General features: G+C 74.4%; 59 protein-coding genes and 1 pseudogene (1 of these 60 only partly in view). 35 read left to right on the top strand and 25 right to left on the bottom strand.

The window, feature by feature from the left end:
• Window positions 1-801 carry the 3' portion of an endonuclease/exonuclease/phosphatase family protein gene (locus AC1UE5_RS24190; RefSeq protein ID WP_482928494.1) on the top strand. 177 nt of this gene lie to the left of the window's left edge, so only the last 801 of its 978 coding nucleotides appear in the window; its start codon lies off the left edge, out of view; its stop codon occupies window positions 799-801.
• Window positions 802-1092: 291 nt separating this feature from the next.
• Here AC1UE5_RS24190 and AC1UE5_RS24185 read toward each other — a convergent pair whose 3' ends face one another.
• The 8 genes from AC1UE5_RS24185 to AC1UE5_RS24150 form a co-directional block, all read right to left on the bottom strand.
• Window positions 1093-1512 (bottom strand): nuclear transport factor 2 family protein, encoded by a 420-nt coding sequence (locus AC1UE5_RS24185; protein ID WP_482928493.1) that lies wholly within the window; start codon window positions 1510-1512, stop codon window positions 1093-1095.
• A gap of 40 nt (window positions 1513-1552) precedes the next feature.
• Window positions 1553-2374: an alpha/beta fold hydrolase gene (locus tag AC1UE5_RS24180; protein WP_482928492.1), complete on the bottom strand. Its 822-nt coding sequence runs from the start codon at window positions 2372-2374 to the stop codon at window positions 1553-1555.
• A gap of 61 nt (window positions 2375-2435) precedes the next feature.
• The gene (locus AC1UE5_RS24175; RefSeq protein WP_482928491.1) at window positions 2436-3053 is read right to left on the bottom strand and encodes a hypothetical protein; all 618 of its coding nucleotides are present in this window, start codon (window positions 3051-3053) and stop codon (window positions 2436-2438) included.
• Between the two features lie 20 nt (window positions 3054-3073).
• The gene (locus AC1UE5_RS24170; RefSeq protein ID WP_482928490.1) at window positions 3074-4303 is read right to left on the bottom strand and encodes an ABC transporter permease; all 1230 of its coding nucleotides are present in this window, start codon (window positions 4301-4303) and stop codon (window positions 3074-3076) included.
• Window positions 4300-5034, bottom strand: coding sequence for an ABC transporter ATP-binding protein (locus AC1UE5_RS24165; RefSeq protein ID WP_482928675.1), 735 nt, complete (start codon window positions 5032-5034; stop codon window positions 4300-4302). The genes AC1UE5_RS24170 and AC1UE5_RS24165 overlap by 4 nt, the downstream gene beginning before the upstream one ends.
• Before the next feature lie 98 nt (window positions 5035-5132).
• Entirely contained in the window at window positions 5133-6671 is a 1539-nt protein-coding gene (locus AC1UE5_RS24160; RefSeq protein ID WP_482928488.1) for an efflux RND transporter periplasmic adaptor subunit, read from the bottom strand.
• On the bottom strand, window positions 6668-7144 hold the full coding sequence (locus tag AC1UE5_RS24155) for a hypothetical protein (protein ID WP_482928486.1): 477 nt from the start codon (window positions 7142-7144) through the stop codon (window positions 6668-6670). The genes AC1UE5_RS24160 and AC1UE5_RS24155 overlap by 4 nt, the downstream gene beginning before the upstream one ends.
• Before the next feature lie 123 nt (window positions 7145-7267).
• Window positions 7268-8002, bottom strand: a complete 735-nt coding sequence (locus tag AC1UE5_RS24150) for a glycoside hydrolase family 16 protein (RefSeq protein WP_482928484.1) — start codon at window positions 8000-8002, stop codon at window positions 7268-7270.
• 28 nt (window positions 8003-8030) lie between these two features.
• Between AC1UE5_RS24150 and AC1UE5_RS24145 the strand changes: the two genes are divergently transcribed.
• Both AC1UE5_RS24145 and folE read left to right on the top strand, forming a co-directional pair.
• On the top strand, window positions 8031-9605 hold the full coding sequence (locus tag AC1UE5_RS24145) for an LVIVD repeat-containing protein (RefSeq protein ID WP_482928482.1): 1575 nt from the start codon (window positions 8031-8033) through the stop codon (window positions 9603-9605).
• A 42-nt stretch (window positions 9606-9647) separates the two neighbouring features.
• A complete protein-coding gene (folE, locus tag AC1UE5_RS24140; RefSeq protein WP_482928480.1) occupies window positions 9648-10265 on the top strand; it encodes a GTP cyclohydrolase I FolE in 618 nt (205 codons plus the stop codon).
• Here folE and AC1UE5_RS24135 read toward each other — a convergent pair.
• Entirely contained in the window at window positions 10262-10723 is a 462-nt protein-coding gene (locus AC1UE5_RS24135; RefSeq protein WP_482928478.1) for a winged helix-turn-helix transcriptional regulator, read from the bottom strand. The genes folE and AC1UE5_RS24135 overlap by 4 nt on opposite strands.
• Before the next feature lie 77 nt (window positions 10724-10800).
• Here AC1UE5_RS24135 and AC1UE5_RS24130 point away from each other — a divergent pair, with 77 nt between their 5' ends.
• The 5 genes from AC1UE5_RS24130 to AC1UE5_RS24110 all read left to right on the top strand — a co-directional run bounded on the left by AC1UE5_RS24130 (window position 10801) and on the right by AC1UE5_RS24110 (window position 15015).
• The gene (locus tag AC1UE5_RS24130) at window positions 10801-11514 is read left to right on the top strand and encodes an SDR family oxidoreductase (RefSeq protein ID WP_482928476.1); all 714 of its coding nucleotides are present in this window, start codon (window positions 10801-10803) and stop codon (window positions 11512-11514) included.
• A gap of 39 nt (window positions 11515-11553) precedes the next feature.
• Complete coding sequence (locus tag AC1UE5_RS24125; RefSeq protein ID WP_482928474.1) at window positions 11554-11997, top strand: hypothetical protein; 444 nt, start codon at window positions 11554-11556, stop codon at window positions 11995-11997.
• Between the two features lie 67 nt (window positions 11998-12064).
• On the top strand, window positions 12065-13081 hold the full coding sequence (locus tag AC1UE5_RS24120) for an SPFH domain-containing protein (protein WP_482928473.1): 1017 nt from the start codon (window positions 12065-12067) through the stop codon (window positions 13079-13081).
• Complete coding sequence (locus tag AC1UE5_RS24115) at window positions 13078-13371, top strand: hypothetical protein (RefSeq protein ID WP_482928471.1); 294 nt, start codon at window positions 13078-13080, stop codon at window positions 13369-13371. The genes AC1UE5_RS24120 and AC1UE5_RS24115 overlap by 4 nt, the downstream gene beginning before the upstream one ends.
• Before the next feature lie 36 nt (window positions 13372-13407).
• The gene (locus AC1UE5_RS24110) at window positions 13408-15015 is read left to right on the top strand and encodes a hypothetical protein (RefSeq protein WP_482928469.1); all 1608 of its coding nucleotides are present in this window, start codon (window positions 13408-13410) and stop codon (window positions 15013-15015) included.
• A 15-nt stretch (window positions 15016-15030) separates the two neighbouring features.
• Here the strand turns inward: AC1UE5_RS24110 and AC1UE5_RS24105 are convergent, their stop codons facing one another.
• Window positions 15031-15372, bottom strand: a complete 342-nt coding sequence (locus AC1UE5_RS24105) for a DUF6166 domain-containing protein (protein ID WP_482928467.1) — start codon at window positions 15370-15372, stop codon at window positions 15031-15033.
• Between the two features lie 72 nt (window positions 15373-15444).
• Between AC1UE5_RS24105 and AC1UE5_RS24100 the strand changes: the two genes are divergently transcribed.
• Genes AC1UE5_RS24100 through AC1UE5_RS24090 form a run of 3 tightly spaced genes read left to right on the top strand, consistent with a single transcriptional unit; the run spans window position 15445 to window position 18385 of the window.
• Window positions 15445-17124, top strand: a complete 1680-nt coding sequence (locus AC1UE5_RS24100) for a thiamine pyrophosphate-binding protein (protein ID WP_482928465.1) — start codon at window positions 15445-15447, stop codon at window positions 17122-17124.
• A 31-nt stretch (window positions 17125-17155) separates the two neighbouring features.
• Window positions 17156-17929: a cyclase family protein gene (locus tag AC1UE5_RS24095; protein WP_482928463.1), complete on the top strand. Its 774-nt coding sequence runs from the start codon at window positions 17156-17158 to the stop codon at window positions 17927-17929.
• Between the two features lie 3 nt (window positions 17930-17932).
• Window positions 17933-18385: a GNAT family N-acetyltransferase gene (locus AC1UE5_RS24090; RefSeq protein ID WP_482928461.1), complete on the top strand. Its 453-nt coding sequence runs from the start codon at window positions 17933-17935 to the stop codon at window positions 18383-18385.
• Here the strand turns inward: AC1UE5_RS24090 and AC1UE5_RS24085 are convergent.
• Entirely contained in the window at window positions 18382-19986 is a 1605-nt protein-coding gene (locus AC1UE5_RS24085; RefSeq protein WP_482928459.1) for a hypothetical protein, read from the bottom strand. The two genes, AC1UE5_RS24090 and AC1UE5_RS24085, sit on opposite strands and share 4 nt — an antisense overlap.
• A gap of 28 nt (window positions 19987-20014) precedes the next feature.
• Complete coding sequence (locus AC1UE5_RS24080; RefSeq protein WP_482928457.1) at window positions 20015-20491, bottom strand: cupin domain-containing protein; 477 nt, start codon at window positions 20489-20491, stop codon at window positions 20015-20017.
• A 110-nt stretch (window positions 20492-20601) separates the two neighbouring features.
• On the opposite strand from AC1UE5_RS24080, the gene AC1UE5_RS24075 reads away from it, so the two are divergent.
• On the top strand, window positions 20602-21951 hold the full coding sequence (locus AC1UE5_RS24075; protein ID WP_482928455.1) for a hemolysin family protein: 1350 nt from the start codon (window positions 20602-20604) through the stop codon (window positions 21949-21951).
• Window positions 21951-22994: a hemolysin family protein gene (locus tag AC1UE5_RS24070; protein ID WP_482928453.1), complete on the top strand. Its 1044-nt coding sequence runs from the start codon at window positions 21951-21953 to the stop codon at window positions 22992-22994. Before AC1UE5_RS24075 ends, AC1UE5_RS24070 begins: the two co-directional genes overlap by 1 nt.
• Here the strand turns inward: AC1UE5_RS24070 and AC1UE5_RS24065 are convergent.
• The gene (locus AC1UE5_RS24065; RefSeq protein ID WP_482928451.1) at window positions 22991-23737 is read right to left on the bottom strand and encodes a TetR/AcrR family transcriptional regulator; all 747 of its coding nucleotides are present in this window, start codon (window positions 23735-23737) and stop codon (window positions 22991-22993) included. The genes AC1UE5_RS24070 and AC1UE5_RS24065 overlap by 4 nt on opposite strands.
• Before the next feature lie 41 nt (window positions 23738-23778).
• Between AC1UE5_RS24065 and AC1UE5_RS24060 the strand changes: the two are divergent.
• Window positions 23779-24453: pseudogene (locus tag AC1UE5_RS24060) on the top strand (ABC transporter ATP-binding protein); the annotation flags it as partial.
• 71 nt (window positions 24454-24524) lie between these two features.
• Window positions 24525-25292, top strand: a complete 768-nt coding sequence (locus AC1UE5_RS24055; protein WP_482928449.1) for an ABC transporter permease — start codon at window positions 24525-24527, stop codon at window positions 25290-25292.
• On the opposite strand, the gene AC1UE5_RS24050 is transcribed toward AC1UE5_RS24055, so the two are convergent.
• Window positions 25289-25855: a TetR/AcrR family transcriptional regulator gene (locus tag AC1UE5_RS24050; RefSeq protein WP_482928447.1), complete on the bottom strand. Its 567-nt coding sequence runs from the start codon at window positions 25853-25855 to the stop codon at window positions 25289-25291. The two genes, AC1UE5_RS24055 and AC1UE5_RS24050, sit on opposite strands and share 4 nt — an antisense overlap.
• Before the next feature lie 39 nt (window positions 25856-25894).
• Between AC1UE5_RS24050 and AC1UE5_RS24045 the strand changes: the two genes are divergently transcribed.
• On the top strand, window positions 25895-26449 hold the full coding sequence (locus tag AC1UE5_RS24045) for a hypothetical protein (protein WP_482928445.1): 555 nt from the start codon (window positions 25895-25897) through the stop codon (window positions 26447-26449).
• On the opposite strand, the gene AC1UE5_RS24040 is transcribed toward AC1UE5_RS24045, so the two are convergent.
• Genes AC1UE5_RS24040 through AC1UE5_RS24025 form a run of 4 tightly spaced genes read right to left on the bottom strand, consistent with a single transcriptional unit; the run spans window position 26446 to window position 30573 of the window.
• Window positions 26446-27564 carry a diaminopropionate ammonia-lyase gene (locus AC1UE5_RS24040; RefSeq protein WP_482928442.1) on the bottom strand — a complete coding sequence of 373 codons (1119 nt, stop codon included), beginning with the start codon at window positions 27562-27564 and terminating at the stop codon, window positions 26446-26448. The two genes, AC1UE5_RS24045 and AC1UE5_RS24040, sit on opposite strands and share 4 nt — an antisense overlap.
• Entirely contained in the window at window positions 27561-27893 is a 333-nt protein-coding gene (locus AC1UE5_RS24035; protein WP_482928440.1) for a TfoX/Sxy family protein, read from the bottom strand. Before AC1UE5_RS24035 ends, AC1UE5_RS24040 begins: the two co-directional genes overlap by 4 nt.
• A gap of 38 nt (window positions 27894-27931) precedes the next feature.
• Window positions 27932-29650 (bottom strand): DUF6909 family protein, encoded by a 1719-nt coding sequence (locus tag AC1UE5_RS24030; RefSeq protein WP_482928438.1) that lies wholly within the window; start codon window positions 29648-29650, stop codon window positions 27932-27934.
• 5 nt (window positions 29651-29655) lie between these two features.
• Window positions 29656-30573 (bottom strand): LysR family transcriptional regulator, encoded by a 918-nt coding sequence (locus AC1UE5_RS24025; protein WP_482928436.1) that lies wholly within the window; start codon window positions 30571-30573, stop codon window positions 29656-29658.
• A 58-nt stretch (window positions 30574-30631) separates the two neighbouring features.
• Here AC1UE5_RS24025 and AC1UE5_RS24020 point away from each other — a divergent pair, with 58 nt between their 5' ends.
• Window positions 30632-31528, top strand: coding sequence for an NADP-dependent oxidoreductase (locus tag AC1UE5_RS24020; protein WP_482928434.1), 897 nt, complete (start codon window positions 30632-30634; stop codon window positions 31526-31528).
• A gap of 11 nt (window positions 31529-31539) precedes the next feature.
• Entirely contained in the window at window positions 31540-32451 is a 912-nt protein-coding gene (locus AC1UE5_RS24015; RefSeq protein WP_482928431.1) for a pseudouridine-5'-phosphate glycosidase, read from the top strand.
• Here AC1UE5_RS24015 and AC1UE5_RS24010 read toward each other — a convergent pair.
• Window positions 32448-33080, bottom strand: coding sequence for a hypothetical protein (locus AC1UE5_RS24010; RefSeq protein WP_482928427.1), 633 nt, complete (start codon window positions 33078-33080; stop codon window positions 32448-32450). The genes AC1UE5_RS24015 and AC1UE5_RS24010 overlap by 4 nt on opposite strands.
• Window positions 33081-33166: 86 nt before the next feature.
• Here AC1UE5_RS24010 and AC1UE5_RS24005 point away from each other — a divergent pair, with 86 nt between their 5' ends.
• From AC1UE5_RS24005 to AC1UE5_RS23965, 9 genes are all read left to right on the top strand, one after another.
• Window positions 33167-34069 (top strand): carbohydrate kinase family protein, encoded by a 903-nt coding sequence (locus tag AC1UE5_RS24005; RefSeq protein WP_482928425.1) that lies wholly within the window; start codon window positions 33167-33169, stop codon window positions 34067-34069.
• Window positions 34070-34249: 180 nt separating this feature from the next.
• Window positions 34250-35743 carry a CoA-acylating methylmalonate-semialdehyde dehydrogenase gene (locus tag AC1UE5_RS24000; protein WP_482928422.1) on the top strand — a complete coding sequence of 498 codons (1494 nt, stop codon included), beginning with the start codon at window positions 34250-34252 and terminating at the stop codon, window positions 35741-35743.
• Complete coding sequence (locus AC1UE5_RS23995) at window positions 35740-37149, top strand: aspartate aminotransferase family protein (RefSeq protein WP_482928420.1); 1410 nt, start codon at window positions 35740-35742, stop codon at window positions 37147-37149. Before AC1UE5_RS24000 ends, AC1UE5_RS23995 begins: the two co-directional genes overlap by 4 nt.
• Entirely contained in the window at window positions 37150-38256 is a 1107-nt protein-coding gene (ald, locus tag AC1UE5_RS23990) for an alanine dehydrogenase (protein WP_482928418.1), read from the top strand.
• Window positions 38253-39704 (top strand): aminobutyraldehyde dehydrogenase, encoded by a 1452-nt coding sequence (locus tag AC1UE5_RS23985; protein ID WP_482928416.1) that lies wholly within the window; start codon window positions 38253-38255, stop codon window positions 39702-39704. The genes ald and AC1UE5_RS23985 overlap by 4 nt, the downstream gene beginning before the upstream one ends.
• A gap of 10 nt (window positions 39705-39714) precedes the next feature.
• Complete coding sequence (locus AC1UE5_RS23980; RefSeq protein WP_482928414.1) at window positions 39715-41100, top strand: aspartate aminotransferase family protein; 1386 nt, start codon at window positions 39715-39717, stop codon at window positions 41098-41100.
• An 85-nt stretch (window positions 41101-41185) separates the two neighbouring features.
• Entirely contained in the window at window positions 41186-41737 is a 552-nt protein-coding gene (locus AC1UE5_RS23975) for a hypothetical protein (protein WP_482928412.1), read from the top strand.
• Between the two features lies 1 nt (window position 41738).
• Window positions 41739-42671: an L-lactate dehydrogenase gene (locus AC1UE5_RS23970; RefSeq protein WP_482928410.1), complete on the top strand. Its 933-nt coding sequence runs from the start codon at window positions 41739-41741 to the stop codon at window positions 42669-42671.
• Window positions 42672-42738: 67 nt separating this feature from the next.
• Entirely contained in the window at window positions 42739-43128 is a 390-nt protein-coding gene (locus tag AC1UE5_RS23965) for a hypothetical protein (protein WP_482928408.1), read from the top strand.
• Here AC1UE5_RS23965 and AC1UE5_RS23960 read toward each other — a convergent pair.
• Window positions 43091-44197 (bottom strand): NAD(P)/FAD-dependent oxidoreductase, encoded by a 1107-nt coding sequence (locus AC1UE5_RS23960; RefSeq protein WP_482928406.1) that lies wholly within the window; start codon window positions 44195-44197, stop codon window positions 43091-43093. The genes AC1UE5_RS23965 and AC1UE5_RS23960 overlap by 38 nt on opposite strands.
• A gap of 75 nt (window positions 44198-44272) precedes the next feature.
• Here AC1UE5_RS23960 and AC1UE5_RS23955 point away from each other — a divergent pair, with 75 nt between their 5' ends.
• From AC1UE5_RS23955 to AC1UE5_RS23945, 3 genes are read left to right on the top strand one after another with little or no spacing between them, the layout of a single operon-like run.
• The gene (locus tag AC1UE5_RS23955) at window positions 44273-45202 is read left to right on the top strand and encodes a nucleoside hydrolase (protein ID WP_482928404.1); all 930 of its coding nucleotides are present in this window, start codon (window positions 44273-44275) and stop codon (window positions 45200-45202) included.
• 42 nt (window positions 45203-45244) lie between these two features.
• Entirely contained in the window at window positions 45245-46219 is a 975-nt protein-coding gene (locus tag AC1UE5_RS23950; protein ID WP_482928402.1) for an RNA polymerase subunit sigma-70, read from the top strand.
• Between the two features lie 6 nt (window positions 46220-46225).
• The gene (locus AC1UE5_RS23945) at window positions 46226-47668 is read left to right on the top strand and encodes an MFS transporter (protein ID WP_482928400.1); all 1443 of its coding nucleotides are present in this window, start codon (window positions 46226-46228) and stop codon (window positions 47666-47668) included.
• Here AC1UE5_RS23945 and AC1UE5_RS23940 read toward each other — a convergent pair.
• Window positions 47580-48095: a hypothetical protein gene (locus tag AC1UE5_RS23940; protein ID WP_482928398.1), complete on the bottom strand. Its 516-nt coding sequence runs from the start codon at window positions 48093-48095 to the stop codon at window positions 47580-47582. The genes AC1UE5_RS23945 and AC1UE5_RS23940 overlap by 89 nt on opposite strands.
• A 124-nt stretch (window positions 48096-48219) precedes the next feature.
• Between AC1UE5_RS23940 and AC1UE5_RS23935 the strand changes: the two genes are divergently transcribed.
• The 4 genes from AC1UE5_RS23935 to AC1UE5_RS23920 all read left to right on the top strand — a co-directional run bounded on the left by AC1UE5_RS23935 (window position 48220) and on the right by AC1UE5_RS23920 (window position 51737).
• Entirely contained in the window at window positions 48220-49785 is a 1566-nt protein-coding gene (locus AC1UE5_RS23935; RefSeq protein WP_482928396.1) for an anti-phage dCTP deaminase, read from the top strand.
• Window positions 49782-49982 (top strand): hypothetical protein, encoded by a 201-nt coding sequence (locus tag AC1UE5_RS23930; protein WP_482928394.1) that lies wholly within the window; start codon window positions 49782-49784, stop codon window positions 49980-49982. The genes AC1UE5_RS23935 and AC1UE5_RS23930 overlap by 4 nt, the downstream gene beginning before the upstream one ends.
• Window positions 49983-50085: 103 nt before the next feature.
• Window positions 50086-50913, top strand: a complete 828-nt coding sequence (locus tag AC1UE5_RS23925; RefSeq protein ID WP_482928392.1) for an alpha/beta hydrolase — start codon at window positions 50086-50088, stop codon at window positions 50911-50913.
• On the top strand, window positions 50913-51737 hold the full coding sequence (locus AC1UE5_RS23920) for an MBL fold metallo-hydrolase (RefSeq protein ID WP_482928390.1): 825 nt from the start codon (window positions 50913-50915) through the stop codon (window positions 51735-51737). The genes AC1UE5_RS23925 and AC1UE5_RS23920 overlap by 1 nt, the downstream gene beginning before the upstream one ends.
• On the opposite strand, the gene AC1UE5_RS23915 is transcribed toward AC1UE5_RS23920, so the two are convergent.
• Genes AC1UE5_RS23915 through AC1UE5_RS23905 form a run of 3 tightly spaced genes read right to left on the bottom strand, consistent with a single transcriptional unit; the run spans window position 51734 to window position 53213 of the window.
• Window positions 51734-52390, bottom strand: coding sequence for a glutathione S-transferase family protein (locus AC1UE5_RS23915; protein ID WP_482928388.1), 657 nt, complete (start codon window positions 52388-52390; stop codon window positions 51734-51736). The two genes, AC1UE5_RS23920 and AC1UE5_RS23915, sit on opposite strands and share 4 nt — an antisense overlap.
• A complete protein-coding gene (locus AC1UE5_RS23910) occupies window positions 52387-52848 on the bottom strand; it encodes an SRPBCC family protein (RefSeq protein WP_482928386.1) in 462 nt (153 codons plus the stop codon). The genes AC1UE5_RS23915 and AC1UE5_RS23910 overlap by 4 nt, the downstream gene beginning before the upstream one ends.
• A complete protein-coding gene (locus tag AC1UE5_RS23905; protein WP_482928384.1) occupies window positions 52845-53213 on the bottom strand; it encodes an ArsR/SmtB family transcription factor in 369 nt (122 codons plus the stop codon). The genes AC1UE5_RS23910 and AC1UE5_RS23905 overlap by 4 nt, the downstream gene beginning before the upstream one ends.
• Window positions 53214-53304: 91 nt before the next feature.
• Here AC1UE5_RS23905 and AC1UE5_RS23900 point away from each other — a divergent pair, with 91 nt between their 5' ends.
• Window positions 53305-53835, top strand: coding sequence for a carboxymuconolactone decarboxylase family protein (locus AC1UE5_RS23900; RefSeq protein WP_482928382.1), 531 nt, complete (start codon window positions 53305-53307; stop codon window positions 53833-53835).
• A gap of 46 nt (window positions 53836-53881) precedes the next feature.
• Here AC1UE5_RS23900 and AC1UE5_RS23895 read toward each other — a convergent pair whose 3' ends face one another.
• Complete coding sequence (locus tag AC1UE5_RS23895) at window positions 53882-54430, bottom strand: hypothetical protein (RefSeq protein WP_482928380.1); 549 nt, start codon at window positions 54428-54430, stop codon at window positions 53882-53884.
• Window positions 54431-54540: the final 110 nt, after the last annotated feature.

The following is a 54540-nucleotide window of genomic DNA, read 5'->3' as shown; positions in this document are numbered from 1 at the left end:
GCGCTCGCGGTCGTCCTGCGGCGGTGGGCGGCGGCGTTCGTCGCGGTGGTCGCGATGGGGGCGCTGGCCGCGGCGGTGCTCCCGCGTGCCGTCGCGGGCCAGCCGGCCGACACCGACATGACGGGCGCGACGCTCACCGTGATGTCGTCGAACCTGCTCGGCGGGCGCGGCTCGGCGGAGGACGTCCTGCGGGTCGTCCGCGAGCACGACGTCGACGTGCTGTCGCTGCAGGAGCTCACGCCGGAGGCGATGGCGCGGCTCGACGCGGCGGGCGCGGCGGACCTGCTCCCCGGCCGGGTCGTGGAGGCACGGCCGGGCGGCGCGGGCGCCGCAGTGCTCGCGCGGGGCGGGCTCGTGGCCTCGACCACGGCCGACGACACGAGCACGCCGCAGCCGACCGCGCTCATCCAGATGCCGCTCGCGCGGGCGGTCGCGGTCAAGGCCGTCCACCCGTTCCCGCCGCTCACGCGCACCCGCGCGCGGTCGTGGGAGCTCAGGCTCGAGCGGATGCCGAGCGCCGGCCGCCGCGACGGGCCGCTGCGCGTGCTGGCCGGCGACTTCAACGCGACGCTCGACCACCACGCGCTGCGTGGGCTGATCGCCCGCGGCTACGTCGACGCGGCGGACGCGACCGGCGAGGGCCTGAAGCCGACCTGGCCGGTGGGCAAGCGGCCGCCGGGCATCACGATCGACCACATCCTCGCCGACCGCCGCATCGCGGTCCGCGACTACTCGGTGCACGAGATCCGCGGGAGCGACCACCGCGCGATCGTCGCGACGCTCCGCGTGCCGCCGGCCTGATCAGGCCGCCGTCGTCTCGACCGCCCGGGGCCGCAGCCCGACCGGGATCAGCCGGTGCCGCGCCCAGTACCGCGGCTCGCGCACCACCCCGCGGCGGACGAACAGCACACCCCGACGGCGCGGAGGTCGTCGGTCCACGACGCCCCGAGCGGCTGCACCCGCCGGGTCACGCTGGTGCGCTGCACCAGCGACCGCTACATGTCCTGCATCGTCCTCCGGTTCCCTTCCATGGCCGTTCCCTGCACCGCGTGACCGGGAACTGGGGCACGCGAGCCGCGGGATGCGATCCGATTACCCGGAACCGCCCTCCAGCCCACTCACGCGCATGTACGTCGCCAGGCCGCCACGGACCTGCCAGATCCACACCACGGGCCGGTTGAACGGGGTGCCCTCGACGCTGCCGGTCACCTTCCCGAACACGATGATCTCGTCGCCGACGGGGCGGATGTCCTCGGCGTGGATCGAGATGTCGTCCCACACGCGCGCGGCGTCCGCGAAGTACTGCCGGACGCCGGAGTGGCCGTGATACGGGTGCTCGCGACCGACCATGTGGGCGGTGCCGTGGGGCATGAAGCGGATGGTCGGTGAGACGTGGCGCAGCGCCTCCTCCACGTCCATGCGGGAGAACGCGTCGTAGATCGCCCGCACCACCGCGATGTCGTCCGTGCGCGCGTCCGTCGTCCGCGCGTCCTCTGCCCGCCGGTCACCCATCCCTGCGCCCGGCACAGTAGCGCCCCGCTCGGGCGAGGGATCAGGCGGTTGCCGCGAGCGCCTCCGCCCCCGCGGGCGCATGCTCCTCCGGCGCGGTCGTGACCTCGAGGACGATCCGGGCCACCATCCGCGGCTCGTCGTGGTGGGGGAGGTGGCCGCAGCCGGGGAGGTCGAGCCACTCGGCGCCCGGGACGAGCGTGTGGAACGCGGGCGAGTAGGCCTCCTTGGGGAGGATCCGGTCCTCGGTGCCCCACCCGATGCGGACGGGGACGTCGATCTTCGCCAGCTCGGTCGGGTAGCCGCTGCCGTGCTGGACGACCTCGGCCCACGGCTCGAACATCGCGCACTCCAGGCCGCCCTGCATGAGGGCGAGCGCGGTGGACGGCGGGATGCGGTCGCCGTGCGCGACGACGTCGCGGAGCGCGAGCTTGCGCAGCTTCGGCCGCTTGGCGATGAACGGGAAGCACGGGGCGCCGAGCTCGGTCGCGCGCCGCGTGCGCTTGAAGAGCGCGATGACGCGCTTCTTGGCCTTGTCGTCGATCCACCCGCCGCCGGGCGAGAGCGCGACCACGCTGCGGGCGCGGCCGCGCGCCGCCAGCTCGAGCGCCAGGCAGCCGCCGTGCGAGTTGCCCACGAGGTGCGCGGTCTCCAGGCCGGCGGCGTCCATGTCGCGCTCGGCCTGGTCGATCATCGCCTTCAGCGGGTCCGGCATGTGCTGCGGCAGCTCGCCGCCCGCGTGCCCGAGCGTCGCGGGCGCGTGCACGTCGTGGTGCTCGGAGAGGAGCGGGATCAGCGGATCCCACGTCCGCGGCGTGTCGGTGTACCCGTGCAGGAGGACGAGCGGCGTGCGACCCGGAGACATGTGCAGAGCCTCGCACGTCGCGCGCGCACGCGCGCTGCGGCCGGTGACGCGCCCTGCCGCCTCATCGCCCGGCCGAGGCGCTCGCGGCGGTCGCGCGGATCGACGTCGCGGCGACGGTGCCCTTGGCGTTCGCCTCGCCGGAGACGACGACCGTGTCGCCGGGGTAGATGTCCTTGGCGCTCGTCGCGGCGGTGCGGACGACGCTGGAGCCGGCGTTGGTCGTGACCTTCACGGTGGTGCCGTCGGAGGTCTGGACGTAGAGCGTCCTGCCCTTCTTGGCGGTGACCTCGCCGATCGTCGCCTGGCCGCCGCCGGCCGCGCCGTCGAACCCGGGGAAGCCGCCGCCGGGGGCCTGACCGCCGCCGGGGGTTTGCGCGCCGCTCGGGGCTTGCGCGCCGCCGGCGGGAGCCTGACCGCCGCCGGGGAAGCCGCCGCCTGCGCCGCGTTGCGCCATCGCCGCGCCGCCCGGGAACCCGCCGCCGCCCGCCGCGCCGCCGTCCTCCTGGCCCTTCTGCACCTCGACGCCGCCGTAGAACCCGGCCGCGCCGATCACCACGCCGCACAGCACGAGCGCGGCCGGCGTGACGAGCTTGCGTCGCGGGCGCGGCGGCAGCTCCTCCTCGGGCTCGTCCTCGTAGCGGTCCGCGTACGGGTCGGTGGGCATCTCGGTCGTGGGCATGGCTCCCTCGGGGTGGTTGGTCATTCGAAGCGCAGCGCCTCGATCGGGCGCAGCCGCGCGGCGCGGCTGGCCGGGTACGTGCCGAAGAACAGGCCGCACAGCAGGGACGCGCCGAACGCCAGCGCGACGGAGTACGGCGCGACCGAGGGGACGACGCCCGCGATCTCGAGCCGCGCGACGAGGAGCCCGACGACGACGCCGAGCGCGCCGCCGGACGTCGAGACGAGCACCGCCTCGGTGAGGAACTGCTGGAGCACGTCGCTGCGGCGCGCGCCGATCGCCTTGCGGATGCCGATCTCGCGCGTCCGCTCGGTGACGGAGACGAGCATGATGTTCATCACGCCGATCCCGCCGACGAGCAGCGAGATCGCCGCGACCGCGCCGAGCAGCGTCGTGAAGACGTCGGTGGAGGCGCTCGACGCCTCGAGCACCGAGCCCTGGTTGAGGACGGTGAAGCCGGGGTTCGTCGGGTCGGTGACGTGGTGGGCCTCGGTCAGGATCGCCTCGACCTCGGCCTGCGCGGCGTTCAGCGCGTCGGCGCTCTCGGCCTGGACGGTGATCGAGGAGAGCGCGCCGTGGCCGGTGAGCGCGTCCTGGACCGCGGTCAGCGGCGCCATCACGAGGTCGTCCTGGTCCTGCTGGCCGTTCGAGCCCTTGGCCGCGGTGACGCCGACGATCGTGAAGGCCGCGCCGTTCACGCGCATGGTCTGGCCGACCGGCGACGCCCCCGCGAACAGGTTCTCCACGACGGTCGGGCCGACGACCGCGACGCGCTCGTGGTCGGTGACGTCCTTCGTGGTGAACATCGCGCCGTCGGCGACGTCGTAGTCGCGCGCCTCGGCGTAGGACGGTGTGGTGCCGACGAAGGTCGACGGCGTGTAGGACGTGGAGCCGGCGACGAGCGTGGGCGAGGAGGCGGTGACGACCGGCGACGCGCTCTTGACGTCGGGCGCGTCGAAGTCGTTCTCGAGGCGCTCGACGTCGTCGGTGGTGAGCGTGAAGCCGCTCCCGCCGCCGCCGAAGCGGAAGCCGCCCGGGCCGCCGGGGCCGGACTGCACCTGGACGAGCAGGACGTTGGAGCCGAGCGCGTTGATCTGCGCCTGCACCTCGTCCTTGGAGCCCTCGCCGACCGCGACGAGCACGATCACGCTGGCCACGCCGATCGTCATGCCGAGGATCGTCAGGGCGGAGCGGAGCTTGTTCGCGGCGATGCCCGCGAGGGCGATCCGGAGGGTCTCCGCGCCGGTCACGCGACGTGCTCCCGCGCGTCTGCGCCGCCGCCCGCCGACGCGCCTTCGCCGCCGCCACCCACCGGCGCGTCGCTGACGATGCGGCCGTCCGCCAGCCGCACGAGCCGCCGGGCCTGCGCCGCCACCTCGTCCTCGTGCGTGATGAGGACGACGGTGCGGCCCTGGTCGTTCAGATCTTCGAAGATCTGAAGAACGTCGCCGGTGGACTTCGAGTCGAGGTTGCCGGTCGGCTCGTCGGCGAGGATCAGCGAGGGGTTCGTGACGATCGCGCGCGCCACCGCGACGCGCTGCTGCTGGCCGCCGGAGAGCTCGGACGGGAGGTGGTCGAGCCGCTTGCCCATGCCGACCGCCTCCAGCGCGGCGGTCGCCCGGCGCCGGCGGTCCCGGCGGGTCGCGCCCGCGTAGGCGAGCGGCAGCTCGACGTTGGCGAGCGCGCTGGTGCGCGGGACGAGGTTGAACGCCTGGAAGACGAACCCGATCTTGCGGTTCCGCAGGTCGGACTGGGCGTCCTCGTCGAGGTCGCGCACGTCGACGCCGTCGAGCAGGTAGCGCCCGCGCGTGGCGACGTCGAGGCAGCCGATGATGTTCATCAGCGTCGACTTGCCGGAGCCGGACGACCCCATGATCGCGACGTGCTCGCCGCGCTCGATGCGCAGCGTGACGCCGTCGAGCGCGCGCACCTGGACCTCGTCGGTCACCTGGTAGACGCGCTCGACGTCGCGGACGTCGATGACCGCGCGCTCGCGCCGCCGGCTCGCCTGCGGCGCGCCGCCCTCACGCCCGCCCGCGCGTGGGTCTGGGGCGGGGAGGCCCTGATCGGCCACGGCGATCAGCCTCCCGGCCGGCCGCCGCCGAACCCGCCCCCTGCGGGTGGGCCGCCCGCAGGGAACCCGCCGCCGCCCGCGCCGCCGAAGCCGCCGCCCGCACCGCGCGCGGCGCCGAGGCCGGTCTGACCACCGCTGGTTGCGTTTCCGCCATTCGCCCCCGCGGCCGCGCCGGCCGCGGCGGCGCGGGACGTGACGACGACGGTGTCGCCGGCGGACAGGCCGCTGGTGACGATCGTGGACGTGTCGTCGGAGACGCCGGTCTGCACGCGGGTCGTGGTGCGGGTCCCGTTCCGCTCGACGGTGACCGACGAGCTCTGCACCGCCTGCGCGGGCACGACGAGCCCGGACGCCTCGGCGGTGACGATCTCCGCCGACGCGCTCATCCCGGACTTCAGCTTCGTGCCCGTCTGGGTGAGCGTGAGCGTCACCGGGTAGCTGACCGCGCTCGTCGAGCTGCCGCCGCTGGAGGAGGAGCCGGCGAGGATGCCGACGTCGGTCACCTTCGCGGCGAACTGGGCGCCCGACGCGGCGTTGACGGTCACGGTCGCGGCCTGGCCGACCTTCACCGACTCGATGTCGGACTCGGTCAGCGAGACCTCCATCGTGTACCGGTTCAGCCGCGCGAGCTTCACGAAGCCCGACGAGGACGAAGTGGCTGCATCTCCGCCATTGGCCCCGGAAGTGGAGGGGCTGCCGCCGCTTGCGGAGGACGACGCGGAGGAGCCGCTGCCGGTCGTGTCGCCGACCGCCCCGTTGACCTCCGCGACCGTCCCGCCGAAGGGCGCCCGCAGCACCGTGTTCTCGAGGTCCTCCTGCGCCTGCTCGACCGCCAGCCGGGCGGACTCGACGGCCGCGGCGGCCGCCTCCTCGCTCATGGATGAGGAGGCGCCGCCGCCGCTCGTCGCGCCGCTGCCGCCGCCGCTGGCGCCGCTGCCGCTGCCGCCCGCGCTCGCCTCCGCCGGCGTCGTCGTGGTGCGCGGCGTCGTCGTCGTCGCCTGAGGCGTGGTCGTAGCCCGCGGCGTGGTCGTGGCCTGTGGCGTCGTCGTGGCCTGCGGCGCGGGTGTCGTGGCCGGCTGCGGCGTCGTGGTCGTCGCCGGGGTGGTCTGGGCCGTCGCGATCGGGACGATCGCGTAGCCCTCCGCCGCGGCGGTCGAGGCGCCGGTCGTCGAAGCGCCCGACTGGACCTGGTCGAGCGTGTCCTGGGCGCTCTGGAGCTCCGCCTCGGCCTGCGCGAGCGCGACCTTCGCGGCGCTGCTGTCGATGCGCGCGAGCTCCTGCCCCTTCTTGACGACGTCGCCGGGCTCGACCGCGACGGACGTGATCTCGCCGGACGTGGCGAAGCTGACGTCGGCCTCGCGGAGCGGCGCGAGGTTGCCGGAGCCGGAGACCGTCGTCTGCACGACACCGCGCTTGACGGTCACGGTGCGCTCCTGCGCGCTCGACGCGGTCTCCTCGCCGACCGACAGCGCGGCGAGCGCGACCGCGGCGACGGCGACGACGCCGGCCGCGGCGGTGAGGATCGAGGGGCGGCGCACCGTCACGACTGCGTGGCGTCCTGTGCCTGCGGCGTGGTCTGCGTCCCGCCGCCCTGGCCCGGCGCGCCCTGCGGGCGCTCGGGCAGCTCGACGCCGCACTTCTCCATCGCCTCGCGCAGCTCCTGGAACTGCCCGCCGTCGCGCTGCGGCCGCTGCCCGTCGCCCTGCGGCGCGCCCTCGGGCGGCGCACCCTGGCCGTCGGCGCCCGGAGGCGGCCCGTAGCCCTCCGGCGGCTGGCCGTTCCCGCCGCCCTGCCCGCCGCCGCCCTGCGGCATTTCGGGCAGCTCGACGCCCTGCTTCTCGATGCACGAACGCTGTTCGTCGGTCAGCTGCGTGAACATGCCGCCGCCGCGCGGCCCGCCCTGCTGCTGGCCCGCGCCGCCGCCGGCCGACGTCTCGTTCGCGTCCCCGCCGCCGCACCCGGTGAGGGCGAGCGCGAGGAGGACCGGGGCAAGAGCGAGGGCACGTGAGGTAGGCACGCCGCGCAGGCAACCATCCACACGCAAGAGCCACGTAAGACCTGTCAACCCGCGCCGCGGTGGGTGGCGGGGTGGGGCGCGGCGGTGGCGGCGGGCGCGAGCGGCGGGCGGCGGGCGGGGCGGTCAGGCGGCGCCGACGCGGACCCAGTCGACCAGGGCGCGCTTGGGCAGCTCCCCCAACGACCCGTCCTCGCCGGGGAACGCGTAGAGCCCGAGCATGAGCTGCATCGGGTAGTCGGGCGCCTGCTCGACGCGCCGCACCTCCACGCCGTCGACCGAGAAGACCACGCCCGACGGCGTCCACGCGGCGGCGTAGTCGTGCGGCTCGCGGAGGTCGACGTCGAGGGGGACCTGCGCGAAGTCGTCGCGCAGGCGCGGGTCGCCGAACGGGTGGAGGCCCATCCCGACGCGTCCGCGGCCGGTCGCGGCGTCGACGTCGCGGCCGAAGATCTCGCACACGCAGATCTCGCCCGACCGCGACGGCTCGTCCTCGAACCCGATCATCCACAGCGCGACCATCGCGTACGGGTCCGCGAGCGCGCGCAGCCGCACCGCGATCTCCCCGTACAGCGGCGTCAGGAGCCGCGCCGCGGGCTGCTCCTCCCGCACGCGCGCGTCCGGGTGGAACCGGTGCTGGCCGACGTCCGACCCGAGCGGCCCGGAGAACACGCCGGTCTGCAGCGACGACACCCGCACCGCGCCGTCCCACTCCGGGCACCACGGCGGCTGATCCTCCTCCACGCGCAGCTCAACACCGCCGTCGGGGAGGAACGAGTGGCGCGCCGCGGCGGTCTCGTGCGAGGACCACTGCGGCAGGTAGTACGGCAGCCAGGCATCGGGAGGAACGGGGCTGGTCATCGCGCCCAGTGTCGCGTAGAACTCCCGGATGGGAGACGCCAGGGGCCTCGCGGCCGCGCTGCTGTGCGCGGCGACCGCGACGCTCACCACCACCGCTGCGGCCCAGGCCGCCGCAGCCTCGCCGCCGGCAGGGGCGGCGATCAGCGACAACCTCGAGTACGTCACCGGGATCCGTGATCCCGGCACCGTGCACGGGAACTTCGACCGCGCGGGCGGGCGCGACGTCATGCTCGTCGTGGGCCGCTACGGGCTCAGGTCGTACGACCTCAGCGATCCGGCGCAGCCGCGCCAGCTCGACACCTGGCTGCCCGACGACGTGCTGCCGAACGGCGCGTGGGAGAGCGAGGACGTCGACCTCGACACGGAGCGCAAGCTCGTGATCGTCTCGCTCGACCCGCGCCACGACGACGTCGAGCAGGACAAGTGCCCGGGCATCGGCACGCTGAGCGCGAAGAACCGCAACCCGAACTGCGACAGCGGCTTCTTCGTCGTGTCGTACGCGAACCCGCAGGACCTGCAGCAGGTCGGCGAGTTCGTCGAGACGCCCGCGGGCCACACCTCGTCGTGCATCGACGGCTGCCGCTGGATCTGGACCGGCGGCCCGGCCAAGCGCGACGACATGGTCGACCCGGCGACGTGGCCGGTCTTCACGCCCGGCGGGCGCGGCGACGGCCGGCCGATCTGGGTCACGGACCTGCGCGACCCGGCCAACCCGAAGGTGCAGCCGCAGCCGATCGACCTCTACCGCAACGACGGCGCGACGGACTACTCGCACGACGTGCAGGTCGACGGCGAGGGCATCGCGTGGACGAGCGGCCGCGGCGGCGTGCTCGGCTACGCCACGAGCGGCTTCCACCGCGACCCGGCCACCCGGCGCTGGCGCCGCGCGACCCCGGCCGCTCCGATCCTCGTCGCGGGCGGCGGCGTCGAGGGCGTCGCGGTCCCCGGCGCGATGTTCATGCACAACGCGCTCCGGCCGACCGGCAGGACGAACGCCGTTCGTGCCCGCGGCGTGCCGCGCGGCGGCGTGCTGATCTCCACCGAGGAGCAGTTCAGCGACGACTGCACGACCGACGGCCGCGTGGTGTTCTCCGACATCACCGACTCGCTCGGTGGGCGCGCGGCGTCGTCCACGCCCGAGCGGCCGTACCGGATGAGGGCGCTCGACTGGTTCCACCCGACGCTCGACGAGCCCGGGACGGTCGGCACGAGCACGAGCTGCTCGGCGCACTACTTCGACCTCGCGGGGCCGCTGCTCGCGACCACGTGGTACGGGCAGGGCGTCCGGTTCCTCGACGTGCACGACGCGCGCGACGTGCGGCAGGTCGCGTACTTCCGGGTCGACGGCCAGTCCGCCGAGCAGCCGTCGAGCAGCGCGTTCTCCGTCCGGTACGCGCACGGGCTGGTGTACGTGTTCGACATCAACCGCGGGATCGACGTGCTGCGGCTCAAGGGCCGCGGGCACGACGCCGCGCCCGCGTGGCCCGAGGTGAGCGCGCCGCCGGTGGCGGCCGGGAGCGAGCGGTTCGCGGCGCGGGTGGTCGAGCCCGGCCCGCGCGACACGCTCGTCTGCCCGGTGATCGCGCCGTCGTCAGCGCCGTAGGTGGTGCGGACATGCCCCGCGCGGCCAAGTACCGTGCGGGGCATGTCCGACGTGTTCGACGCCGACGACAACGGTCGCGGCGAGCTGCTCAGCCCGCATCCGGGCGGCCGCGAGATCGACCTGCCGCGCGCGCAGGCTGCCGCGCGCGAGCTGCTCTGCTCGCTCGGCTACGACCTGGAGGACGAGAACATCGCCGACACGCCTCGGCGTGTCGCGGACGCGTACGCGGAGCTGCTCACGCCCGTGCCGTTCAACCCGACGACGTTCCCGAACGAGGAGGGCTACGACGAGCTGGTCGTGGCCAAGGACATCCCGTTCCACTCGCTCTGCATGCACCACCTGCTGCCGTTCACCGGCGTCGCGCACGTGGCGTACCTGCCGGGCGATCGGATCGTGGGGCTGTCGAAGCTCGCCCGCGTCGTCGAGTACTTCGCACGCGACCTGCAGGTGCAGGAGCGCCTGACGCAGCAGATCGCGAACTGGCTCAACGAGCACCTGCAGCCGCGCGCGGTCGGCGTCGTGCTCGAGGCCGAGCACCTCTGCATGTCGCTGCGCGGCGTCAAGAAGCCGGGCTCCCGCACGGTCACGTCGTCGCTGACCGGCACCCTCCGCGAGGACGCGCGCACGCGCGAGGAGTTCCTCGCGCTCGTTCGCCGCTAGTCGGCCAGCGCGCCAGGCCCGGGGACGGAGCGGACGTCGGCGGGGTCGAGCTCCCGCCCGTCCGGCCCGACGAACGCGACGTGGACCGGCGTGCCGTCCTCGGTGCGGAGCAGACGCGCGGGGCCGTGCTCGGACGGGCGGTGCTCGTCGCCCCACTGCTGCAGCGCGCTGAGGACGACCAGCAGGTCGCGCCCGGCGGGGGTGAGGTGGTAGCTCTGGCGCTCGCGTGCGCCCGGCTCGCGGTACGCGCGCTGCTCCAGCACGCCCGCCTCGACGAGGCGCTTGAGCCGCGCGCTGAGGATGTCCGGTGCGACGCCCAGCGCGTCGCGCAGCTCGGCGAACCGCGTGCGGCCGAAGAACGCCTCGCGGATGACCAGCAGCGTCCACCGCTCGCCCAGCACGTCGAGGCTGCGAGCGACCGAGCAGCGCGCGTTCGTCTCCTTCGCGGTGGTGGGCATGCGTCACAGCCTAGCTTGGTAGGGAAAGCAAACTCAGAGGTGCTAGGTTGCGATCTCCAACTCAGATGGAGGCCGTGATGAGGATCGAAGGCGCGACCGTGCTGGTGACCGGGGCGAACCGGGGGCTGGGCAGGGCGTTCGTGGAGGAGCTGCAGGCCCGCGGGGTGGCGAAGGTCTATGCGGGGGCGCGCGACCCGGAGTCGGTGACGACGCCCGGCGCGGTCCCGGTGCGGCTCGACGTGACGGACCCGGAGCAGGTGCGGGAGGCGGCCGAGCTCGCGTCGGACGTGGACCTCGTCGTCAACAACGCGGGCACGTTGACGAACGCCGGCGCCGTGACCGGGTCGCTCGACGATCTGCGGCTCGAGATGGAGACGAACTACTTCGGGACGCTGAACGTCAGCCGCGCGTTCGCGCCGGTGCTGGCGCGCAACGGCGGCGGCGGGATCGTCAACGTCCTGTCGGTGCTGTCGTGGATCGCGTTGCCGACGAGCGGCGGCTACTCGGCGGCGAAGGCGGCGGCGTGGTCGCTCAGCAACTCACTGCGCGTCGAGCTCGCAGGGCAGGGCACGTCGGTCACCGCGCTGCACGTCGGCTACATGGACACCGACATGGCGGCCGCGGTCGACGCCCCGAAGTCCGACCCGCGCGCGGTCGCCGTCCAGGCGCTGGACGGGGTGGAGGCGGGCGCGATGGAGGTCCTCGCGGACGAGGTCTCGCGCCGCGTCAAGTCCGGCCTGTCGCACGACCCGAGCGTCCTGTACCCGCAACCGGCCTCCACCGCCGCGTAGCGGCGCGCGACCTTCGCGCGTGCGCGTCGTTCCCCGTGCATGCGACGACTGCTGGCAGGGGCGGGGCTGGTCGCGGGGTGCGCCGGGTGCGGGGATGACCGGGTGCAGGTGTTCGCGCGCGTCGACCGCCCGCGGCGGATCCTCCGCGCCCGCACGCGCGTCGCGGGCGTCGTGACCGGCGAGCGGCAGGAGCGGAGGATCCTGCGCCGGCTCGGCTGCCCGCGCCGCCCGCCCGAGCGGCAGTGCGACGTCGACACCGGCGTGTTCACCAGCGCCTCCGCCGGTGGCGGCGCGGCGTGCGCGACGGCCCAGCGGGTGCTCGACGCCGCGGTCCCGTGGTTCGAGCGCGAGTGCGAGTGGACGTGCGCGACGCGGGAGCGGTTCGCCGGCTTCCGCTGCACGGTCGCGCAGGTGGGCGAGGCGGACTGGACGATCACGTGCCGCCGGGGCGCGCAGGTCGTGCGCAGCAGCGTGTCCTACTGACGGGCGACAGCGCACGAGGGTCCTTGATCGTGCAGGATGCGCGGCGATGGCGAGGAGCGGAGGAAGCGTGAGTGGGAACCTGGGGCCGCGGGCGATCGGGCTCGGCATCGTGGGCGCGATCGTCGTGCTGACGCTCGTGGTCGGCGGCGGCGCGTGGCTCGTGTCGATCAAGGGAACCGACGTGGGCACGGTGTGCATCGTGCGCGAGGGCGGGCCGTTCGACGGGCGCGACATCAAGGAGGTCCGGCAGCCCGGCGAGGGCCCGAAGCCGATCGGCGCGTTCAACAAGCAGGACTGCCTCCCGATCACCGAGCGCGACTCGACCGACGTCATCGAGGGCGACCAGACGTTCCCGACCCGCGACTCCGTCCAGGTGATCGTCGACGGGCAGGCGCTCTACCAGCTCACCTCCGACCCCGCGAAGGCCGAGAAGTTCTACCGCGGCTACGGCCGGCGCAAGTGGGGCGGCGAGGACATCTCCTCCGACGCGGGCTGGCTCGCGTTCCAGCGCCAGCGGCTCGCGCCGGTGATCCTCGACGCCCAGCGGGAGGTGATCGGCGGCTACGCCTGCAACGCGCTCAACAACCTGTGCCAGTACGTGCAGAACCCCGACGCCGCGGTGCGGCGGACGGGCGAGGGTTCGACGGGCGACACGACCCAGAACCTCACCGAGGCGCAGCGCAAGCTCGCCGAGAAGATCCGCGAGAAGCTGCAGGCGGCGTTCGGCGACGAGTACTTCGAGAACGTCCGCTACCAGAACCTGCGCATCCGCTTCGAGCCCGAGGTGCAGAAGCGCATCACCGAGGCGCAGTCGCTGCGCACGCAGGCGGCGAACGCGAAGCTCGAGGCCGAGCGCGAGCGCGCGAAGGCCAAGGGCGAGGCGGACCGGAAGGTCGAGGTCGCCGAGGGCGAGCGGCGCGCCGCGTTCCAGCAGGCGCGCGCGTACCGGCTCAACCCCAACCAGGCGCAGATCGACCGCATCCGCGCGTTCTGCGGCCCGGACGGCTGCGACCCGCAGGTGCTCGGCGGCAACGTCAGCGACGTCATCTCGCAGATCGCGGGCCGGGCGGCGCGCACGCCGTGAAGCTGCTCGCCGTCGTGCTCGTGCTGGCGCTGTTCGTCGCGCTGGTCGCCCTCATCGCCTGGGGCATCCGGCGGCAGCTGGCCGAGCGCGCGCGGTGGGAGCTGGACGAACGCTCGGAGCGCGGGCGCGTGGTGGTGCGCGCGGTGCGCCCGGGCGGCGGCGAGCCGCTGGTGGTGGGTGCGGTCCCGTTCGACGACCCCGAGTTCGAGCTGAAGATCGAGGAGCTCCGCGCGGAAGGCCGCTCGCGCGTGATCGCGCTCAACTCGGGGCTCCCACCTGGACGGCGGTAGGGGGAACGGGGGCGCTCCATAAAGCGGAGCGCCGTGATGCCGAAAGGAGCCTTCGTGCCGTTCCTGCGCTCCAGCCTCCTGCTCGTCCTTCTCGCCGCCGTCACCGCGACGCTCGCCGCGCCCGCCCTCGCCGCCCCGCGCGCCGTCCCGTTCGGTCCGCCCACGACGCTGCTCGACGGCGACCACTGGCAGCCCGACAGCCCGTTCGGCCTGTTCGTCACGCCACAGGACGGCGCGCTGCTGGTGACCGCGGGCCAGGGGCGCGACGTCGCGGTCGCCGTTCGCCCGGACGGTGGCCGGTTCCGCCCGGCGTGGCTCGTCAACGGCGTCGAGACCGGCGGCGACGGCGTCGTCGGGTGGCCGACGGTCACCCGCAACGGGCGTGCGCTGCTCGTCTGGGAGCACCGGGGCAAGCGGGGCGCGGTCCGGATCGCCCGCACGGGCCCCGGCGGGCGCGTCACGAAGCACGCGCTCCCCGCGCCGGCCGACGGCCGACCGGGGGCGTGGGCGCAGTCCGCCAACGGGCGCTCGGACGTCGTGTGGGCGGCCCGGACCGACGGGGTCGCGGTCGTCTCCGTGGCGCCCGGCGGCGCGATCACGACGCAGCGGATCGCGACCCGCTGGGCCGAGGATCCCGCGATCGTCGCCGGCCCCGCGGGCCAGGCGGTGGTCGCGTGGCGCGACGTCGCGCCGTGTCCGGGCTGGCCGAGCCTGGACTGCGACGCCATCATGGCCGCCGTCCGGCCGGGGGAGCGCGCGCTGTTCGGGCCGCCGCAGACGCTCGACGTCCGCGCGCCGGACATGCCGAGCCACCCTCTGAGCTCCCGGATCGCGCTCGGGCGGCCGCAGGTCGTCGCGGACGGCGACCGCGTCGTCGTGGCCTGGCACCATGCGAACACCATCGAGGGCTTCGACGGGCTGCGCGTCGCCGTGGGCGGCTACCGCGGCCTCGGCCGCGCCGCGACCGTGCCCGACACCGCGGCGCGCATCGCGCCCGCGCCGGCGGATCTCGGGGTCACGGAGCCGTACGACCAGTGCGGCTACGACGAGGAGCGCGACCCGGACGTGCTCGAGAGCGCGGACGAGGTCGTCCAGGTCCTGCGCGCGCCCGTCGGCGCGACCGACCTGCTGCTGCGCGACGGCGACCCGCGGTGCGCCTCGGCGGCGCGGCGGGTGCGGATCGCTGCGGACGGGACGCCCGGCGCGCCGGTCACGCTCGTGCCGCTGGGCGCCGAGGAGCAGGCGTGGACGGCGGTCGGCCCGGGCGGGCGGCGGCTCCTCGTGGGCCCGTCGACCTACCAGCTCGCGGCCGCCGACGGCGCCGTCCAGGCGTCGGGCCGGCTGCCGGGCGTCACGCCGCTCGCGGCCGGCTGGGACGGCGATCGCGCGGTGGTGCTCACCGCCGTCCGCTGCTCGGGCGGGCTGCGGACCGACGCGCTCGTGGTCGAGCCGTCCGGCGCGGTGCGCCGCACGCGCGTCCTGCCGTGCGCCGGCACCCTGCCGGAGCTGACGCTCGACGGCACGGGCCGCGTGGTCGTCGTGCAGCGCGGCAAGAGCGGGGCGCTCGTCGCGCGCGCGTCGTGCCCAGTCGGGGCGTGGGCCGCGGGCGGTGCGCGGGCGCGCTGCCGGCCGCCGCGGGCCTGAGCGGCGCCGCCGCCGTCACGCCGCGGCCCCGGTCTCCTGCAGCTCGACCCACTCGAGGACCGTCTCGCGGGCGATCACGAAGCCGGCCTCGGGGAGGTGTGCGACGACCTGGGTGGCGAGCTCGCGGCACAGGCGCTCGGCGAGCATCGCGTTGCCGGTCGCGTCGACGAGCATCGCGCGGGCCAGCTCGCGCGCGCCCGCGCCGCGGCGGCCCCACGCGAACCCGATGAGCTGGTCGTCGGAGGCCTGCGGGAGGCCGCGGCGGCGGGCGCCGGCGTCGATCCAGACGTGGCGGCCCCAGAGGTCGGCGACACCGACGTAGCGGGTGACCGGTGGGGCGGTGAGGAGGGAGGTCATGACCGACAAGGAACCGCCCGAACCCGAGAATCGGCTGAGCGCTGGCGAAGAGCTTCCCTAGGATGCGCGCCCGTGACCTCCGCCCGCGCACCGCACACCGTCGCCGACGCCGTCGGTGGGACGCTCGCGGAGCTGGGGGTCGACACGGTCTTCGGGCTGCTGGGGAGCGGGAACTTCGTCGCGACCGAGGCGCTCGTCGCCGGCGGCGCGCGGTTCGTGGCCGCGCGGCACGAGGGCGGCGCGGTCGCGATGGCGGACGGCTGGGCGCGGTCGACCGGGCGCGTGGGCGTCGCGTCGGTGCACCAGGGGCCCGGGCTCACCAACACGCTCACCGCGCTGGGCGAGGCCGCGAAGAGCCGCACGCCGCTGCTCGTCCTCGCGGGCGACACGCCCGCCGCGGACCTGCACTCGAACTTCCGCATCGACCAGCACGACCTCGTGACGTCGGTCGGCGCGGTGGCGGAGCGCATCCACTCCGCCGCGAGCGCCGGGGCCGACGCCGCGCGGGCGCTGCACCGCGCGCTGCTGGAGCGCCGGCCGGTCGTGCTCAACCTGCCGATCGACCTGCAGGCCGTGCCCGCGCCGCCGTCGGCCTCGCACCGGGCGCCGGCCTCCGTCCCCCGCGCGCCGCGGCCGGCGCCCGGCGACGTCGCCCGCGCCGCCGCGCTGATCGAGCAGGCCGCGCGGGTCGTGATCGTCGCGGGCCGCGGCGCGGTGCTGGCGGGCGCGCGCGACGCGCTGGAGGTGCTGGGGGAGCGGTGCGGCGCGCTGCTCGCCACGTCGGCGGTCGCGCACGGCTTCTTCGCCGGAGCCGAGTACGACGCGGGGATCGCCGGCGGGTTCGTGACGCCGGCGCTCGCCGAGCTGCTCCCGCAGGCCGACCTCGTGCTCGCGTTCGGCGCGACGCTCAACCACTGGACGACGCGGGGCGGGCGGCTCCTCGGCGACGGCGCGCAGGTCGTGCAGGTCGACGTGGACCCGGGCGCCATCGGGGCGCACGTGCCGGGGGCGCTGGCGCTGGTCGGCGACGCGGCGCTGGCGGCGCAGGACCTCGTGGCCGCGCTGCCGCCGGAGCCGCGCCCAGGCTTCCGCACGCCGGAGGTCGCGGCGCGGCTCGAGCGCGAGGGCCGCTGGCGCGACGTGCCGGACGAGCGCGCGGCGACCGGCGGAGGAACCGCGAACACCGTCGACCCGCGGGCGCTCACCGTCGCCGTGGACGACGCGCTCCCCGCCGACCGCACGGTGGTCGTCGACTCCGGCCACCTCACCGGCTGGCCCGCGATGTACCTGGCCGTGCCCGACGCGCGCTCGTGGCTCTTCGTGAACGCCTTCCAGGCGGTCGGGCTGGGACTCGGCGCCGCGATCGGGGCGAGCGTCGCGCGGCCGGGCCGGATCACGGTCGCGGCGGTCGGCGACGGCGGGCTCTTCCTCGCGCTGCAGGAGCTCGAGACCGCGGCGCGGCTGCGGCTCCCCCTGCTCGTCCTCGTGTACGACGACGCCGCCTACGGCGCCGAGGTCCACCACTTCGCGCCGCAGGGCCGCGACACCGCGCGCGCCCGGTTCCCCGACGCCGACCTGGCCGCGATCGCCCGCGGCGCCGGATGCGAGGCGCTCACCGTTCGCGCACTCGACGACCTGCGCTCGCCGCTCGCCGCGTGGGCCGCCGACCCGCGCGGCCCGCTCGTCGTCGACGCGAAGGTCGACCCCACCGTCTGCGCGGCCTGGCTCGAGGACGCCTTCCGCGCGCACTGACCCCCCCGACCCTGAGGAGCCCCGCCCGCCCATGTCCGCCATCGCCGCCCTCGCCGACGCGCTCGCGTCCGGCGCCGTCCGCGTCGTCGACCTCACGCAGCCGCTGTCGGAGTCGACGCCGGTGATCCAGCTCCCCGACCAGTTCGCCAACACGCCGCCGCTGTCGCGCCGCACGCTCTCGAAGTACGACGACGCGGGCCCGGCGTGGGCGTGGGACGTGCTGGAGCTGGGCGAGCACACCGGCACGCACGTCGACGCGCCGATCCACTGGGTGACCGGCAAGGACGGGGAGGACGTGGGCGCGATCCCGGCGGGCCGGCTCGTCGGGCCGGCGGCGGTCGTCGACGTGACGGCGAAGGTGGCGGCCGACCCGGGCTACCTCGTCACGGTCGCGGACTTCGAGGCGTACGAGGCCGAGCACGGGCGGATCGCGGAGGGATCGTGGGTCCTGCTGCGGACCGGCTGGGCGGCGCGGGCCCATGACGCCGAGGCGTTCCTCAACGCGGGGCCGGAGGGGCCGGTCACGCCAGGCCCGGACGTCGCCGCGGCGGAGTGGCTCGGACGCGAGCGCGGCATCGTCGGCTTCGGCGTCGAGACCGTCGGCATCGACGCGGGCGCCGCGGGTGGGATGGAGCCGGCCTTCCCGGTCCACCACCACCTGCTCGGCAACGGCCGCTACGGCCTCACGCAGCTCGCGAACCTCGACCAGCTCCCGCCCACCGGCGCGATCGTCGTCGTCGCGCCGCTGCGGCTGGTCGGCGGCACCGGCTCGCCCACCCGCGCGCTCGCGCTCGTACCGGCCTGAGCCGTGCGGATCGCCCCCGAGCCCTTCGACGCGCCGGACAGCGCCGCGCTCCGCGAGGAGCTGCGGCTCGACATCGAGCGCCGCTACGGACGGCCTGACACCGAGCCGGGCGTCAAGCCGAGCACGGCCGACATCGCCGTCTTCCTCGTCGCGCGCGGGGACGACGGCGAGGCGGTCGGTTGCGTCGGCCTGCGGCTGCTCGACGAGCCCGGGACCGCGGAGCTCAAGCGCATGTACGTGCGGCCGCCGGCGCGCGGGACCGGGGTGGCGCGTGCGCTGCTGCGGGCGCTGGAGGACGAGGCGCGGGCGCGCGGCGTGACGCGGCTGCTGCTCGAGACCGGGCCGGAGCAGCCCGAGTCGATCCGCTTCTACGTCCGCGAGGGGTACGAGGAGATCCCGCTCTTCGGCGATTACGCCGGCTCGCCGCTCTCGCGCTGCTTCGCGCGCTCGCTCTAGATCACGACGCGCAGGACGACGATCGCGAGCGCGAGGGCCGCGATGAGGATCGTCAGGGCGAGGAAGCGCGAGAGCCAGAGGGTGGCCTTGGGCTCTCCGGGGTTGAGGCCGTGGGCGAGCATCGCGCGGACCTCGCGGCGGGTCGCGGCGGCGGGGGAGATGCGGCTGCGCTGGGTGGCGTCGGCGACGCGGGCGGCGCGGTCGTGGCGGGACGCGTCGCGCTCGACCTGACGGCGGGCGCGCTCGGCCTCCGCGAGCGCCTCGTCGCGCTCGCGCTGGAGCGCCTCGACGTCGGCGGCGGGCGGGGTGGAGCCGGTCGCGCGCTCCAGGCGGCGGACCGCGGCGTCGCGTTCGCGCGCGGCCTCGTCGCGGGCGGCCCGGGCGACGTCGAGCTGATGCTGGAGCGTCTCGACCTCCTCGGACCGGTCCTGCGCCTCGGCGACGTCGGCGGCGGAGAACGCGACGGTCGCGTCGGCGGCCTCCTGCCGCGCGGCCTGCGCGGCGGCGACCTGGGCGCGCAGCTCCTCGATCTCGGCGCGGGCGGCGGCGAGCTCGCCGGAGAGGTCGGGGTAGGCGGGCTCCGCGGGCGCGGGCGCCGGCGGTGGCGGGGCGGACGCGGGAGCCGGAGCGGCCTGCGCGAACGCGGCGTCGCGCTGCGCGATCAGCGTGTTGCGGTCCTTCCGCGCGGCGTCGCGGGCGGCGATGGCCGCATCGCGCTCGGCCTCCACCGGCGCGACCCGGGCGCGCAGCGCGGCGGCCTCCGCGCGCGCCTCTTCCAGCTCGTCCTCCGTCGGCGCGGCGGCCAGGCGGCGACGCAGCTCGGCGATCTCCTCCTGGCCGGCGGCCTGCGCGGCGACGGCGGCGTCGCGCTCGCGCACCGCCTCATCGCGGGCCCGCTCGGCGCCGGCGCGGGCCTCCGCACGCGCCGCCTCCATGCGCCCCTCGACGTTCTCGCGCAGCGCGTCGGCCTCGCGCACCGCGATCTCGCGCGCCTCGACCGCGCCCTCCAGGTCGGCGGCCAGCGCGTCGCGTGCGGCGACGGCGTCGTCGCGCTCGCGGGTCACGAGGTTGAGCTGCTGCGCGGCCGCGTCACGCGCCTCCACGGCCAGGTCCCGCTCGCGCGCCACCGCGTCGCGCGCGGCCACAGCGGCGTCGCGCTCGCGCTCGGCGGGGGAGCGGCGCGGCTCCGGCGGCGCGGTGCGGCGCGGTTTCGGGGCGGGCTCCTTCGCGGGCGCGTCGGCGGCCGGCTTGCGGCGGCGCGCGCCTGACATGCCGCGGCTCGGCGGCTCGAGCTCCACCGCGACCCCCGGCGCGACGGCCAGCTCCGCGCCCTCGAGCGCGACCTCGCCGCCGTCCCACGCGAAGGCCGCGACCCACGGCTCGCCGACGACGTCCGGCGCCCACGGCTTGTGGTCGAGCACGGCCAGCAGCCGCCGCGACGCCCCGTCGAAGCGCACGTCGAGCGTGGGCCGCACGAACCGCCGGCCCCGGACCCCGGTCCACGTCCCGACGACCTCGAGCCGGCCGTCCCCCGTCCATCCGAAGCGCTCGACGTCGAACGCGGGCGTCTCGACGCGCGGCGGCGTCGCCCCTGCTGCCATGGGACCTCAGGCTACCCAGCGCGGCGGATCACGGATGCGCCTCGTCGGTGTAGTACGGGACGTCGCTGGACCGCTTGACGATCACGTTGTCGCGCCGGTCGCGCGTGTAGACGCCGATCTTGTCGCTGTCCGGGTACACGGTCGCGGCGGGGTACCTGATCGTCGACCACATCAGCACGCGGCACGGCTCGGTGTCGCTGGCGTTGAAGATCTTGTGCGCGCCCTCGGGCGCCGGCGGGAAGAAGACGAGCTGCAGCGGGCCGAGCTCCTCGACGCCGTCTGGCGTGCGGACGCTCGCGCGGCCCGAGATCACGAGCAGCCACTCCTCCTCGGCCAGCTCGTAGTGGTAGGGGCAGAGCGCCTGCCCGGGCGGCAGCTCGTACAGCGACGCGCCCGTCTCGACGGCCCCGAGCCCCGGCCCCGGCCGCACCATCCCCGCGCGGAAGCCCTCCGGATCGGTCTCGTCGTACTGGAACTCGGGCTGGGTGAGATCGACGCGCTTCATGCGCCGCATCGTCGTCTACCCTTCGGCGGAATGCATCCCGCTGCCGTCGTCGACTGCGACGACCCCAGCTCTAGTACCGGGCCGCCACGAGGCGGCTCGCGGAGCACCCGATGATCGAGGTGCTCCTGATCCTGATCGGCGTCCTGCTGGTCGCGGCCTGTGGCGCGTTCGTCGCGGCCGAGTTCGCGTTCGTCACCGTCGACCGCGCCACCGTCGACCGCCAGGTCGAGAGGGGCGACGCGGGGGCGAAGGGCCTCCAGCACGCGCTGCACACGCTCTCGACCCAGCTCAGCGCCGCGCAGCTCGGCATCACGGTCACCAACCTGCTGATCGGCTTCATCGCCGAGCCCGCGATCGCGGACCTCATCGACGCGCCGCTCGAGACGCTCGGCGTCCCCGAGGGTGCGGTGCGCGGCGTCTCGGTGACGATCGCGCTCGTCCTCGCGACGACGCTGACGATGCTGTTCGGCGAGCTCGTCCCGAAGAACCTCGCGATCGCCAAGCCGCTCGCGACCGCCCGCGCGGTCCAGGGCTTCATGCGCGTCTTCACGCGCTCCACCGCGGTGATCGTGCGCTTCTTCAACGGGACGGCGAACAAGATCCTGCGCCGCCTCGGCGTCGAGCCCCAGGAGGAGCTCGCGTCCGCGCGCAGCGCGGAGGAGCTCGCGTCGCTCGTCCGGCGCAGCGGCGAGCAGGGCACGCTCGAGCCTGAGACCGCGACGCTCCTGCAGCGCTCGCTGACGTTCGGCGAGCGCCGCTCGGGCGACGTGATGACCCCGCGCGAGCGCATGCACTCGCTGCGCGAGGACGACACCGCGCTCACCGTGATGGAGACCGCGCGCGAGACCGGTCGCTCCCGCCTGCCGATCGTGTCCGACGACGGTGAGCGGATCCTCGGCATCGTCCACATCAAGGACGCGATGTCGATCCCCTACGCGCAGCGCGCGACGACGCCGGCGACGCAGGTCATGACCGAGCCCGTCGTCGTGCCTGACACGGTCGAGCTCGACCCGCTGCTCGCCCAGCTGCGCGCGGGCGGCCTGCAGATGGCGGTCGTGGTCAACGAGTTCGGCGGCTTCGACGGCATCGTCACGCTGGAGGACCTCGTCGAGGAGATCGTCGGCGAGGTGCGCGACGAGCACGACGAGGCGGACGACTCGATCCGCCGCACCGGCGACGGGTGGTCGATCTCCGCGCTGCTGCGCCCCGACGAGGTCGCGCGCGCCACCGGCATCCTGCTGCCCGAGGACGAGGAGTACGAGACGATCGGCGGCCTGGTCCCGTTCGAGCTCGGCCGCGTGCCCGAGGTGGGCGACACCGTCGAGGTCGAGGCGCGCGACCTCGATCGCGGGCGCCACCTCGCGACGCTGACCGTGCTCGCGATGGACGGCCTGCGCGTCGACCGGGTGCAGCTCGTCCACGAGCCGCTGCCCGAGGACGACGAGGAGGACGAGGGCTGATGGGCGACTTCGGCGCCATCGGCCTGTCGGTGATCCTGCTCGTGCTCAACGCGTTCTTCGTCGGGGCGGAGTTCGCGCTGATCTCGGCGCGGCGCTCGATGATCGAGCCGCGCGCGGAGGAGGGCAACCGCCTCGCGAAGATCACGCTGAGCGCGATGGAGAACGTGTCGCTGATGATGGCCGGCGCGCAGCTGGGCATCACGCTCTGCTCGCTCGGCCTCGGCTACCTGGGCGAGCCGGCGATCGCGCACCAGCTCGAGGGCCCGTTCCACGACCTCGGCATCCCCGACTCGCTCGTGCACCCGGTCGCGTTCATCATCGCGCTGTCGCTGATCGGCTACCTGCACGTCGTGCTCGGGGAGATGGTCCCGAAGAACCTGGCGCTCGCCGGGCCGGACCGCGCGGCGCTGATCCTGACCCCGCCCCTCGTCCTGATCGTGCGCGTGCTGCACCCGTTCATCGCCGCGCTCAACTGGATCGCCAACCACGTCCTGCGCGCCGTCGGCGTGACGCCGAAGGACGAGGTGACCTCGACCTTCACGCGCGACGAGGTCGCGGGGCTCGTGGAGGAGTCGCGCCGCGAGGGACTGCTCGACCCCGACGAGGAGCGGCTGGTCGTGGGTGCGCTGACGTTCACCGAGCGCGACGCGCGCTCGGTGCTGCTGCCGGTCGAGACGCTGGAGACCGTGTCGCCGCAGGTCACGCCGGCCGAGCTCGAGCAGGTCGCGGCGCGCACCGGCTACAGCCGCTTCCCGGTCGAGCGCGACGGCAAGCTCATCGGCTACCTGCACCTCAAGGACGTCCTGGAGTTCGAGGACCGCCACCGCAACCGGCCCATCGCCGAGTCGTGGATCCGGCCGCTGCCGACGGTCCGCTGCACCGACCGGCTGCGCGCCGTGCTCGCGACCATGCAGCGCTCCGGGGCGCACCTCGCGCGGGTGCGCGACGTGGACTCGCCGCGGACGCTGGGCGTCGTGGCGCTGGAGGACGTGCTGGAGGAGCTGGTCGGCGAGATCCGGGACGAGGCGGGGGCAAAGGCCTAGCGGCCTTTGCCCTTGCGGGAACGGCCGGGGGGCCGTTCCCGCCGGTCGATCAGCCGGTCGATCCCGCCGAAGACGACCTCGAGGTCGAAGAGCAGGTTCTCCTCCGGTCCGTCGTCGTCGCCGAAGACCCCGGACGCGGCGGCGCGGGCGACGGCGGGGAAGCGCTCGCTCGACGTCATCTGCCGGAGCGTGCGTGTGAACTCCTCGGGGTCGTGCGCGCCGGCCAGGCTCTGGTGCAGCTCGGCCGCGTTGCGCGCGACGGAGAAGACGACGTTGTTGAGGAGCAGCGTCGACGCGGCCTTCTCGGGCTCGCTGAGCGGCGTGCCGGCGAGCGCCTCCAGCGCGGAGTCCATCCACGCGACGCGGTTGGGGCCGAGCGCGGCCCAGCCGAGCGGGATGTGCAGGAACCACGGGTGCGCGCGGAGCGTGCTGAGCAGCGCCTCCGCCCACTCGGTGAGCTGCGCGCGCCAGCCGTCGGGCGTGGCGCGAAGCGCGGGCGGCAGGCCGACCGCGACGTCGACCATCAGCACGAGCAGCTCGTCCTTGCCGGCGACGTGGCGGTAGAGCGCCATCGGGGTGACGTCGAGCGCCTTGGCCACGCGCGCCATCGAGACGGCGTCGAGGCCGTCCGCGTCGGCGATCGCGATCGCGGCCTCGACCACGCGGCGCGGGGAGAGGCCCGGGCGCTCGCGGCGGGCGGGGCCCGGGTCGGCTTCGAGGTTCCACAGGCGGTCGAGCGTCACGGCGCTTGATCGTATCGAGGTATATGCTGTACACTCGGTATATGACGTATACAATCGAGGTGGACGGGCTGGTGAAGGCGTTCGGTGGCCGCCCCGTCCTGGACGGCCTGGACCTGCGCGTGGAAGGCGGGTCGATCCTCGCCCTGCTCGGCCCGAACGGCGCGGGGAAGACGACGACGGTCCGCGTGCTCTCCACGCTGCTGCGGCCGGATGGCGGGACGGCGCGCGTGGCGGGCCATGACGTGGTGCGCGAGGCCCGCGCGGTGCGGCGGGCGCTGTCGCTCACGGGCCAGTACGCGGCGGTCGACGAGCCGCTGACGGCGGAGGAGAACCTGCTGCTGATGGCGCGCCTGCGGCACCTGCCGCGGCGCCAGGCGCGGGCGCGGACCGAGGAGCTGCTGGAGCGGTTCGACCTCGTCGCGGCGCGCGGGCGGCGGGTCGCGACGTTCAGCGGCGGCATGCGGCGGCGCCTGGACCTGGCGATCTCGCTGCTCGGCTCGCCGTCGGTGATCGTGCTCGACGAGCCGACGACGGGGCTCGACCCGCGGTCGCGCCGCGCGGTGTGGGCCGCAGTCGAGGAGCTGCGCGCGGGCGGGACGACGATCCTCCTCACCACGCAGTACCTGGAGGAGGCCGACCGGCTGGCGGACCGGATCGCGGTGCTCGACGGCGGGCGGATCGTGGCCGAGGGCACGGCGGCGGAGCTGAAGGCGCGCACCGGCCACGCCTCGCTCGACGACGTCTTCCTCGCCCTGACGGAGCCGGCCGCGCTGGCGGAGGTGGCGTGATGCCGTACGTGGTCTCCGACGCGGCGACGCTCGTCGGCCGCTCGCTGCGCCACTCGCTCCGCAGCCCCGACGCGCTCATCACCGCGCTCGCGCTGCCGGTGATGCTCCTGCTGCTCTTCGTCTACGTGTTCGGCGGTCAGCTCGGCGCGGGCGGGGGCGTGGACTACGTCGACTACGTCGTGCCGGGCATCGTGCTGCTGTGCGCGGGCTTCGGTGCCGCGGGCACCGCGGTGAGCGTCAACGCCGACATGACGACCGGCGTCATCGACCGGTTCCGCACGCTCGACATCGTCGGTGCGACGGTGGTGGGCGGACACGTCGTCGCGAGCGTCGTGCGCAACGTCGTCTCGACCGCGCTCGTGGTCCTGATCGCGCTCCTGATCGGCTTCTCGCCCGACGCGGGGGTGCTCGACTGGCTCGCGGTGGCGGGCGTGCTCGTGGTCTTCATGGCCGGGATCGCGTGGCTGGCGGCCGCGGTCGGGCTGCTCGCCGCGAGCCCGGAGTCGGCCAACGCGTTCACGTTCGTCGTGATGTTCCTCCCGTACGTGAGCAGCGCGTTCGTCGACCCGGCGACGATGCCGGCGGGGCTCGAGTGGTTCGCGGTCCACCAGCCGGTCACTCCGGTGATCGAGACCGTGCGCGGGCTGCTGCTCGAAGGCGGCGCGGCGGGATCCGACGTCGTGGCCGCGCTGGCGTGGTGGACGGGCGCGATCGTGGTCGGCGCGGGCGCGTCGGCGGCGCTCTTCCGGCGGCGGACGGCGCGCTAGGTGAGCGCGTCGATGCGCCGGCGCAGGATCGTCGTGATGCGCTCGGGCGGCATCGTCTCCGGCGTCAGCGTGCCCTGGAGGGCGAGGCCGTCGGCGAGCGCGTGCAGCTCGGCGCCGGCGGCCGCGGGGTCCTGAGCGCCGAGCGCCTCGGCGAGCTGGCGGCACAGGCGGGCGATCGCGCCGTGGGCCTCGTCGCGCAGCGGGCGGAGCGCGGGGTCGACCTGCGCGCGCAGGCTGAACGCGAGCCAGACCTGCATCTCCGCGCGGCGCTCGTCGTCGAGCGGGACGAGCTCGGAGAGCAGCGCGAGCGCGGCGGCGCGCGGCGACTCCCACGGGCCGCCCGCCTCGATGCGCTCGGTGGCGCGCCGCACCACGAGCTCCATCGCGAACGTGAGCAGCTCCTCCTGCGTCGCGAAGTAGTGGCGCAGCGAGCCGCTCGACCAGCCGGCCTCGGCGGCGACGCGGCGGATCGACGCGGCCTCGACGCCGTGGCGGACGATGAGCCGCCAGACCGCCGCGGCCAGCTCGGCGCGGCGGGCGTCGTGGTCGACGGCCTTCGGCATGGGTCGACGTTCTAGCACACCTGTGCTAGAACAGAACGCATGCTCATCGCCGTCATCGTCGCCTGCGAGATCGGGTTCTGGGTGCTGCTGGGAGCAGGGCTCGCCACGCGCTACCTGCTGCGGCGCGAGCGGCTGAGCACGGTGCTGCTCGCGGCGGTCCCGTTCGTCGACCTGGTCCTCCTCGTCGCGACCGTGCTCGACCTGCGCGACGGCGCGACCGCGGGCTGGCAGCACGGCCTCGCGGCGGCGTACCTGGGGTTCTCCGTCGCGTTCGGGCCGTCGCTCGTGCGGTGGGCGGACGTGCGGTTCGCGCACCGGTTCGCGGGCGGGCCGCCGCCGGCCGGCAAGCCGCGCGGGGGAGCGGAGCGGCGCGCGTACGAGTGGCGCGAGTTCCGCAAGGCCGCCCTGGCGTGGGCGATCTCCTGCGGGCTGCTCGGGCTGGCCATCCTCGCGGTCGGCGACGCGGACCGGACGGAGGCGCTCCTCGGCTGGATCGCGCGGCTGAGCGTCGTGCTCGCGATCTGGTCGCTGTGGCCGATCTCGTACGCGGTCGAGGGCCTGCGCGGCCGCGACCGCCGGGCCGCGGAGGGCTAGCCGGCGAGCAGGCGCGCGCGGCCGGCCGGGTCGGTGACGCCCTCGGTGCAGAGGACGAGCGCGCGGTCGTCGGGCCGCAGGTGCCCGCGGTCGCGCAGGAGCAGGAGGCCCGCGAGCGCGGCGGCGCCGGTCTCGCCCGCCTCGACGCCGTCGGCCGCGAGGAGTCGCAGCGCCTCGGGCACGCGCGCGTCGTCGATCGCGGCGTACAGGTGGAAGCCGTGCTGGAGCTCGGGCCACGCGACGAGCGACGGCGTCTCGCACTGCAGCCCGGCCATGACGGAGTGCTCGGGCGCGTCGACGGTCAGCAGCTCGCCCGCCTTGACCGACTCGAGCACGCACGCGGCGCGGGTCGGCTCGATGCTCGCAAGGCGCGGGCCGGCGCCCGCGTAGTGGCGGACGCCCGCGGCCGCGAGCGCGCCGACGCCGACGGGGAGCGCGACGAGCGTCGGCGGCACGATCGTCGCCTCCTCGATCTCGGCGAAGATCGTCGTGTAGCCCTCGATCACCCACCGCGGCACGTCCGCGTAGCCGGGCCACGAGGTGTCGGAGATGATGAGCGTCGTGGCGCTCGCCTCCTGCGCGGCGCGGTGCACGGCGTCGTCGTAGCCGCCGTCGAGCACGTGGACGTCCGCGCCCTCCGACGCGATCCCCTCCACCCGCGCGGGCGCGGCGCCGGCGGGCATGAAGATGGTGGCGGGGAGCCCGAGCAGCCGCGCCATCCGCGCGACGGCCCGCCCGTGGTTGCCGTCGGTCGCCGTGCACAGCCGCGGCGCGTCGTCGCCCAGCGCGGCGCACACCGCGCGCAGCTCGTCCAGCGACGGCGCCGCCTGCTCGTCCAGCCCGGCCCGCTCCAGGGTCGCCCGCCGCACCGCCCACGACGCCCCGAGGATCTTGAACGCCGGCAGCCCCAGCCGCTCCGTCTCGTCCTTGATCAGCACGCTGCCGACGCCCAGCGCGGCGGTGCTCGCGGGCGCCTCCCGCAGCGGCGTCGGCGCGTACTCGGGGAACGTGCGATGGAATGCCCGCGGCGTCAGCACGTGCGCGCCCGGCCGCTCCGCCTCGGGCGCGGCCGCCCACGTCGGCGCGGCCTCCAGCACGTCCTCCGCGATGGTCACTTCGCCGGAAGCGAGCGGGCGTAGCTGACGCTGCGCTGCACCCACTCCGCCAGCGCGGGCTCCGAGGCGACCGCGGAGGGCGCGACGCGGAGCCAGCCGTCCATCTCGCGATCGCGCATGACGAACGGGTCGACGCCGGGGGCGGAGCGGAGGGCGTCGATCTCGTCGGGCTCGCCGCGCACGAGCAGGCCGCCCTGGCCGCTCACCGTCACGGACATGTTGCCGCCGACGAGGAAGGCCAGGCCGCCGAACATCCGCTTCTCCACCAGGCCCGGCTCGTCGCCGATCAGCGTGCGGACCCGCTGGGCCAGCTCCTCGTCGTACGCCATGGCGGGAGCATCACCGCAGCGGGCCCGGCAGGCAAGCCCTAAGCGGACGCTTTCAGTCCGCCTTCCCGCGCGAAGATGCGGCGCAGGATCGCGATCGATGACGCGTAGGTCGAGTCCATCCCGCGGTACGACAGGCCGCGGGCGCCGAGCGTGCGGGCCTGCGTGTACGGCGTGTCTGAGGCGTAGTGGATGATCCCGAAGTCGATCGGGAGCTTGGAGAACGAGACCTGCTCCCCGACCGGGTAGCGCGCGGTCTCCGCCAGCTCGTACACCGCCGCGCAGTACGGGCCGGCCTCCATCTCGACGACCGTGTACGCCTCGCGGTACCAGCGATCCAGGTACGCGCGGTTCTGGAGGAACGTCGACTTCACCGTCACCGCGCGCTGGTTGTCGAGGCCGCTGCCGAAGCGCAGGAACGGCGCGATGTCCTCGACCCCGAACGCGTTGTCGAGCCAGTAGCGCGTGTCGGAGTGCTCGTCGTGGACGGTCGACGACAGCATCACGTCGCCCACGTCGGCGTTCAGCGTCGCCGCCTTGCCCAGCACGTAGACGCCGGCGAGCGTGTCGCGGTCCTCGGTGATCTCGCGCAGGATGTTGTACGCCGCGAGACCGAGGGGGTAGTCGATGTTGAGGATCACCGCACGCGAGGCGCGCAGGGCGTCCGCGTCGACCGGGCCGAGCCGCGGATCGAGGCGCTCGGGCTGGAGCTGGCCGAGCGGGATCACCTGCGCGGCGACGCGCAGCGCGGTCTTGGAGTGCAGGTGCAGCACGCCCGCCTCGCGCTCGGCGGCGTGGCGCTCCTCGCCCTTGTCCGGGTACGCGTCGAAGTAGTCGCGGGCGACGAAGTAGAGGAAGTTCTCCCACGAGCCGCGCGTGCGGCCCTCGCGGAACATCCGCAGCTCCTCGCGCAGGTCCTCGGGGCCGTCCGTCTCGACCCAGCGCACGAGCTCGTCCTCGTGGCGCAGCGCCTCGGCGGTCACCAGGTTGGCGAGCGAGTGGGTGTTGGAGGAGACGACGTAGAGCGGCCCGTCGCCGAAGCCGGTCGCGTCGATCGCCTCGCGGACGGGGGTGAACCAGCGGCGCGTCATGCGCGCGTAGCCGACCGCGCTGCCGCCGAGCATCCGGATGCGCAGCCGCAGGCGCCGCTCGGCGACCTGGTTCATCCGGTCCTCGAACGCGGGGCCCCACACGGAGATGAGCCGCTCCCAGTCCTCCTCGCCGCCGCCGAGCGTCTCCGCCAGCGTCGCGGCGGTCGGCACGGCGTCGGCACCCGCCAGCGGCCAGCCGGTCGCGCGCAGCCGCACGCGCAGCTTGTTCCACTCGATCTGGTAGGCGACGAGCGTCGGGATGAGGTCGTCGAGGTCTGACGAGGAGGCGAGCAGCACGGCCAGCGTCCCGTCCGGCCCCTCGTACCAGCGGCGGCGGCGCGCGGGCGACTCGCGCGTGGGCCAGTCGTCGAGCGGCCCGATGCCGGCGCGGTCGAACTGCACCGCCTCCTGGCCCATCACGACGACGCGCGCGTCGGGGACGCAGGTCGGCAGGCGCTGGATCGAGTAGAGGAACGCACCGAGGTCGAGCTCCTCGGAGTCGGCGAGCGGATGCAGCGAGGAGCGGATCGCGCGGTGGCTCGACTCGAGGATCCGCAGGTCGGTCTCCCCGCGCGAGCGCAGCAGGGTGTTGTAGGTCCGCTGGTAGAGCGTCACCTCGTCGGCGATGGCCGACGCGTCGTCGGCGGGGAGGGCGAAGGGCGCGGTCACGCCTCTCATCCTGCCGCAGACAGCTCGGATCCGGTGTGTCGCAGCGCGCGGACCAGCGCATCGGCGGCAGGTGGGGCGCCGGTGCCCCGGGCCACGGCGCTGATGCGGCGGGTCAGGCGCCGGTCAGCGACGGGGCGCAGCACGACGTCGGGACGGCGGTGCGCGACGGCGAGCGCGGGCGCGAGCGAGACGGCCAGGCCGGCGGCGACGACCCCCTGGACGGCGAGCAGGTCGTCGGAGACGAATGCGACGTCGGGCTCGAAGCCGGCGGCGGCGCACGCGCGGCGGATGACCGCGTCGCGGCCGGTGGCGGTGCCGAGGACCCAGCGGTCGGCGCTCAGGTCGGCGAGCAGGACGTCGCGGCGCTCTGCCAGCGGGTGCGTCCGCGGGAGGACCGCGAGCATCGGGTCGTGCAGCAGCGTCGTGCGCTCCGTCCCCGGCGGGAGCGGCGCGGTGGCCGTTGGGAGGTCGGCGGCGGCGAAGACGACCGCGACGTCCGCGGCGCCGTCGGCCACCGCGCCGAGCGCGTCGTCGTGCCCGGCGGTGGTCAGCTCGACCTCCACGGCGGGGTGCTCGGAGCGCACCGTCGCGATGGCGCGGGGGAGGAGGTCGACGAACGCGGTGGGGAACGCGGCCACGCGCACGCGGCCGGTGCGCAGCGCGGCCAGGTCGTCGAGGTCCTGCTCGGCCCGCGCGGCTCGGTCGAGGAGCGCGGCGGCGTGGCGCAGGAGCAGCTCGCCCGCGGCCGTCGGCGTGACGCCGCGAGGGCGCCGCTCGAGCAGCGTGACGCCAGTGTCCTCCTCCAGCCGGGCGACGTGATGCGAGACCGCGGGCTGCGTGAGGCCGAGCGCGTTGGCGCCGGCGGAGATCGAGCCGTGCTCGGCGACGGCGGCGAGGACCTGGAGGCGGCGCAGATCGAGCATCGACGTTCATTATGGCTGTGCTTCGAACCATCGATGGATCGCGTGGGACGTTGGCTCCATGAACCAGACCATGACCGCCGTCGTCGCCTCCACCACCGGCGAGCCGGACGTGCTGCACACCGCCACCGTCGCCAAGCCCGAGCCCGGCCCGGGGGAGGTGCTGATCCGGGTCGCCGCCGCGGGCGTGAACCCGGTCGACTGGAAGACGCGCCGGGGCTCCGGCGCCCACCGGTTCGTGACGTTCCCGTGGATCCCCGGGTGGGACGTCGCCGGTGTCGTCGAGTCCGCCGGCATGGGCGTCGTGACGTTCGCGCCCGGGGACCGCGTCTTCGGGCTCGTCGCGTTCCCTCACCCGGCCGGCGCGTACGCCGAGTACGTCGTCGCGCACGTGTCGCAGCTCGCGCGGACGCCCGACGCGCTGACCGACGTCGAGGCGGGCGCGCTCCCGCTGGCCGCGCTCACCGCGTCGCAGGCGCTGTTCGACGCGGGCGGGCTGCGGGCCGGCGAGCGCGTGCTGATCACCGCGGCGGCGGGCGGCGTCGGGCACGTCGCGGTGCAGCTGGCGGCGAAGGCCGGGGCGGAGGTCGTCGCGGTCGCGTCGGGGCGCAACGAGGAGTACGTGCGCGGGCTCGGCGCGAGCGAGTTCGTCGACTACACCGCGGGCCCGGTCGGCGAGCGGCTGCGCGGGCCGGTCGACCTCGTCGCGGACCTCGCAGGCGGGCCGGGCGCGCGAGAGCTCGTCGGCCTCGGCGCGCGGGCGGTCTCGATCACCGCGCCGGACCTGGACGGCGCGACGTGGGCGTTCGTCGCGCCGCACGGCGGGGAGCTCGCCACCGTGGCCGCGCGCGTCAAGCCGACCGTCGCCGCGGTGATCCCGTTCGCCGAGGCCGCCCGGGCGCACGCGCTGAGTGAGGAGGGCCACGTCCGCGGCAAGCTCGTGCTGGTGCCCCGCTAGCGTCACTGGCCATGCTGAACGTCGCGCCCGAGGTCGCCGATGCCCTGGCCGAGGGCCGGGCGGTCGTCGCGCTGGAGTCCACGATCGTGTCCCACGGCCTGCCGCGGCCGGACAACGCGCGCATCGCGCGGGAGATCGAGCAGGCCGTCCGCGACGGCGGCGCGGTGCCGGCGACGATCGCGCTCGTCGACGGCACCGTCCGGATCGGGCTCGACGACGAGGGGCTGGACGCGATCGCGTCGCGCGACGGGGTCGTGAAGTGCTCGTCGCGCGACCTGCCGATCGCGGCGGCGCGCGGCGCGACGGGCGCGACGACGGTGGCGGCCACCGCGCACCTCGCCGCGCTCGCGGGCATCCGCCTGTTCGCCACCGGCGGGCTGGGCGGCGTGCACCGCGAGGCGCGTGAGACGTGGGACGAATCGGCCGACCTCGTCGCGCTCGCGCGCACCAACATCTGCGTGGTGAGCGCGGGCGTGAAGTCGATCCTCGACGTGCCCGCGACGCTCGAGCGCCTGGAGACGCTGGGCATCGGCGTCGCCGGCTACCGCACCGACCGCTTCCCCGGCTTCTACCTGTCCGACAGCGGCCACGCGCTGCCGTGGCGGCTCGACGACCCGGGCCAGGTCGCGGCGGTCCTGCGCGCGCGGGGCCCGCTCGGGCTGGAGAGCAGCGGGTTCGTGCTCGCCAACCCGCTTCCCGCGGACGAGCAGCTCGATCCCGCGCTGCACGAGCGCGTCCTGAGCGCCGCGCTGGCCGACGCCGAGGCGCAGGGGATCCGCGGCCGCGACGTCACCCCGTTCCTCCTGGCTCGCTTCCACCAGGACACCGAGGGCGAGTCGCTGCGCGCGAACGTCCGCCTCGTGCTCAACAACGCGCGGCTGGCGGCCGAGGTCGCGGCCGCCCTCGCCGCGACGCCCGCCTAGCGTCCGACGCGCTTCAGCGTCACCGACCCGTCCCACGTCACCCGCAGGGAGCCGGACGGGTCGGGGACGGTCGCGTCGATCTTCACCTTCAGCTTCGCGGTCTTGCCCTTGAAGGCCGAGAGCGGGTGCTTGGAGGTCGTCGCCTCCTGCGAGAGCGTGGTCGACGCGATGCCCTCGATCGGCTCGTCGCACTCGTTGGTGGTCGGCGCGATCGACCACTGGATCTCGACGGTGGAGCCCTTCACCTGCACGACGGCGGCGAGCCCGTCGTGCGCGACCTTGCGCGGCTTGGTGGAGCAGTCGACCGTGCGCTCCTTCTCGCGGTAGGTCGCCTTCGAGGCCTCGTAGTGCTCGATCGGCGTCGCCTTCGCCATGAACGTGCTGGCGTAGACCGGCTTGCGCAGGTCCATGAACCCGCCCGGCTTGTAGCTGTCGTACGACATCGCGCCTTCGCTGACGAGGCTGCGGACGCCGTCGTCGTAGCTCGCCTTCGACTCGCCCTTGAGCGTCACGTCGGTGAACTGCCACTTGGCCTGCCACGGCTTCTTCGCAGCGGCGTCGGCGGTGGCGGGGGTCAGGAGCGCGCCGGCGGCGAGGAGGCCGGCGAGCAGGCGGGTCTGGGAGAGCATGCCGCGCATCCTGCTTCGCGCCAGGCGACCCGGCATCGGGGGCGCCCCTAGTCCGCTTCCCCGAGGGTGGCCCCTACCCTCGCCCGGTGTCGATCGTCGTCGTCGGGGACCTGATGGTGGACGTCGTCGCGGCGGCGCTCGAGCCGATCGCGCACGCGTCGGATGCGGCCGCGCGCGTGACGTACGCGGGCGGCGGCGCGGCGGCGAACGTCGCGGCGTGGCTGGGGGAGCTGGGCGCGCCGGTCGTGCTCGTCGCGCGGGTGGGGGACGACCTCGTCGGGCACGGCGCGGTGGAGGAGCTGCGCGAGCTCGGCGTCGACGCGCGCGTCACGCTCGACCCCGAGCGGCCGACCGGCACCTGCATCGTGCTGGTGGAGCCGGGCGGGGAGCGGACGATGCTGCCCGACCGGGGCGCCAACGCCGCGCTCGCGCCGGAGGATCTGCCGGGGGAGGCGTTCGCGGCGCGTAGCGGCGGAGTCGGCGCCGGGCACCTGCACCTCTCCGGCTACACGCTGCTCGCGGACGACTCGCGCGCGGCCGGCCTCGCGGCGCTCGAGCGGGCGCGGGCGGCGGGCATGACGATCTCGGTCGACCCGGCCTCGGCCGCGCCGCTGCGCGCGTGTCCGCCGGAGCGGTTCCTGGAGTGGGTGAGCGGCGTCGACCTACTCGTCCCCAACCTCGACGAGGCGCAGGCGCTGACGGGTGAGGCGGACCCGGAGGTCGCGGCGAGGAGGTTGGTGGGGGTGGCCGCGGAGGTCGTGGTGAAGCTCGGCGCCGGCGGCGCGCTGTGGACCGACGGCGCGGAGGTCGTGCGCGTGGCGGCGCCGGCGACCACCGTCGCGGACACCACCGGCGCGGGCGACGCGTTCGCCGCCGGCCTGCTCGCCGCCCGCCACGCCGGTGCGGACCCGCGCACCGCCCTCCGCGCGGCGGCGGCGACCGGCGCCCGCGCGGTCGGGCTCACCGGCGCGCGCCCACACCGCCGCTGACGCCGCGAGTCGACTTCCCACGCAGACGGTGGGACATTCGACTCGCGGTCGGGGAGGCGCCGCGACGCGCGCCACCCTGTCGCGCGCTGCGCGCCATTCGCGCGACGTTCCGTCTCTTGGTTCGCGCGCGGGGAGGGAGGAGCATCGGTGTCGGCCGCCCACGACCACTGGACTCCTCCTGTGACCACCGCCACCGCAGACACCACCAAGGCGCCGACCGAGGCGCCGCTCCTCGAGAACTACGTCGACGGCGCCTGGCGTGCCGCGACCGCGGCCGACACGCTGGAGAGCCGCGACCCGGCGACCGGCGCGCTGCTCGCGAAGGTCCCGCTCTCCAACGCGCAGGACATCGACGCCGCCGTCCAGGCCGCGCAGGCCGCGCTCCCGCAGTGGCGCGCCACGCCGCCGGCCGTCCGCGCCCGCGCGGTGATGAAGCTGCGCGACGCGCTCGCCCAGCACCAGGACGAGCTCGCGCGGCTGGTCACCCAGGACATGGGCAAGACCGTCGACGACGCGTTCATGGAGGTCGGCCGCGGCATCGAGTCCGTCGAGGCCGCCATCGGCATCCCGCACCTGCTCAAGGGCGAGAACCTCGAGCAGGTCGCGCGCGGCGTCGACGTCCACATGGTCCGTCAGCCGGTCGGCGTCGTCGCGGCCATCACGCCCTTCAACTTCCCGGCGATGATCCCGCTGTGGTTCCTGCCCTACGCCATCGCGTGCGGGAACACGTTCATCCTCAAGCCGTCCGAGCAGGACCCGACCCCGAGCCGCCGGATCCTCGAGCTGATCGACGGCATCGAGGAGATCCCCAAGGGCGTCGTCAACCTCGTCCACGGCGCGCACGACGCGGTCAACGCGCTGCTCGACCACCCGGGCATCGACGCGATCTCGTTCGTCGGCTCGGCCAAGACCGCCCGCTACATCGCCACCCGCGCGGCGGAGCAGGGCAAGCGCGTCCAGGCGCTCGGCGGCGCGAAGAACTCGATGGTCGTCATGCCCGACGCCGACGAGAAGCTGCTCACCGGCGGCGTCATGGGCTCCGCGTTCGGCGCGGCCGGCCAGCGCTGCCTCGCCGGCTCGATCGCGCTGCTCGTCGGCACCAAGGAGGAGCAGGACCGCTCGCTGCGCCTCCTCGTGGAAGCCGCGAAGGAGCTCAAGGTCGGCCCCGGCGACGACCCGCACACCGACGTCTGCCCGGTCGTCAGCCCCGAGGCCCGCACGCGCCTCGTCGGCAACATCGAGACCGCGGTGAGCGAGGGCGCGACGGTCGTCCTCGACGGCCGCGAGACCGGCGCCGGCGACGGCGGCGCGCAGCTCGGCCCGACGATCCTCGACAACGTCGCCTCCGACTCCCACGCCGCGCGCGAGGAGCTGTTCGGCCCGGTCCTCAGCGTCGTGCGCGTCGACACGCTCGACGACGCGATCACGTGGACGAACGAGAGCCGCTACGGCAACAGCGCGATCATCTTCACCGAGTCGGGCGGCGCCGCGCGCGAGTTCCGCTTCGGCATCGGCGCCGGGATGATCGGCGTCAACGTGGGCGTCGCCGCGCCCGTCGCGTGGTTCCCGTTCGCCGGCTGGAAGGACTCCATCGACGGCGACCTGCACGCGAACGGCACCGACGCCATCGAGTTCTACACCCGCAAGAAGGTCGTCACGGAGAGGTGGGCATGAGCGATCACGCGCAGCTGCAGCAGGACGCCAGCGACCACCTGCTGCTGCACTTCGCCCGGAACGGGGCGTTCGGCCCGGACAAGAAGGAGCTGCTGGTCCTCGACCGCGGCGAGGGCCCGTACGTCTTCGACACGAAGGGCCGTCAGTACCTCGACGGGCTGAGCAGCCTCTTCTGCTCGCAGATCGGCTACTCGTACGGCGAGGAGATGGCCGCGGCCGCCGCGTCGCAGCTGACGACGCTCGCGTTCAACACGAACTGGGGGACCGCGCACCCGGCCGCGATCAAGCTCGCCACGAAGCTCGCGTCGCTCGCGCCGGAGGGCATCGAGCACGCGTTCTTCACGAGCGGCGGCTCCGAGTCGGTCGAGGCGGCGTGGAAGCTCGTCCGCCAGTACCACCTGGCCAACGGCGAGCCGCAGCGCACGAAGGCGATCGCCCGCCACATCGCCTACCACGGCGTCACGCTCGGCGCGCTCTCCTTCACCGGCGTCCCCGGCTTCAAGGAGCCGTTCGGCACGCCCGCCGTCCACACCCGGCACGTCTCCAACACCAACGCCTTCCGCCGCGTCGGCCCGGGCCGCGAGTTCGAGACCGAGGCCGAGTTCACGCAGTTCCTCCTCGACGAGATGGAGGAGGCGATCCAGGCCGAGGGCCCGGAGACGGTGGCGATGATCATCGCCGAGCCGCTCCAGAACGCCGGCGGCTGCCTGGTGCCGCCGGAGGGCTACTGGCCGGGGCTGCGCGAGATCGCCGACCGCCACGGCATCCTCCTCGTCGCCGACGAGGTCATCACCGGCATGGGCCGGCTGGGCGAGATCTTCGGCGTCACCCGCTTCGGCGGGCAGCCGGACCTGATCACGACCGCCAAGGGCCTGACGTCCGCGTACGCCTCGATGGGCTGCGTGATGGTGGGCGAGAAGGTCGCGACCGCGATCCACAAGCCCGGCGTGACGCTGCTGCACGGCATCACGTTCGGCGGGCACCCGGTCGCGGCGGCGATCGCCCTCAAGAACCTCGAGATCTTCGAGCGCGACGGCGTGCTCGAGAACGTCCGCGCCCACGAGGGCTACCTCCAAGAGCGCATGGAGACCCTGCGCGCGCTGCCGATCGTCGGCGACGTGCGTGGCGCGGGCTACTTCTGGGCCACCGAGCTCGTCAGCGACGGGGTCGAGGGCAAGTTCGACGCCGACCAGCGCGAGGACCTCCTCCGCGGCTTCCTCCCCGGGAAGCTGCTCGAGGCCGGCCTCATCGCGCGCGGCGACGACCGCGGCGACAGCGTCCTCCAGGTCGCGCCGCCGCTGATCAGCGACAAGCCCGTCATCGACGAGCTGGTCGAGAAGCTCGCGGAGGTCCTCACCGCCGCGGGCGAGCACATGAACGTCAAGTCAACTGCAGGAGTCGCGTAGATGCGCGTCGGTGTCGTCAAGGAGATCAAGCCCCAGGAGCGCCGCGTCGCGCTGACCCCGGCGGGCGCCCTCGAGCTGGTCAAGGCCGGCCACGAGGTGCTCGTCGAGCGCGAGGCGGGCGTCGGCTCGGGCTTCGAGGACGTCGCCTACGAGCAGGCGGGCGCGAAGATCGTCGCGTCGGTCGACGAGGTGTGGCAGACGTCCGAGCTCCTGCTGAAGGTCAAGGAGCCGATCGCGCCCGAGTACGGCCGGCTCAACCCGGACGCGACGCTCTTCACCTACCTGCACCTCGCGCCCGATCCCGACCTGACCGACGCGCTCATGAAGTCGGGCACGACGGCGATCGCATACGAGACCGTCGAGGACGCGCAGGGCGGCCTGCCGCTGCTCGCCCCGATGTCGGAGATCGCGGGCCGCCTGGCCACGCAGGCCGGCGCGTACTGGCTCCAGGCCCCGTACGGCGGCAACGGCACGCTGATCGGCGGCGCGCCCGGCGTCGCCCCCGCGCGCGTGCTCGTCATCGGCGGCGGCGCGGTCGGCACCCACGCGGCGCGCGTGGCGGTCGGCATGGGCGCCGACGTGACGATCCTCGAGCGCTCGATCCCGCGCATCAAGCACCTGGAGGAGCTGTTCGACGGCCGCGCGGTGCGCGTCCTGATGAGCGACACCCTCACGCTCCGCCGCGAGCTCGCCACCGCCGACCTCGTCGTGGGCGCGGTGCTGATCCCCGGCGCCAAGGCCCCGCACCTGATCCGCCGCGAGGACCTCGCGCTGATGCAGCCGGGCTCGGTCATCACCGACGTGGCGATCGACCAGGGCGGCTGCGCGGAGACCTCCAAGCCGACGACGCACGCCGAGCCGACCTACGTCGTCGACGGCATCGTCCACTACTGCGTGGCGAACATGCCGGGCGCGGTGCCGCGCACCTCGACGCGGGCGCTCACGAACGCCACACTGCCGTACGTGCTGCGTCTCGCCTCCGGCGTCGACACGGCGCTCGCCGCCGATCCCGGGCTGGCGAAGGGTCTGAACGTCAAGGGCGGCGAGATCGTCAACGCCGAGGTCGCGACCGCCTACCGCGAGATCAGGAGCGCCGTGACCGCATGAGCACCATCGAGGACGTCAAGACCTACGGCAACGTCGTCGACGGCGAGCGCGTCGGCGCCGTCGCCGGCGGCCTGGCGGAGGTGATCGCGCCGGCGACCGAGGAGGTCATCGCGCGCGTGCCCGACGGCACGGCGGAGGACGTCTCGCGCGCGGTGGACGCCGCGTCGCGGGCGGCCGCCGCCTGGGGTCGCACCACGCCGGCGGAGCGGGCGGAGAAGCTGCTCGCGCTCGCCGACGCGCTGGATGCGAACGCCGCCGAGCTTGGCGACCTCGAGGCGCTCAACGCGGGCAAGCCGCGGGCCGCGGCGGCGGACGAGATCCCGCTCTGCTCCGACCACCTGCGCTTCTTCGCGGGCGCCGCGCGCGTCCTGGAGGGCAAGGCGGCCGGGGAGTACGTGAGCGGCTACACGTCGTTCGTCCGCCGCGAGCCGATCGGCGTGGTCGGCCAGATCACGCCGTGGAACTACCCGCTCGCGATGGCCATCTGGAAGATCGGCCCGGCGCTCGCCGCGGGCAACACGATCGTCCTCAAGCCGTCCGAGCTGACGCCGCTGACCACGATCCGCCTCGCCGAGCTGGCCGCCGACATCCTCCCGAAGGGCGTGCTCAACGTCATCACCGGCGAGGGGGATCCGGTCGGCTCCGGGCTCGTCAAGCACCCCGACGTGCGGCTGATCTCGCTGACCGGCAGCGTCGGCACCGGCAAGGCGATCGCGCGCGCGGCCTCCGACACTCTGGCCCGGGTGCACCTCGAGCTGGGCGGCAAGGCGCCGGTCGTCGTGTACGACGACGCGGACGTGGAGGCCGTCGCGGCGAACCTGCGCGTCGGCGCGTTCTTCAACGCCGGCCAGGACTGCACCGCGGCCTGCCGCGTCATCGCGACGCCGGGCGTGTACGACGCGCTCGTCGCGGCGACGGCGGAGCAGGCCAAGACGCTGGTCCTCGGCGACCCGTTCGGCGCCGACGACGTCGAGCTGGGGCCGGTCATCGCCGAGCGCCAGCGCGAGCGGGTGCTCGGCTTCGTCTCGCGCGCGGCCGACGCCGGGGCCGAGGTCGTCACGGGCGGCAGCGCCTGGGGCGAGCGGGGCTTCTTCGTGGAGCCGACCGTCGTCGCCGGCCCCGCGCAGGACTCCGAGATCGTCCAGCGCGAGGTGTTCGGCCCGGTCGTGTCGATCCAGCGCGCCGCCTCGGAAGAGCAGGCGATCGCCTGGGCCAACGACTCCGTCTACGGGCTCGCCTCCTCCGTCTGGACCCGCGACGTCGCGAAGGCGATGCGCGCCACGCAGCAGCTGAACTTCGGCTGCGTGTGGGTCAACGACCACCTTCCCTTCCTCTCCGAGATGCCCCACGGGGGCTTCGGCCAGTCCGGCTACGGAAAGGACCTGTCTGCGTACTCCCTGGAGGAGTACACGCGGATCAAGCACGTGATGATCAACCTCGAGGCCTGAGCTTCTTCCTATGAGCACTTCCGCCCCCGTCCAGCTCGACCGCGCCCGCATCGCCGAGATGACGGAGCGCGAGCAGCAGAAGCTCGACGCCGCGACGCCCAAGTCGGGCGAGCTGTACGCCCGCGCCCAGAAGTCCCTGGCCGGCGGCGTCGCGTCGTCGTACCAGCTGCGCGACCCGTGGCCCATCTACCTCGAGCGCGGCGAGGGCCCGGTCGTGTGGGACGTCGACGGCAACGAGATGCTCGACTTCCACAACGGCTTCGGCTCGATGGTCCAGGGCCACGCGCACCCGGCGGTCGGCAAGGCGATCAACGACCGCTACGCGCTCGGCACCCACTTCGCCGCGCCGACCGAGGACGCGGTCGTCGTGGGCGAGGAGCTCCAGCGCCGTTGGGGCCTGGAGCGCTGGCGCTACACGAACTCGGGCTCCGAGTCGACGATGGACGCGATCCGCATCGCGCGCGCCTACACGGGCCGCGACACCGTGATGAAGATCTTCGGCTCCTACCACGGCCACCACGACACGGTGATGGTCTCGATCGGCGTCGAGTACGACAAGATCGGCGACCCGGAGAACCTCGCCTCGCTGCCGTACGGCGCGGGCATCCCGCAGGCCGTCGTCGACATGACCGTCGCGGTGCCCTTCAACGACGCCGGCGCGATGGAGCGCCGCATCGAGAAGCTGGACGCCGAGGGCCGCAAGCCCGCCTGCGTGATCATGGAGGCGGCGATGATGAACCTCGGCGTCGTCCTCCCGGAGGAGGGCTACCTCGAGGCCGTCCGCGAGATCACCCGCAAGCACGGCATCGTCCTGATCTTCGACGAGGTCAAGACCGGCATCTGCATCGCCGCCGGCGGCGCGACCGAGCGGTGGGGCGTCAAGCCCGACATGGTCACGCTGGCCAAGGCGCTCGGCGCGGGCATGCCGACCGGCGCGATCGGCGGGACCGAGGAGGTCATGTCGGTCGTCGAGGACGGCTCCGTCTACCAGGTCGGCACCTACAACGGGAACCCGCTCGGCATGGCCGCCGCGCGCGCGAACCTCCTCGAGGTCATGACGCCCGAGGCCTACAAGCACCTCGACGCGCTCAACGAGCGCATCGTCTCGGGCTGCCAGGGCGTCGTCGACAAGTACCGCCTGCCCGGCTACGCGCTCGGCATCGCGGCCAAGGGCTGCGTCACGTTCGCGACGGAGAAGGTCGTCGACTACGCGTCCTTCAAGGCCGCCCAGGACGCCGAGCTGTCCGAGCTCGCCTGGCTCTTCAACATGAACCGCGGCATCTTCATGACGCCGGGCCGCGAGGAGGAGTGGACGCTGTCGGTCACCCACACCTTCGAGCACGTCGACCACTACGTGAAGGTCTTCGACGAGCTCGCGGCCGAGCTCACCGCCTAGGCACGAAACCTCTCCTGAGGACCCGAAGGGCCCGCCTCGTGCGGGCCCTTCGCCGTTCCGCGGGCGGAGTACCCTTGCGGCGCCCGTGCGCGCCCGCGCCATCGACAACCAGAAGATCGCGCTGCTGTGCGCGGTGGGGTTCCTCGGGCTCCTCGCGCTCGCGTTCTGGTCGTACGGCGACACCGTGTGGGAGGACGTGCCGTCGGACTACGCGACCTACCGCGGTGGGGGCCTGGAGTTCCGCCATCCGCAGGGGTGGGAGGCGATCGGCGACCCGGCGGCGACGCTGACCGTCCGCGCCCGTGGGCGGGAGGGGGAGCGGCTGGCGCCGCTCGTGCTCGTCCAGCGCTACCGCGACGGCGACACGCAGGCGATGCAGCGCGCGGAGGCGCGCATCACCGACCTCGTCGAGGGCGAGCGGCTGCACATGAGCCCGTACGAGATCGACGTGCCCGGCGCCGACGGCGCGTCCGCCCGCTCGGTCGAGGTCAAGGCCCGCAACGGCAAGGTGCACAGCATCACCGCGGTCACCGCGAGCAAGGGCGACACGGTCACCGCGTTCACCGTCCGCGGCCCCGTGACCGACGGCGCGGACAACGCGCGCAACATCGCCGGCTCCCTGCGGCTGGAGGACTGACGTGGCCGAGCGCGGGAAGGTCGCGATCGTCGGAGCGGGAGGGGTGGGCGCGACCATCGCCTACGCGTCGCTGGTCCGCGGGGTCGTGCAGCACGTCGCGCTGTACGACCGCGACGGCGCGAAGGCCAAGGCCGAGGCGCTCGACCTCGTCCACGGCTCCCAGTTCGTCAAGCCCGTGCGGGTGACCGGCAGCGACGACATCGAGGTCACCGCCGACGCCGAGGTCATCGTCGTGACCGCGGGGGCGAAGCAGGACCCGGGCCAGACGCGGCTCGAGCTCGCGGGCGTGAACGTGAAGATGTGCCGGACGCTCGTCCCGGAGCTCGTCGACCTGTCGCCCGATGCGGTGCTGCTGCTCGTCACCAACCCGGTCGACGTCGTGACCTACGCGGCCGAGCGCGTGGCGGGCCTCCCGCGCGGGCGGGTGATCGGCAGCGGCACCGTGCTCGACTCCTCGCGGCTGCGGACGCTCGTGGCCGAGCACTGCGGCGTCGCGGTGCAGAGCGTGCACGCGTTCATCGCGGGCGAGCACGGCGACTCGGAGCTGCCGGTGTGGTCGCAGGCGACGATCGGCGGCGTGCCGCTGCGCGACTGGCCGCGGGTCGACGAGCGGGCGCTGTCGGAGATCGCGCACCGGGTCGTGACCGCGGCCGAGCAGATCATCCGGGGCAAGGGCGCGACGACGTACGCGATCGGGCTCGCGGCGACGCGCATCCTGGAGGCGTTGCTGCGCGACGAGCGCGCCGTGCTGCCCGTCTCCACGCTGCTCGACGGCCAGTACGGCATCGAGGACGTCTGCCTGTCGCTGCCGTCGATCGTCGGACGCGACGGCGTCGAGAACGTGCTCACCCCGCCGTTGTCGGCCGACGAGGTCGGCGCGCTGCGCCGCTCGGCGCAGACCGTGCGCGACGTCGCGCGGTCGCTCGGCCTGTAGCCGGGGTGACCTCGGACGCCACCTTGGTGCGCTTGCGGCGACGGCCCGTGGCGGAGAGGGTGGAGGCATGACCAGGAAGCGCCTCACCATCGCCGCCTCGCTCCTCGCGCTGACCGCCGGCGCCGCACCGGCCCTCGCCGCCCAGCAGAACACGCTGAAGGGCGCGCCGACCTTCGAGGTGTGGACCGACCAGTACCACGCGGTCGGGCTCCCGTTCGACAAGAAGCTCACGCGCACGGACGGCAAGTACCGCATCACCGTCACCGTCGGCAGCACGCGCGCCACGCAGGTCCGGTACAAGCGCCCCCACGGCTCGAACTTCGTCTACGAGGCGCGCGTCCCCGTCAAGGGCTTCAAGGTCGGCAAGAAGTACACGCTGAAGATCGCGATCCCCGGCCAGGCGACCATCACCCGGACGGTCACGCTGAAGGAGATCCCGGGCGAGCGCGAGGGCTGACCGCGCGCAGCTCGGGCGGGATGCGCTCCCACGCGCCGTCGATCACGCCGCTCGCGATCAGGGCGGCGGTCGGCGGCGCGTGGATGATGCCCTCGCGGCCGTGGCCGGTGGCGACGACGACGTCGTCGGCGACCGGGCCGAGCAGCGGGAGCCCGTCGGCGGACGCGGGGCGCAGGCCCGCGCGGGCCTCGACGAACGCTGCGTCCGCCAGCGCCGGGACGAGCCGGGTCGCGATCGCCGCGAGGGTGCCGACGCTCGCCAGCGACGGCGCCGCCTGGAAACCGCGGTCGAGCACGGTCGTGCCGCACCACACCGTCCCGTCGGCGCGGGGGACGAGCGAGCCCGCCGAAGAGCGGAGCGTCGTCCGCAGCGGCGGCGCGGCCCCGGGCGCGGCGCGCACGATCAGCCCTTCGCCGAGCACCGGCCGGACGGGGAGCGCGAGCGGCGGCAGCGCCCACGCGCCGGTCGCCACGACGAGCGTCCCGTAGCCGACCCGCTCGCCGTCCTCGAGCCGCACCCGTCGCCGCGCGACGTCGATCTCCGCCGCGCCGCAGCCCGCGGTGACGACCACGCCGCGCCGCCGGCCGGCCTCGCGCAGCGCGCGCGTGAGCAGGTCGGTGTGGACCGCCGCGGTGCCGGGGAGGTGGAGGACCTCGCTCGTGGGCGCCAACCCGGGCTCGACCGCGCGGGCGGCGCGCGCGTCGAGCCGCTCGCACCGCCAGCCCGCCGCGGCGGCGCCCTGGACGGTCGCGGTGAGGAACGGCTCGCCGGGCGTGCCGACGCGCAGCTCCCCGCGCCGCTCGAACCCGCTCGGCATGTCCGCCTCCGCCGCCAGCTCGGCGGCCCACGCCGGCCACGACGCGACGGCCGCCGCGTTGAACCGCCCGAGCGGCCCCGCCCACTCGTGCGGGTCGGTCGGGGAGAGGATGCCCGCCGAGGCGCGCGTCGCGCCGCCGCCGGGCACGCCGCGCTCCAGCACGACGACCGACACGCCGCGGCCCGCGACCTCGCGCGCGACCGCGAGGCCGATCGCGCCGGCCCCGACCACCACCACGTCCGCGGTCACCATGGGACGGGAGTGTGCCGGACCGGCCGCGCGGCGAGTCTGGCGCGTGGTCGCCGGGCCGGATGCGAAGCTGCCCCGGTGCCGACACCGATCATCCTCGACTGCGACCCCGGCCACGACGACGCGATCGCCATGATCCTGGCCGCCGCGCACCCCGCGGTGGACCTGCGCGCGATCACGACCGTGGCGGGCAACGGCGGGCTCGACAGCGTGACCCACAACGCGCGGGCGGTCGCGACGCTGGCGGGCATCCGGGACGTGCCGATCGCCGCGGGCGCCGACCGCCCGCTCGCCGGCACCCCGCACGAGGCGGCGGCGGACATCCACGGGGAGAGCGGGCTCGACGGGCCGCCGCTCCCCGACCCGGCCGTGCCGCTCGACCCGCGCGGCGCGCCCCGCCTCATCGAGCACACGGTCGCCGCCGCCGACGAGCCCGTCACGCTCGTCGCCACCGGCCCGCTGACCAACGTCGCCATCGCGCTCGACACCGTGGACCACGCGCGCATCGCGCAGGTCGTGTGGATGGGCGGCTCGACCGAGCGCGGCAACCGGACGCCGTACGCCGAGTTCAACGCGTACACCGATCCCGAGGCGATCGCGACCGTCCTCGCGAGCGGCATCCCGTTCACGATGCTCGGCCTCAACCTGACCCACCAGGCGCTCGCGACGCCCGACGTCGTCGACGCGATCCGCGCGCAGGACACGGAGCTGGCGCGCACCGTCGCGGACTGGCTGACGTACTTCGGCGACACGTACCGGACGGTGTTCGGGATGCCGGCGCCGCCGGTCCACGACCCGTGCGCGGTCGCGCTGCTGGCCGAGCCCGGCGTCGTGACGACGCAGGACGCGTTCCTCGCCGTCGAGACCGAGGGCCGCTGGACGCGCGGTGCGACCGTCGCGGACCTCCACGGCCGTTTCGGCCACCGTGCCAACGCGAAGGTCGCGACGGCGCTCGACGTCCCGCGCTTCTGGGCGCTCGTGACAGACGCGGTGCGCGCGCTCGGCTGACCCGACCGATGGATCGCGAGGCCGCGCCGGGTCTACACCGGTGTGGACCTGGACTTCGAGACCGCCGTCGCCGCGCACCGCGCCGGGCTGCACGCGCACTGCTACCGCATGCTGGGCTCGCTGCCCGACGCCGAGGACGCCCTCCAGGAGACGCTCCTGCGCGCGTGGCGCAGCCTCTCCGCGTTCGAGGGCCGCAGCTCGCTGCGCACGTGGCTCTACCGCATCGCCACCAACGTCTGCCTGCGGGCGATCGAACGCCGGCCGCCGCGCGCCCTGCCGGTCGACCTGCAGCCCACGCCGAGCGACCCCGACGTGCCGCTCGGCCCGCGGACCGTCGAGCAGATCTGGCTCGACCCGTACCCGGACGACGCGCTCGCGCACGCCCACGACGCGTCGCCCGAGGCCCGCTACGAGGTGCGGGAGAGCATCGAGCTGGCGTTCGCCGCCGCGCTCCAGCACCTCCCGCCGCGCCAGCGGGCGGTCCTGCTGCTGCGCGACGTGCTCGGCTTCAGTCCGGCCGAGATCGCGACCGCCCTGGAGACGAGCGCGCCGGCCGTGTCGAGCACGCTCCAGCGCGCGCACGCGGCGGTCGACGCGCGCCTGCCGGCGCAGAGCCAGCAGCAGACGCTGCGGACGATCGGCGACGCGCGGCTCACCGAGCTCGTCACGCGCTACGTCCATGCGTGGGAGGCCGGCGACGTCGACGCGCTCCTCGCCCTGCTGACCGAGGACGCGACGGTCGCGATGCCGCCGCGCCCCGAGTGGTACCGCGGCCGGGAGGACATCGGCCGGTTCTTCCGCCGCGGGCCGTTCGGCGCGGGCGAGCGGTGGCGCCTGGCCCCGCTGCGCGCCAGCGGGCAGGTCGCGTTCGCGGTGCGGGACGCGGGCGGCGAGCCGCACGCGATCGCGGTCCTCACGCTCGACCCCAGCGCCCGCATCGCCGACATCACCGCGTTCCTCGGCGCGGGCACGGTGGAGCGGATGGAGCGATGGATCCGCCCCGCCGCCCGGATCTGAACCACCATGCACCCCACAGCAGCCCAGAGCCGATGGGTCCTCGTCCTCGCGTCGGCGGCGTCGTTCATGGCGGCGCTCGACACGCTGGTCGTGACCACCGCGCTCACCACCATCCGGCTCGACCTGGACGCCACCGTCGAGCAGCTCGAGTGGACGGTCAACGCCTACAACCTCACGTTCGCCGTCTCGCTCATGACCGCCGCCGCGCTCGGCGACCGCTTCGGCCGGCGGCGGATGTTCGCGGCCGGCCTCGTGCTGTTCGCGCTGGCGTCGGCGGCGTGCGCGATCGCGCCGTCGGTCGGCACGCTCGTCGCCGCGCGCGCGGTGCAGGGCGTCGGCGCGGCGGTCATCACGACGCTCGCCCTCGCGATCGTCGGCCACGCGTTCCCGCCCGAGAGGCGCGGCGCGGCGCTTGGCGCGTTCTTCGCCATCACCGGCCTGGCCGTCGCCAGCGGCCCGCTGATCGGCGGCGCGATCGCCGAGGGCCTGGCGTGGCAGTGGATCTTCTGGCTCAACGTGCCGATCGGGCTCGCGCTCGTGCCGCTCGTCCGGCGCCGCATCCCGGAGAGCTTCGGCCCCGCGACCGCGCTCGACCTGCCCGGCCTCGTGCTCGTCACGACCGGCGTGCTCGGCGTCGTCTGGGGCCTGGTGCGCGGCAACCCGGCGGGGTGGGGGAGCGCGGAGGTCGTCGGCGTGCTCGTCGCCGGCGCGGTGCTCGTCGCGGCCTTCGTCGCGTGGGAGCTGCGCGGCACGCGCACGCCGATGCTCCCGATGGCCTACTTCCGCGACCGCGGCTTCTCGGCGGGCAACGCGGCGAGCTTCTTCGCGGTCGCCGCGCTCTTCACCGGCGTCTTCTTCCTGCCCCAGTTCTTCCAGACGAGCCTCGGCTTCTCGCCGCTGGAGGCGGGCCTCGGCCTGCTGCCGTGGACCGCGACGCTCTTCTTCGTCGCCCCGGTGGCGGGTGCGCTCGTCGACCGGCTGGGGGAACGGCCGTTCCTCGTCCTCGGCCCGCTGCTGCAGGCTGCCGGGATGGGGTGGATCGCGCTCGCCGCGTCGCCGGACGTCGCCTACGCGTCGCTCATCCCGCCGCTGGTGATCGCGGGCGTCGGCATCTCGATGTCGTTCCCCGCCGCGCAGTCGTCGGTGGTCGGCGCGGTGCCCGAGGACGCGGTCGGCAAGGCGAGCGGCACGAACACCACGATGCGTGAGCTGGGCGGTGTGTTCGGCATCGCGATCGCCGTCGCGGTGTTCGCGGGCGCGGGGAGCTACGCGTCGCCGGACGCGTTCAGCGACGGCTTCGTGCCCGCGATGGGCGTCGCGACCGGGCTGTCGCTGCTCGCGGCGCTGGCGGGCTCGGCCGCTAGGCGGCGTCCGTCGGCGGCGCCGGCTGACGCCGGACCCCGAACAGCTCCCCCAGCGTCTCCAGCATCTCCTGCTCCTTCTCGCTGACGAGCGCCCCGCCGATCCCGAGGAACCCGCCTTCCCGCGCGGCCAGCGCGACGCGCTGGGAGGCGGTCCGGACCCACGTGACGAACGCGTTGCGCTCGTCGAGGCTGACGACCTCGCGGTCGAGGAGCCGCGCGACGTGACGCAGCTCGTCCAGGCACTCCTGCTTGCCGTTGCTGCGGCTCGGGCGGAACTCGCCGAGCGGGTTCTGCCGCCGCTCGACGACGTCCTGCGCGAGCGCGTGCACGAACGGCCCGTACTCGCCGTCGGGCGCCGCCGCCTCAGCCAGCGTCCGCAGCGCGGCCGCCGACTCCTTGACCGTGTCGAGCGGCCCGCTCGGGTCCGAGAACGAGATCGCCAGCCCCGCGACGACGGGCGCGCGGCCCAGCCGCTCCCACTCCGCCTGCGTGAAGTCCGCCTTCGATGCCATGGCGACCGACGCTATCGCGCTCTTCCGGCAACGCTCATGAACGCATTCGTTCATGTTCCGTCCGAAGCGACGCATACGGTCCCGCCATGCTTCGTTGGGATCGTCGATCGTGATGGTTGGAGTCGTGCACGACATCCCGCGGACGGAGCTCGTGATCGGCTTGGTCGGTGCGATCGGGACCGATCTTCCCCACGTGGCAACCCGGTGCGGCTCCACCCTCACGGACACCTTCGGCTACACGGTCGAGACGGTGACGGTGAGCGATCTGCTTACGACGGTGGCCTGGCCCGACGGTCGCGACCTCTCGCCCGACAAGGAGGACCTACGGCTGAAAGCCCGCATGGATGCGGGCCGAGACCTGTGCCAGCGATGGCAGGCACACGATGCCTTGGCCCAGCTCGCCTTGCTGCGGATCAGCCAGATCCGAGAGCAGGTCAACGGTGACGACTCAGGGCGGCCGCTGCAGCGGCACGCGTTCATCCTTCGCTCATTGAAACGGCCGGCCGAGGTCGATCGTCTCCGCGCGGTGTTCGGCAGCCGATTCGTCCTCCTCGGTGCCTACTCGCCGCGTCCACGGCGCCGAGATCACCTGCTCGGTCTCCTGGAGAAGTCGTACGGGACGCAGGACGAGAGCAAGTACGCGCTGAACGTCGACCGCGATCTGATCGAGCGGGACGAGAGGGAAAGCGGCGAGGGTGGTCAGAACGTCCGGGGCACCTTCCACCAAGCCGACTTCTTCGTGGAGACCCATACCGACCGGTTGGACGCGCAGCTCGATCGGTGCCTGCGGATCCTGTTCGGTGACCCGGCTCTGACGCCGACGAAGGACGAGACGGCGATGGCGCAGGCAGATCGGGCTGCGCGCCGGTCGGCTGAGCCGGGGCGTCAGGTCGGCGCGGCGATCGCGAACGACCGGGGAGACATCCTGGCGGTCGGATGCAACGAGGTCCCGCGTGCCCACGGTGGTCAGTACTGGTCTGACGACGTCGCACTTGATGGTCAGCCGGCGCCCGACGGACGCGAGATGCGCCGTCCGAAGGACACGAACGTCGTGCACCAGGGTGAGATCGCGTCTGACGTGATCGCACGGCTCCGCGGGGCGCTGAAACCGGATGCGCTGGACGATGCCGAAGGGCTCGCCGCGGCGATTCTGGGCTCGAAGCTGGGCGACATCACCGAGTTCGGTCGGGCGGTCCACGCAGAGATGGCCGCCATCACCACGGCGGCCCGGCTCGGGGTGCCGCTCGAGGGCACGACCGTGCTCACCGACACGTTCCCCTGCCACAACTGCGCTCGGCACATCATCGGCACCGGCATCGAGCGCGTGGTGTACATCGCGCCCTACGCGAAGAGCCGCGCGCACATCCTGCACGAGGACGCGATCGCTGTCGCACCGCTTGACCCGGCTGCGGCGCGCGCGTCCGGCAAGATCGTGTTCGAGCCGTTCATCGGCGTCGCGCCACGTCGGTTCGATCAGCTGTTCTCGGGCGTGAAACGGAAGGACGAGAGCGGCAAGATGGTCGTCGACGACTTCAAGCCAGGAGAGGCCGAGCCGCGACTTGGCGCAGCGACGACGCGCGCCGCGGAACTCGACGTGATCGCGTACCGGGCTCGCGAAGACGCGGATCTCGCGGCGTTCCGAGCCAGGATCCCCGAGCTTGACCCACCACCGAAGGAGCAGGAGAAGTGACGCAGTCGGAGCAGGACTCGCTCTCGCAGCAGGCAGACCGCGCCGCGGAGCGGGTGAGCGCCTGGCCGGCGTGGCAGCAGGAGCTCGTCAAGCAGGCCGGGGCCCGGCCGGGAACGGACGCCGAACCGCGCGTGAGCGGCGTCGCTGTCGCGATGGTGAAGGCAGTGCTGGAGGAGCCTCGGGCGGAAGGCCGCTAGGCCGCACGGCCGTCGGATGACGCAGCGCGTGCGCCCGCATGTCCGCACCGATGCGGTCAGATGACGTATGCGGTGGGTGCGCCATCGGCGTAGCGTCGCCGCCATGATCTCCACCGCAGCGCTTCCCCCCATCGTCCTCGTCCACGGCTTCTGGGTCACGCCCCGCAGCTGGGAGCACTGGAAGGCCCACTACGAGGCCCGCGGCCACCAGGTGATCGCGCCCGCCTACCCCGGCTTCGAGGTCGAGGTGGAGGCGCTGAACGCCGATCCGCAGCCGGTCGTCGACCTCGACCCGAAGGAGGTCGTCGCGACGTTCGAGGCCGCGATCGCCGAGCTGCCGAGCGAGCCGATCATCATCGGCCACTCCGCGGGCGGGGCGTTCACGCAGCTGCTGCTGGACCGCGGCCACGGCCTCGCGGGCGTCGCGCTCAACTCGGCGCCGACCGAGGGCGTCGCCATCGCGCCGGTCTCGCAGCTGCGCTCGGTGTGGCCGGTGCTCAAGAACCCGGCCAACCACCACCGCGCGGTCGGCTTCACGCTCGAGCAGTGGAAGTACGCGTTCACCAACGGCTTCACCGACGAGGAGTCGCAGCGCCTGTACGAGCGCTACCACGTGCCGGCGTCCGGGCGCGTCGTGTTCGACGGCGTGCTGGCCAACATCAAGCCCGGCCACCAGGACATCTGGGTCGACTACAAGAACGACGACCGCGCGCCGCTGCTCTTCGTCAGCGGGACCGAGGACCACATCATGCCGCCGTCGGTGCAGCAGTCGAACCTCAAGCACTACAAGTCCGACACGGTCACCGAGATCATCGAGTTCGAGGGCCCGCACCTGATGATCGCCGGCGAGGGCTGGGAGACGATCGCCGACACCGTGCTCGACTGGGCGCTGGAGCACGCGACCGCGCGCCGGGAGCCCGAGCCCGCCTGATGCCGGGCCTGCGCATCACCCACGTCGGTGGGCCGACCGCGATCATCGAGCTCGCCGGCTGGCGCATCCTGACCGACCCGACGTTCGATCCGCCCGGCCAGCGCTACCACTTCGGCTGGGGTGCGGGCTCGAAGAAGCAGGCCGGGCCGGCGATCCCCGCGTCCGAGGTCGGCCCGGTCGACGTGGTGCTGCTGTCGCACGACCACCACGAGGACAACCTCGACCCCGCCGGCCGCGCGCTCCTGCCGGCCGCCGGGGTCGTGGTGACGACGGCGTCGGGGGAGCAGCGGCTGCGCTCCAAGGACGGCCTCGACGCCGTGCGCGGCCTGGAGCCGTGGGCCACGACCGTCCTGGAGGCGCCCGGCAAGCCGGCGCTGAAGGTGACCGCCACGCCGTGCCGCCACGGCCCGCCCGGCTCGCACTTCATCGTCGGCGACGTGGTCGGGTTCGCGCTCGAGGTCGACGGCGACCCCGGCGGCGCGCTGTGGATCTCCGGCGACACCGTGCTCTACGACGGCGTGCGGGAGGTCGCCGCGCGGGTGGACGTCGACGTCGCGATCGTCCACCTCGGCGGCGTGCAGTTCCCGGTCAGCGGGCCGCTGCGGTACACGATGACCGCGAAGGACATGGTCGAGCTGCTCGGGCTCGTCCGCCCGCGCGTGGCGATCCCGCTCCACTACGAGGGGTGGAAGCACTTCCGCCAGCAGCGCGACGGCGTCGAGCGGGAGCTGGCGTCCGCGCCCGCCGACGTGCGCGCGCTGATCCGCTGGCTCCCGATCGGCGACCCGGTCGAGATCGAGGGCGCCGCAGCGCCGACGGGTTAGGCGACGCGCTCGGGCCAGGGGAGCGGGAACAGCTCCCGGTACGGCCGCGCCTCCTCGACCACCCGCGCCACCGACGGGCGGGCGAAGAGGCGGTCGAGGTACGCGGCCAGCGCCGGGTGCTCGAGCCGGTCGAGCTCGTGCATGACGTCCGCGTAGTGGAGCATCGGCGCCGCGGCGCAGTCGGCCAGGCTGAACGCGTCGGTAGCGAGCCAGGCGTCCTCGCCGCGCGCGGCGAGGTGCCCGTCGAGCAGCGCGTAGGCGGCGGCGAACGCCTCGCGCGCCCGCGCGACGCCGTACGGGTCCTTCGCGTCCGCGGGGCGGAGCGCGTCGTAGGTGATCGTCTGCATCGGCGCGGCGACGTGGCCGTCGACCACGCGGTCCCAGATGCGGACCTGCAGGGCCTCGTCGGGATCGGCGGGGATCAGCGGCGGAGCGTCGCCGTGGCGATCCAGGTACTCGACCACGGTCGACGACTCGGGGACGACCGTGTCCCCGTCGACGAGCACCGGGATGCTCGCGGGCGCCCACAGCCTCGCGAGCGGCGTGCGATCCTCGACGAGGACGGCCTCGAACGGCACGTCGCGCTCGTACAGCGCGATCAGCGCCTTCCAGCAGTACGCGGCGAACGGGTGCTGGTGGAGCGTCAGGCTCATGCGGCCACCTCGCTCGCCAGGAACGACTCCAGGTTGTCGAGCAGCAGCCCGGTGCCGTGCTCGCGCTCGGCCGGGTCCTCCAGCTCGTCGAAGAACGCGCCGTGCTCGGTGAAGACCAGGTGCGTGCCGTCGCCGTCGGGCTTCGTCTCGATCGTCGTCAGCGAGACCGAGATCAGCCGCCCGTCGAGCAGGAGGTCGTAGGCGAACACGATCCGCGCGTCGGGGACGATGTCGTGGAAGCGGCTGTGGAACTCGTGCAGCGTGCCGCCGGTGTCGCGGCCGACGCTGTGCTCACTGCCGCCGACGCGGAAGTCGAGCTCCCACCGCGCGTCGGTCCAGCTGGCGGGCACGCCGAACCAGCGGCCCTTGAGCTGCGGGTCGGCGAACGCGCTGAACGTCTGCGCGGGCGTCTGGCGGAAGCGGCGCTCGATCGTGAAGTCGTGCTGGCGGATGCTCATCCGGTGGGTCCTTCGGTCTCGGGGGTCGGGGGGAAGGCCTCGTCGAGGACGTCGCCGAGGCGGTCGAGTCGCCGCTCCCAGATCGCGCGGTGCTCGGCGATCCACTGCTCGAGCGTGCGCATCGGGGCGGGCTCGAGGCGGCAGGTGCGGACGCGGCCGACCTTCTCGGAGCGGACGAGGCCGCTGCGCTGCAGCACGTCGAGGTGCTGCATCACCGAGGGGAGCGACATGTCGAGCGGGGCGGCGAGCTCGCTCACCGATGCCGGGCCCTGCGCGAGCCGGATGACCATCGCCCGGCGGCTGCCGTCGGCGAGGGCGTGGAACGCGCGGTCGAGCTGGTCGGCTTCGGCGGTGGCGGTCGGCACGAGGGAGACGCTAGCACGTCACTTAGGTGAGTACCTAACTATCGCGACGGAGGGGTGGCGCCGGATGCGTGTGGCGAGGTAGCGTCGGCGCGTGAGCGACGACGGCGGCGGGATCCCCAACCACGAGCGCGCGTTCGCGGCGCGCCCGGACGTGTACGCGGCGTGGCGCGCGCTGTGCGAGGCGGTGCAGGCGCCGATGGACGTGCGCCGGTACGAGCTGGCGACGGTCGCGGCGGCGAGGGAGCTGCGCTCGACCTACTGCTGCCTCGCGCACGGGCGCGTGCTGCGCGACCGCGGCCTGGTCGACGACGAGACGCTCCTCGCGGTGGCCGCCGGCGACGGCGCCGACGGGCTGTCAGAGGTCGACGTGGCGGTGATGGACCTCGCGGCGCTCGTGGCGCGCGACGCGACCGCCGTCCGCGACGAGGACCTCGACCGCCTCCGCGCCCTCGGCCTGGGCGACGACGAGATCCTCGACGTCATCCTCACCGCCGCCATCCGCTGCTTCTTCTCCACGGTCCTCGACGCGACGCAGACCCCCGCCGACGCGTCCCTGGCTGCCGCGTTCCCGCCCGGGCTCCGCGACGCGCTCACGGTCGGCCGCCGGCCCGCGACGCGGTAGCGTCCCGGTTCCCGCCCGGAGCGGGCCGCCGCCGCGCGGTCGGACGCTACGGGCCCCGACGCTTGAGGGTCAGCCTGAAGGCGGTCGGCCCGGCGGCGCAGGTGCCGGCCGGCAGGCCGTCCAGCGACCAGCGCTCGTGCACGGACAGCGTGCCGGCGAGGTCGTCGCCGGTCAGCTCCGCCGAGACGCGCGTCGTGCGGTCGACCGCGAACGCGCCGACGCGGCCCGTGGCCTGCGCGGTGACCTCGAGCTGCGCGCCGCGCCACGAGAACCGCTGGCTCGCGTCCGGGAGCTCCGACCGCGGCAGCAGCCCGCCCCCGAACGTGCACGACGACCGGAAGCTGTAGGAGAGCCCGTCCGGGCGGCCGCCCGGCACGACCCGCCACGAGATCTCTTCGCCCTGCGCCGTCTTCCCGCTCACCCAGAACGCGGCCGGCGCGGCCGGGGCGTCGTCGGTCTCGTACGCCGCGCGGACCGCCACGGCCACGGCCGCCAGCACGAGCAGCGCGCCGTAGATCACCAGCCGCAGCCGCCACGCGATCCGTTTCGCGCGCGCCAGCTCGTCCGGCGTCGGTTCGGGGACGGCCTCTTGCACGAAGCTCCTATCGGCAGGCCCGCCCGAGAACTTTCCCTCCGTGCACCGATGAGTTCGGCGAAGCGTCCCGGTCTACAGCTCCGACACCAACCCCCGGAGCCCTGAAGGAG

Source organism: Parviterribacter multiflagellatus (assembly GCF_056863265.1).
This window is presented reverse-complemented; position numbering and strand designations above follow the sequence as displayed.

Coding starts and splice junctions, on each gene's coding strand:
- AC1UE5_RS24045 (WP_482928445.1), top strand. CDS start 25,895: ATGCTCATCGCCGTCATCGTCGCCTGCGAGATCGGGTTCTGGGTGCTG.
- AC1UE5_RS23940 (WP_482928398.1), bottom strand. CDS start 48,095: ATGGCATCGAAGGCGGACTTCACGCAGGCGGAGTGGGAGCGGCTGGGC.
- AC1UE5_RS23980 (WP_482928414.1), top strand. CDS start 39,715: ATGAGCACTTCCGCCCCCGTCCAGCTCGACCGCGCCCGCATCGCCGAG.
- AC1UE5_RS24070 (WP_482928453.1), top strand. CDS start 21,951: ATGGGCGACTTCGGCGCCATCGGCCTGTCGGTGATCCTGCTCGTGCTC.
- AC1UE5_RS24020 (WP_482928434.1), top strand. CDS start 30,632: ATGAACCAGACCATGACCGCCGTCGTCGCCTCCACCACCGGCGAGCCG.
- AC1UE5_RS23920 (WP_482928390.1), top strand. CDS start 50,913: ATGCCGGGCCTGCGCATCACCCACGTCGGTGGGCCGACCGCGATCATC.
- AC1UE5_RS24105 (WP_482928467.1), bottom strand. CDS start 15,372: ATGACCTCCCTCCTCACCGCCCCACCGGTCACCCGCTACGTCGGTGTC.
- AC1UE5_RS23965 (WP_482928408.1), top strand. CDS start 42,739: ATGACCAGGAAGCGCCTCACCATCGCCGCCTCGCTCCTCGCGCTGACC.
- AC1UE5_RS23925 (WP_482928392.1), top strand. CDS start 50,086: ATGATCTCCACCGCAGCGCTTCCCCCCATCGTCCTCGTCCACGGCTTC.
- ald (WP_482928418.1), top strand. CDS start 37,150: ATGCGCGTCGGTGTCGTCAAGGAGATCAAGCCCCAGGAGCGCCGCGTC.
- AC1UE5_RS23985 (WP_482928416.1), top strand. CDS start 38,253: ATGAGCACCATCGAGGACGTCAAGACCTACGGCAACGTCGTCGACGGC.
- AC1UE5_RS24055 (WP_482928449.1), top strand. CDS start 24,525: ATGCCGTACGTGGTCTCCGACGCGGCGACGCTCGTCGGCCGCTCGCTG.
- AC1UE5_RS24175 (WP_482928491.1), bottom strand. CDS start 3,053: ATGCCCACGACCGAGATGCCCACCGACCCGTACGCGGACCGCTACGAG.
- AC1UE5_RS24050 (WP_482928447.1), bottom strand. CDS start 25,855: ATGCCGAAGGCCGTCGACCACGACGCCCGCCGCGCCGAGCTGGCCGCG.
- AC1UE5_RS24110 (WP_482928469.1), top strand. CDS start 13,408: ATGCCGAAAGGAGCCTTCGTGCCGTTCCTGCGCTCCAGCCTCCTGCTC.
- AC1UE5_RS23910 (WP_482928386.1), bottom strand. CDS start 52,848: ATGAGCATCCGCCAGCACGACTTCACGATCGAGCGCCGCTTCCGCCAG.
- AC1UE5_RS24150 (WP_482928484.1), bottom strand. CDS start 8,002: ATGACCAGCCCCGTTCCTCCCGATGCCTGGCTGCCGTACTACCTGCCG.
- AC1UE5_RS24010 (WP_482928427.1), bottom strand. CDS start 33,080: ATGCTCTCCCAGACCCGCCTGCTCGCCGGCCTCCTCGCCGCCGGCGCG.
- AC1UE5_RS24085 (WP_482928459.1), bottom strand. CDS start 19,986: ATGGCAGCAGGGGCGACGCCGCCGCGCGTCGAGACGCCCGCGTTCGAC.
- AC1UE5_RS24135 (WP_482928478.1), bottom strand. CDS start 10,723: ATGCCCACCACCGCGAAGGAGACGAACGCGCGCTGCTCGGTCGCTCGC.
- AC1UE5_RS24145 (WP_482928482.1), top strand. CDS start 8,031: ATGGGAGACGCCAGGGGCCTCGCGGCCGCGCTGCTGTGCGCGGCGACC.
- AC1UE5_RS24180 (WP_482928492.1), bottom strand. CDS start 2,374: ATGTCTCCGGGTCGCACGCCGCTCGTCCTCCTGCACGGGTACACCGAC.
- AC1UE5_RS24125 (WP_482928474.1), top strand. CDS start 11,554: ATGCGACGACTGCTGGCAGGGGCGGGGCTGGTCGCGGGGTGCGCCGGG.
- AC1UE5_RS23945 (WP_482928400.1), top strand. CDS start 46,226: ATGCACCCCACAGCAGCCCAGAGCCGATGGGTCCTCGTCCTCGCGTCG.
- folE (WP_482928480.1), top strand. CDS start 9,648: ATGTCCGACGTGTTCGACGCCGACGACAACGGTCGCGGCGAGCTGCTC.
- AC1UE5_RS24095 (WP_482928463.1), top strand. CDS start 17,156: ATGTCCGCCATCGCCGCCCTCGCCGACGCGCTCGCGTCCGGCGCCGTC.
- AC1UE5_RS24185 (WP_482928493.1), bottom strand. CDS start 1,512: ATGGGTGACCGGCGGGCAGAGGACGCGCGGACGACGGACGCGCGCACG.
- AC1UE5_RS24130 (WP_482928476.1), top strand. CDS start 10,801: ATGAGGATCGAAGGCGCGACCGTGCTGGTGACCGGGGCGAACCGGGGG.
- AC1UE5_RS23960 (WP_482928406.1), bottom strand. CDS start 44,197: ATGGTGACCGCGGACGTGGTGGTGGTCGGGGCCGGCGCGATCGGCCTC.
- AC1UE5_RS24035 (WP_482928440.1), bottom strand. CDS start 27,893: ATGGCGTACGACGAGGAGCTGGCCCAGCGGGTCCGCACGCTGATCGGC.
- AC1UE5_RS24025 (WP_482928436.1), bottom strand. CDS start 30,573: ATGCTCGATCTGCGCCGCCTCCAGGTCCTCGCCGCCGTCGCCGAGCAC.
- AC1UE5_RS23995 (WP_482928420.1), top strand. CDS start 35,740: ATGAGCGATCACGCGCAGCTGCAGCAGGACGCCAGCGACCACCTGCTG.
- AC1UE5_RS24075 (WP_482928455.1), top strand. CDS start 20,602: ATGATCGAGGTGCTCCTGATCCTGATCGGCGTCCTGCTGGTCGCGGCC.
- AC1UE5_RS24015 (WP_482928431.1), top strand. CDS start 31,540: ATGCTGAACGTCGCGCCCGAGGTCGCCGATGCCCTGGCCGAGGGCCGG.
- AC1UE5_RS24080 (WP_482928457.1), bottom strand. CDS start 20,491: ATGAAGCGCGTCGATCTCACCCAGCCCGAGTTCCAGTACGACGAGACC.
- AC1UE5_RS23915 (WP_482928388.1), bottom strand. CDS start 52,390: ATGAGCCTGACGCTCCACCAGCACCCGTTCGCCGCGTACTGCTGGAAG.